This is a genomic window from Paraburkholderia phenazinium (assembly GCF_900141745.1).
Taxonomy (GTDB): domain Bacteria; phylum Pseudomonadota; class Gammaproteobacteria; order Burkholderiales; family Burkholderiaceae; genus Paraburkholderia; species Paraburkholderia phenazinium_B.
On the sequence record NZ_FSRM01000001.1, the window covers coordinates 229,240 to 284,922 of the forward strand.

Genomic DNA, 55,683 nt, shown 5'->3' on the forward strand with positions numbered 1-55,683 from the left:
GCGCACCTTCGCGGTGGCGAAGGAAGTCCGCAGCACCACCGAAATCGGGGCGCAATCGGTTTCGATGGCGGCAGCAGCCGTGCGGCTCGCGCAGCGCATCTTCGACAAGGTGTCGAACCAGCGCGTGCTGTTCATCGGCGCGGGAGAAATGATCGAGCTGTGCGCGACGCACTTCGCGGCCCAGCAGCCGCGCGAGCTGGTGGTGGCGAACCGCACCGCGGAGCGCGGCACGCGACTCGCCGAGCGCTTCAACGGCCGGGCGATCCCGCTATCTGAACTGCCCACGCGGATGCACGAGTTCGACATCATCGTCTCGTGTACTGCTTCCACGTTGCCGATCATCGGTCTGGGCGCGGTCGAGCGCGCGGTGAAAGCGCGCCGCCACCGGCCTATTTTCATGGTCGACCTGGCGGTGCCGCGTGACATCGAGCCGGAAGTCGGCAAGCTTCAGGACGTGTTCCTCTACACCGTCGACGATCTCGGCGCCATCGTGCGTGAAGGCAACGCCTCGCGTCAGGCGGCGGTCGCACAGGCCGAAGCGATCATCGAAACCCGGGTGCAGAATTTCATGCAGTGGCTCGACGCGCGCAGCATCGTGCCGGTGATCCGTCATATGCATACGCAGGCGGATCTGCTGCGCCGGGCCGAAGTCGAACGCGCGCAAAAGGCGCTCGCGCGCGGCGAGGATCCGGCTGCCGTGATCGAGGCGCTGTCGCAGGCGCTGACCAACAAGCTGATCCATGGTCCGACGCACGCACTCAATCGCGCCAGCAGCGAGAATCGCGATAAGCTCATCGAACTGATGGGCGGTTTCTACAAACATTCCGGCTCTTCGGAACGTTAGCGGCGCTGCCGCTGCGCGCCGCCTCGCCATGTGAGTTCGCTTAGGCAGGCCGGCGCCAACCTCCAGGGCTTGCGCCCGCCTCCCCAGTTACGCCATCCTTTCCGGAGCCCGCTCCGTACCGTCCGATGAAAACGAGCATGCAAAGCAAGCTCGACCAGCTCACCACCCGGCTGGCCGAACTGAACGATCTGTTGAGCCGCGAGGACGTCACCTCGAATCTCGACCAATACCGCAAGCTGACGCGTGAACACGCCGAGCTCGGGCCGGTGGTCGAGCACTACGCGCTGTGGCGCCAGGCCAGCAACGACGCAATCACCGCGCAGGAACTGCTGGCGGACGCGGGAATGCGCGATTTCGCCGAAGAAGAGATCCGCGCGGCCCGCGAGCGGATGGAGCAACTCGGCGCCGAGCTGCAGAAAATGCTGCTGCCGAAAGACCCCAACGACGATCGCAATATCTTCCTCGAAATCCGCGCCGGCACGGGCGGCGACGAGTCTGCGCTGTTCGCGGGTGATCTGCTGCGGATGTATCTGCGCTTCGCCGAACGCAACCGTTGGCAGGTCGAAATGATGTCGGCCAGCGAATCGGATCTGGGCGGCTACAAGGAAGTGATCGTGCGGATCGCCGGGGAAGCGGCGTATTCGAAGCTCAAGTTCGAGTCTGGCGGCCATCGCGTGCAGCGCGTGCCGGCGACTGAAACCCAAGGGCGAATCCACACTTCGGCATGTACGGTCGCGGTGATGCCGGAAGCGGATGAGATCGGCGAAGTGGAGATCAATCCAGCCGATCTGCGTATCGATACGTTCCGCGCGTCGGGTGCCGGCGGTCAGCACATCAACAAGACCGATTCGGCCGTGCGGGTGACCCACCTGCCGACCGGCATCGTCGTGGAGTGCCAGGACGATCGCTCGCAGCACAAGAACAAGGATCGCGCGCTGAAGGTGCTTGCCGCTCGTATCAAGGACAAGCAGTATCACGAGCAGCACGCCAAGGAAGCCGCGACCCGCAAGAGTCTGATCGGCTCGGGCGACCGCTCGGAGCGCATCCGTACCTACAACTTCCCCCAGGGGCGTCTCACCGATCACCGTATCAACCTGACACTGTACCGCCTCGAGTCGATCATGGACGGCGATCTCGACGAACTGATCGCCGCGCTGGTCAGCGAGCATCAGGCTGAGTTGCTGGCGTCGCTCGGCGATGCGGACTAAGCGCATTGGCTGGAGGCGAAACCACCGCCATGCCCATGAATAACGTCGCCGGCCTGCTGCGCACCTCGGCCCTGCCGCCGCTCGAAGCGCGGATCCTGCTCGGGCACGCGCTCGGCTGGCGCCGCACCGAGTTGATCATGCGCAGCGACGAGCCGCTCGACGCCGAACCCGTGGCGCGTTTTCAGGCACTAGAGGCACGGCGTGTCGCCGGTGAACCGGTGGCGCAACTGATCGGCGCGCGCGAATTCTTCGGGCTCGATTTCGAAGTGACGCCGGATGTGCTGATCCCGCGGCCGGAAACCGAATTGCTGGTCGAAACCGCGCTGGCGGCGCTGGACGGGATCGCGCGGCCGCGTGTGCTCGATCTCGGCACGGGCACCGGCGCGATCGCAGTCGCCATCGCCTCGGTCAGGCCCGATGCGCAGGTCTGGGCCGTCGACCGTTCAGGTGAAGCGTTGGTCGTCGCCGCTCGCAATGCCGCCCGGCTGCTGGACGCGGCGCGCCCCGGCGGCCCTGTGCAGCTAGTGCGCAGCGACTGGTACGGCGCGCTCGAGCGCGCGCTGCGCTTTGACGTGATCGTTAGTAATCCACCGTATATTGCCAGCGGCGACCCGCATCTGACGGAAGGCGACTTGCGCTTCGAACCGCGCGGTGCCTTGACCGATGAGGCGGACGGCCTCAGCGCGATCCGCGCCATCATCGCCGGCGCGCCCACTCGCTTCGACGAACAACGCGGCGGGGTGCTTTGGCTCGAACACGGCTACGATCAGGCCGCAGCCGTGCGCATGCTGCTGGTTCAAGCCGGTTTCGCAGCCGTGCGCTCGGAATGCGATCTTGCCGGGATCGAACGCATCAGCGGCGGCGAGTGGCAAGCGGGCGTATAAACGAAGATCGCGCGAGATCCGCGCCGACACCGCCGTCAGCCCGTCGCAACGAAATCCGCTATCATTTCAATCTATCTCCACCACATTCCGGAACCGCAAGGTCAGCCATGGATACGCAACAACGCATCAAGCAAATCGTCGACGACAACGCCGTCGTGCTCTTCATGAAGGGCACCGCGCAGTTTCCGATGTGCGGCTTTTCGGGCCGCGCCATCCAGATCCTGAAGGCCTGCGGCGTCGACGCGCCCAAGACCGTCAACGTCCTCGAGGACGACGAAGTGCGCCAGGGCATCAAGGAATTCTCCAACTGGCCGACCATTCCCCAGCTCTACGTGAAGGGCGAGTTCATCGGCGGCTCGGACATCATGATGGAGATGTATCAGAACGGCGAACTGCAGCAGCTGTTTGCTGCAGCCTGATCGTCGCCTGCCGTTTCAGAAGCTGAACCTCAGGTGCCGCCAGCCATGGAAACACGCGCTGCGGCGCCTCGCCGGCTGATCGTCGCGATCACCGGCGCGACCGGCGCCGTCTACGGCATCCGGTTGCTTGAAACGCTGCGCAGGTTGGGCGGCGTGGAATCCCATCTGCTGATTTCCAGCGCCGGCTGGCTTAATATCCAGCACGAACTCCAGTTAAGCAAAGAAGACGTGCATCCGCTGGCGGATGTCGTCCATTCGGTGCGCGATGTGGGTGCGAGCATTGCATCCGGCTCGTTCTCGACCGACGGCATGATCGTTGCGCCCTGCTCCATGAAGACGCTGGCAAGCATCGCCCACGGTCTCTCGGACAACCTGATCACCCGCGCCGCCGACGTTACGCTCAAGGAACGACGCCGCCTCGTGCTGATGGTGCGCGAAACGCCGCTAAACCTCGCGCATCTGCGCAATATGACCGCCGTCACCGAAATGGGCGGCGTGATCTTTCCGCCGCTGCCGGCCTTCTATAACCAGCCTGCTTCGATCGACGAGATGGTCGATCACACGGTAGCGCGCGTGCTGGATCTTTTTGCGCTGGGGCCATCGCTCTCACCCGCTTGGGCGGGGCTGCGCAACTCGCCGGCGAAATAGTTCACCTGCGGTGCGGCTTGCGGGAAGCACGCCGATTGACAACCCGCGCGACGCAATCAAATCCGGATTGACCCGTTTATCAAACGGGAGTGCGGCCTTATATTGGTAGCAACCCAACTTACGAGCCGCAGTTGCTGCGGACTTCGCTGCCATGAACCGTATGCCGTCGCTTTTCCTGTCCCACGGCGCGCCAACGTTGCCGATCGACCCTTCGATGCCGTCTGCCGAGTTCGGCACGCTGTCGGCCCAGTTGCCTCGTCCGGAGGCCATCCTGATGCTGTCGGCCCACTGGGGCACCGCTCAACCGCTGGCGAGCACCGCTGAGCATCCAGAGACAATCCACGATTTCTACGGCTTTCCGCGTCAGTTATACGAGATCCAGTACCCCGCGCCGGGCGCGCCGGATATCGCACGACGCGCCGCCGCGCTGCTCAATGAACACGGCCTGCTCGCCGATACGCAGCTGCACGGCCTCGATCACGGTGCCTGGGTACCGATGCTGCTGATGTTTCCGAACGCCGACGTCCCGGTGGCGCAGTTGTCGATCCAGCCGCACATGGACGCCACCCACCACTTCCGACTCGGCCGCGCGCTGCGGGCGCTGAGGGACGAGGGCGTGATGGTGACCGGCTCCGGCCAGATCACGCACAATCTGCGCGCCGCCGATTTCTCCGCGCGCCCGGAAGACGCTGATCCGCGCGTGACCGAATTCACCGACTGGTTCGAAACGAAGCTGGCCGGGCACGATATCGACGCGCTGCTCGACTATCGCCGCCAGGCACCGCACGCCGCGTACATGCACCCAACCGACGAGCACCTGTTGCCGGTATTCGCTGCGCTCGGCGCGGCAGACGACGACTACACGCTCGCCATCCAGTCGCTCGGGACGTTCCAGAAGTCGCTGGCGATGACGAACTACGTGTTCGGCACGGCGTAAGCGTCAATGCGGCACGGCGTAAGCGTCGATGCGCCGCGCCGGCCACGCCGAATAGTAAAAGCCCGTCAGAGGAGACTCAGCTATCCGGACTACAACGGTGTCGGGCTTTTGGGCTAATTAGCGCTGAGACCCGCGTCCTAGAGGGATTGCGGGTCTTTTTCTTGTCGGCAATATCGGGCTGGGCGACCGCCGTTCGACGCAAATTGCCTCGCAATCAATGGCTTGCTGTGCATCAGATCCAAGACAATTGCTTCCTTAAAATGAAGCAATTATGAGAAATTTGATGCCATATAGTGAAGCGTATCGGCACCCCGTGCTTTCGCATGGCCAAGGCCCGTATAGGCTTTCAATGCGCCTAAAAAAGCGAGCCTCCGAAGAGGCTCGCAGTAATCGCCAACCAAGCCTGCCCGTTCGCCAACACCTCTGTGGTACGGGCAGGAAACTCAGGCGACTTTTTTGTCCCGAAACCCCGGAGCCAGCAATACAGCCGCGGCATCCGGGCCAGGATCAGGCAGCGCGGACGATCAATGCGCGCCCATCCCTTCGAGCACTTCGTCGTGGACGTCGCGCTCATCAAGGTAGTCGGTGCGATAACCGGTGTGCACGCCCCAGTAATAGAAAATCAGCGCGAAAACGATCACCGTCAGCATGTCCCAGCCATACGGCAGAACGTCGTGACCGCCAAACTGCTTGCTGCCGATCAGCGAAAGCACCGCCATCACCGGCAGGTACGCCACCAGCCACCATGCCGCCTTCAGATCGCGCTCGTAGCCGCTGAAGCCTGACTTCGCCTGGAAGTAGAAGTACACCGGCAGAGCGACGATCATCAGCAGGATGATTTCGCCGGTCAGCGGCCACTTCGCCCAGTACAGCACCAGCGATGCGCAAACGAACGCAAACGGCGCAATGATCTTCATGCCCGGGATATGCAGCGGACGATCCAGATCCGTCGCCGCGCGGCGCAGTGCCATCAGACTGATCGGGCCCGTCAGGTACGAAATCACGGTCGCAACCGAAATCACTGCCGCGAGCGAACTCCAGCCGCGGAAGAAGAACAGGAAGATGAACGAAACCAGCAGGTTGAACCACATCGCCTGACGCGGCACGCCGTAGATAGGGTGCACGTTGCCGAACATCTTCGGCATCGTGTTGTTGCGCTCCATGGCGTAGATCATGCGGCTCGTGGTCGCCATATAGGTCGTACCTGTGCCGCTCGGGCTGACGAACGCATCGACGTACAGCAGGAACGCCAGCCAGTTGAGGTTTAGTGCAAGCGCCAGTTCAGCGAAAGGCGACGCGAAGCTGAAGTGGCTCCAGCCCTTCATCACGTCAGCCGGGTTCACTGCACCGATATAGGCAATCTGCAGCAGCACATAGATCACCAGTGCCAGCAGGATCGAACCGATCACCGCGAACGGCACGCTCTTCGCCGGGTTGCGCGCTTCACCCGCGAGGTTGATCGGGCTCTGGAAGCCGTTGAACGCGAACACGATACCGCTCGTCGCCACCGCCGTGAACACTGCCGACCAGCCATACGGCGCAAACGTGCTCGCCTCGCCGAAGTTCTCATGATGGAAACCTGCCGCCATCAGACCAGCGATCGTTGCCGCCGGAATCACGAACTTGAAGATCGTGATTGTCGTATTAGCGCGTGCAAACAGCTTCACGCCCCAATAATTGAGCATGAAATAGATAATCACGAGGATCGCGGAGAGCAATAACCCATTCGTGGTTAATGACCCATTCACGAACAATGCATGAGCCCATGGATATGGCCATGTGCTCATGTATTGAATCGACGCTTCGGCTTCGATTGGAATCACCGACACGATCGCGATCCAGTTAGCCCATGCGCTAACAAAACCGACCAGCGCGCCGTGCGAATAGCGCGCGTAACGCACCATGCCGCCCGACTCCGGGAACATCGCGCCGAGTTCAGCATAGGTGAGTGCGATCGCCAGAATCACCACCGCGCCGATTATCCAGGCGCAGATCGCTGCGGGGCCTGCAATTTTTGCCGCCTTCCACGCACCGAACAGCCAGCCCGATCCGATGATCGAGCCCAGGCCGGTCAGCATCAGCGCGAACGGGCCAATGTTCCGTTGAATAGAACTTTTCACGTCTTCTCCTATTGTCGACCAGAGTTGGCGCTGAAGCGCCTACTCTGGCCCCATGCGAATGCGGTCAGGTCAAAACATGTCGGCACCGCGGCAATGCTTTGACGCTGGAGACGGGGTGACGGGCATGATGGGCGCAGGCTTATACCTGGGATCAGGTGCAACCCTGGCGCGGCGCGTAGTTTAACGGTTGCACCGAAAGAATGCAGGCGAAGCTAGGGTTATCCCTAGCGAGAAATTAAGGGGAACGCAAGTTTCGTAAGCGCCCGTCGCGCCTGGCCCTAAAACCTTGTAAAGATGTGCTGAGAGTGTTGACCTTCTCTCGAAATCGCCGTATAACGTTCGGGCAGGATTTCAAGCGGCGAGTGAATTGGTCTTTCGTAGTTCGCCCATCAACGGTACTCCGGTTGGTCCCATTACCCCCTTCCTTGATTTTCATGCACCCAACGGGCTTCGGCCTTATTTACCATCTTTAGGAACAAGTAATATGGAAACCGGTACCGTCAAGTGGTTCAATGACGCAAAGGGCTTCGGCTTCATCACTCCCGACGGCGGCGGTGAAGATCTGTTCGCGCATTTCTCGGAAATCCGCACGGAAGGCTTCAAGACGCTGCAAGAAAACCAAAAGGTTACGTTTGAAGTGAAGACGGGCCCGAAGGGCAAGCAAGCAGCTAACATCAAGCCGGTGTAAGCGCACGCTTCCTTCTGGACGCAAAGAAAAAACCCCGCCAAGGCGGGGTTTTTTTACGTCTGTCGGAAATACACGTGACGGCCGGCGTTTATCCGAATAGCCGCCGCGCGTGAATGCCAAGGCCCGTCGCCACGCTAGCGAGGCGATCGCCGAATACCGGCCGGGCGTCCGGAAAGGCCGCGGACAGCGCGCTGGACAGAAATGCCAAACCCGTTGAACCGCCGGTGAAATAAATCGCGCCGACGTTGCGCGGCGCCACGCCGGCCGCCTGCACGGTATCGCGCGCGGCCTGCACGATACGCAGCGTCTCGTCGTGCCCCGCCTTGATGAGCTGCGTTTCGTCGAAGGCGAGGCGCAGGTCGTCTTCCACCAGTTCCAGATCGATCATCGTCTCGCCGCCGGCTGCGACGCCGATCTTCGCCTCTTCCGCGTGCGCCGCCAAGGCATGCCCCAGCCGCCGGTCGACGACCCGCGTGAGGCGGTCATGGTGCTTCACGTCGGTGAACAGGTGCCGCATCAGCGTCAGTTCGCTGACCCGCTTGGGCCCGTAGACGGTGTTGATCAGGTGCCACGTGGCAAGGTCGAAGTAAATGCGGTTCGGAATCTCGCGTCCTTCCGGATCGAGCGTCTGATAACCCAGTTCGCGCAGAATAGTGGCAAGTTCGACACGGCGGTCGAAGTCCGTGCCCGCCACGTGCACGCCGTGATGCGCCAGCACGTCGTCCTTGCGTTCGACCCGCTTCATGCGATCCGGTCCGACCCGTACCAGCGAGAAGTCGGACGTGCCCCCGCCGATGTCGGCGACCAGCACGAGCCCCTCTTCGGCCAGATGCGACTCATAATCGAACGCCGCGGCGATCGGCTCGTACTGGAAATGAATCTCCCGCAGGCCCACCGAACGCGCCGCCGCCTCCAGTTGCTGTTGCGCAAGCTGGTCGGCGCGCGGATCATCGTCGACGAAGAACACCGGGCGGCCCAGCACCGCGCGGCTGATTGAGCTACCGGCGCTGGCTTCCGCGGAGCGCTTCAGGTGATCGACGAAGATCGCGATGACCTCGGTGTATTTGATCGCCGAGCCGTCGCCGAGGTCGGTCGAGTTTTCCGCCAGCGCCGAGCCGAGAATGCTTTTCATCGAGCGCATCAGGCGGCCGTCGAAGCCGTCTATATACGCTTCGAGCGCTGCGCGGCCGAAATCGCGCGTGTTTTCGTCCGTATTGAAGAACACTGCAGTGGGCAGCGTCGTGTAGGCACCTTCGACCGGCGCAAGCCTCAGCGCCGCGCCGTCGGGCACGGCGACGGCCGAATTCGATGTGCCAAAGTCAATCGCGCAATAGGTCATGGCAGTAAATCGCCGCTCACGGCTGGCGCGGACAGAAAGTGGACCGGCTTTGTATCACGAAAGCGCGGCGGGTATCAACCGGGTCCCTACGGACGGGTTCAACGGAACGGAAATTGCTCATTGGCGAAGGATACGCCATTCAAATTACCCCATACGTGGAGACTTGCCGCAATGACCGAGCCTGTCAGCGCCGCAGTGCAGGAAAAACCGCGCAACGTGATCGAAACCGATCTGCCGTCCCGCCTCGATCGTCTGCCTTGGGGTCAGTTTCATTCCCTGATCGTGGTCGCGTTGGGCATCACCTGGCTGCTCGACGGGCTCGAAGTGACGCTGGCCGGCGCCGTCGCCAGCGCGCTGAAGACAAGTCCAACGCTGCACTTTACCAATAGCGACGTGGGCCTGGCCGGAAGTGCCTATATCGCGGGCGCCGTGCTCGGTGCGCTCGGCTTCGGCTGGCTCACCGACCGGCTCGGCCGGCGCAAGCTGTTCTTCATCACGCTCGCGCTGTATCTGACAGCTACCGCGGCCACTGCGCTGTCGTGGAATCTGGTGAGCTTCCTGTTGTTTCGCTTTCTGACTGGTGCGGGAATCGGCGGCGAATACACGGCGATCAATTCGACGATCCAGGAATTCACGCCGGCGCGTGTACGCGGCTGGACTGACCTCGGCATCAACGGGACATTCTGGGTGGGCGCGGGAATCGGCGCGGCCGGCTCGCTCGTGTTGCTCGATCCGCATCTGCTACCCGCCGACTGGGGCTGGCGCGCGTGCTTTTTAATCGGCGCGGTGCTCGCGCTCGCGATTCTGCCGATGCGCGTCTGGGTGCCGGAAAGCCCGCGCTGGCTGCTCACACACGGTGAAGCGCCGGAAGCCACTACGATCGTCGAGAACATCGAAGCGCGCTTCCGCCGCGCCGGACATCCGCCGATGGACGAGCCGCTCACCCGCTTGCGTCTGCGCACGCGTGACCACACGCCGCTCGGCGAAGTCTTCCACGCGCTCTTTACGGTGCATCGGCGCCGCGCGCTGGTGGGCCTTTCGTTGATGACCGCGCAGGCGTTTTTCTACAACGCGATCTTCTTCACCTATGCGCTCGTGCTCACGGATTTCTATCACGTACCGGGCGATCATATCGGCTGGTATCTGCTGCCGTTTGCGCTCGGAAATTTTCTCGGACCGCTGCTGCTGGGGCGCCTGTTCGATGTGATCGGCCGCCGCAAGATGATTTTCACGACGTATGCGCTCTCGGGCATTTTGCTGACGCTCAGCGGCTATCTGTTCGAACACAACCTTCTCACTGTCACCACGCAGACGATTGCGTGGATGGTGATTTTCTTCTTCGCTTCCGCGGCAGCGAGCTCGGCTTATCTGACGGTGAGCGAATCGTTTCCGCTGGAAATTCGCGCATTGGCCATTGCCGTGTTCTACGCATTCGGCACGGCGCTAGGCGGCGTTGCCGGGCCGGCATTCTTCGGACGACTGATCGATACGCATCAGCGCAGCGCGGTGTTTACCGGCTATCTGGTCGGCTCGGCACTGATGATCGGCGCAGCGGTGGTGGCCGCGATCTGGGGCGTCGATGCGGAGCGCAAGTCGCTCGAAAACGTGGCCACTCCGTTGTCGGCGGTGACAGACACCGAGTGAGCGCGGTGCCTCGCAACACGAACACCCACTGTCCCGCACATAAGGACAGTGCATTGCCGGTCTCGCCAGTATTCGCGATCCACCATTACAGATACTGTTCAACCATGCGCTCGCTGAGTCCGCGCTGGCTCAACGGTCGCTCCAGGACCGGCTTGTCTCCCTCGCGGTTCCCCGACCAGCAGAGGCCGGTCCTGCTTCACCAGCGCGCCACGCGCGCTGGTGCTTTTTCTTTCAACGGCACGCGGCGGCCTCAACGGCAGCATTGAATGCCGCGGGTCGACCGCAATCATTCTTTCGCACTTAAAGGACCGTCCGATGGTGTCTTACCAGGAGCTGCTCAGGCAGCGCCTCCAGCTCGAAGCCGATATTGCCGCTGCGCGTGCAGCGGAGCGGCGAGCCGTCATCGCACAAATTCGCCGGTTGATGTGCGAGTACCGGCTCACCACGCGCGATGTATTGCCTGCGCGCGCAAGCCGGCGCGCGCGCCCGCAGCAAGGCCCAGAGCTCTATCAGGACCCGGTAAGCGGCGCACTCTGGTCGGGACGCGGCCGGCCGCCGCGTTGGCTGCAAGGCAAGGAGCGCGATCTATACCGCGTGAGCGGCGGGTCGGGCGAAACTGTGTCCGAATGAAAAAACGCGCGGTCTTGCGGACCGCGCGTTCCCTGTCTTTCCGAGCAATTCTCCAGCGTCTTAGAACGCCTTCTTCCATGCACCGCTATATGCGATCTCGCCCAGCGGAAAACGCGTGCGTACCGACTTCTCGCGCTCGCGCAGCACCGGGTCGAGCTTCTCGACTTCGCCGAAGTGGCCAAGCGAAATCATCGCGATCACCTCGACGTCGTCGGGGATCGCAAACGCCTTGCGGAATGCGTTGACGTCGAAACCGCTCATCTGGTGCGCAGCGAGACCTAGCGCGTGAGCCTGCAATACCAGCGCCATCGCGGCCGCGCCCGCATCGTACGGAGCGCAACGGTTCACTTCACCCTTGTTGGTGAGCGTATGCGCGGTCACGGCGATCAGCACCGGCGCCGGCGCATTCCAGCCCTGATTGAACGGCACCAGCGTGGCGAAGGCGCGCTTGAACGAGACTTCATCGCTGCTGCGATCGAACACAATGAAACGCCACGGTTGGCCGTTGTACGACGAAGGCGCCCAGCGGGCCGCTTCAAGAACCGCATGCAGGTGCTCACGGCTGATCGGCTCGCTCGAATAGGCGCGCGGACTCCAGCGACCTGCGATCAGTTCGTGAATGGGAACTGCGGTTGGGGCGGGTTTGTTGGTCATGCGCTTCTCTCAGTCGAAATTCATGATCGACGGGCGGCTGCCCGGGGCACATAGAATAACCGGGCTTCGCCGTGAGCGCTTCAAAACGGACTGATAAAACGTATTCGAGAACGCGGTGGCCCCGACGCCTACACCGGCTGTGGCGACGCTGTCCGCTCACCGCGGTTGATGCGCAGCACGATCACCGAGGCGACGAGGCACAAGCCGCCCGATATCATCGACGCCACCGTGTAAGTGCCGAGGCTCGAGCGCAGCATGCCCGCGCCCAGCGCCGCGAACGCCGCGCCGAGCTGGTGACCGGCCACCACCCAGCCGAACACGACCGGCGCTGCTTCCTTGCCGTAGACATCGGTGGCAAGACGTACGGTGGGCGGCACGGTCGCGATCCAGTCGAGTCCATAGAAAACCGCGAACAGCGGCAAACCAAAAAAGTCGATGCCGAAAGCATGCGGCAAATACATCAACGACAATCCGCGCAGCCCGTAATACCAGAACAGCAGCACCCGGCTATTGAAGCGATCCGACAGCCAGCCCGATAGCGTCGTACCGAACAGATCGAAGATGCCCATGGCGGCGAGCAGCGACGCGCCCTGCACTTCGGAGAGGCCATAGTCACCGCACATGGCGATCAGGTGGGTGCCGACGTAGCCGTTGGTACTCGCCCCGCAAATAAAGAAGCTGAAAAACAGCAGCCAGAAATCGCGCGTCTTGCTTGCCATCGCGAGCGTGCCGAAAGCGATTGCCAGCGGATTCTGCTTCGAGAGTTGGGTGTTGATGGGCGAGTCGGCCGGTTCGCCGAACGGGCGCAGCGTCAGATCGGCCGGACGCTCGGGCAACAGGAAAGCCACCAGCGGCAGCACGATCGCCGCCGCGCCCGCCACTACCCAGACCACCGGGCGCCAGCCATGATGCTCGGCAATCGCCGCGAGTAGCGGCAGGAACACCAGTTGGCCGGTGGCCGAACTGGCGGTGAGGATGCCCATCACGAGCCCGCGATGCGTCGTGAACCAGCGGTTCACCACCGTGGCGGACAAGGACAGCGCCGCCACGCCAGTCGAGCCGCCCACCATCACGCCCCAGATCAGGATCATCTGCCACGGATGCGTCATCAGCGACGACAGCGCCACACCGCTCGCCAACGTGGCGAGCGCGATCAGCACGGTTGGGCGCACGCCGAAACGTTGCATCGCCGCCGCCGCAAATGGCCCCATCAGGCCGTACAGCGCGATATTCACCGAAATTGCCAGCGAAATGGTCGCCCGGCTCCAGCCGAACTGATGCTCGAGCGGCACCATCATCACGCTTGGCGTGGCGCGCGTTCCCGCCGCAGCCAGCAACACCAGAAACACCACCGCCACGGTCAACCAACCGTAATGGAAGCGGCCGCCAATCATTCTCGCTGCCCAGTTCATCGGATCTCCAGTCGGCTCGCCGTTCGTCGAACGCAGCCGGCTCGTGTTTTGTTACGCGTTTTGTAAAGGACTTGTGACAGATCAGTCACAATGGTGTTGCGATACTAGTGACCGGTCGGTAACATGTCAAGCTATCCATTATCGAACGTAGGGTCACCATGTCCCAGAGCACTGCATCAGCACCGGCCAAGCCCGCCCGTCGCGCCCGCACGCAGACTGCAGGGCCGCAGGCGCAGGAGCATCTGCTGAAAGCCGCCGGCGAACTGTTCTATCGGGAGGGTGTGCGGGCGGTGGGGGTCGACGCCATCGTCGAGCGGGCCGGCGTCAACAAGATGAGTCTATACCGCCAGTTTTCGTCGAAGGACGACCTGGTGCTGGGCTACCTGGAGCGCCAGGATACGCGGTTTTTCAGCTACGTCGAGAAGAGCTTCGCGCAGCATCCCGGCGAACCGGCCAGGCAGCTTTTGCAGTACTTCGAAGATCTGGTCGTGCGCGCATCGGTCGAAGATTATCGCGGGTGTCCGTTTGTGAATGTCGCGGTGGAGTTTCCGGATGCATCGCATGCTGCCCGGCAATTTGTCGCCGGCAACAAGGCGCGTCTGATGGCGCGCATTACCGAGCTTGCCGTCGAGGCCGGCGCCGACGACCCAGAAGCACTTGCCAATGGGCTAGGACTGCTGATCGAAGGAGTGTATGCGGCAAGCCAGACCTACGGCCCGGGCTGCGGGCCGATTCAGGCCGCGCCGCGAGTGGCGGCGCAGTTGATTGCCGCAGCTTGTGCGACACCCGCCGCGAAGCTGTAAGCACGCGTCAGAAGGCGCGGGCCACAATCACCGCGGCCGGTAAAATGAGGCTTTCCGCCCGCCGCTCTGCCATGTCGCCGTCTTCCTCCTTCGATTCCCACGACGTCATCCTCGCCGCCACCCGTCACTGGCTGACCCGAGCCGTTATTGGCCTGAACCTCTGTCCGTTCGCCAAGGCCGTGCACGTCAAGAACCAGATTCGCTACGCGATCAGCGAAGCGACGGATCTCGAAGGGGTCCTGATCGATCTTGAAGTGGAATTGAAGACGCTCGTTGAGGCCGATCCCGCCGAAATCGACACGACGCTGCTGATCCTTCCGCAAGCACTCGCCGATTTCCTCGAATACAACGACTGTCTGTTTTTCGCGGACCGGATGCTCAAGCAGTTGCGCCTCGCAGGCGAACTGCAGATTGCGAGTTTTCACCCGCAGTACCAGTTCGAAGGAAGCGAAGCTGACGACATCGAGAACTATACGAACCGCGCACCCTATCCGGTCCTGCACCTGCTGCGCGAGGCGAGCATCGAACGTGCGGTGGAGGCGTTTCCCGACGCCGAAGCGATCTACGAGCGCAATCAGGAAACCCTGCGCCGGCTTGGGCTGGCCGGCTGGGAAAAATGGATGAGCGAGCCGGCAGGTGAGTGAATGGCAAACCTGCCGCAGATAAGCCGCAAGTCAGCAGTGAATGGCGAGTAAGCGGCAAACAGGCAGCGAACACGCGACGCGGTTTCGCCCCCCTTCCGCCCCTTAAGTCCCGCTCACGCCTCCACAAAAAACCGCTCGCGCAACTCCGCCAGCCCGAGCGTTTCCATCACCTCATTGAGCCGCTCCGTTGGACGGCGGCGCGGCAAGTCCTTGTACTGGGCGATGATCAGTTCGTTCTTCATCGAATGCTCCCAGCCCACGAGTTCGGTCACGCTCACCTGATAGCCGTGCGCCTCGAGCTGCAGACAGCGCAGCACGTTGGTGATCTGGCTGCCGAACTCCCGCGTATGCAGCGGATGGCGCCAGATTTCCGTCAAGGCGTTGCCGAGCGACCTGCTCTTGTTCTGACGCAGCACTCCCGCCACTTCGGCCTGACAGCAGGGCACCACCACGATGTACTTCGCATGCTTTTCCAGCGCGAAGCGAATCGCATCGTCGGTCGCCGTGTTGCAAGCGTGCAGCGCCGTAACGATATCGATCTGCGGCGGCAACCGGTCCGACGAAATTGATTCGGCCACCGACAGATTCAGGAACGACATGCCCTTGAAGCCGAGCCGCGTAGCCAGCGCCTCCGAACTCGTCACGAGTTCTTCACGCGTTTCAATGCCGTAGATGTGCGAATTATCCCGATGCTCCTTGAAAAACAGGTCATACAGGATAAAACCAAGGTAGGACTTCCCCGCACCGTGATCGACGAGGGTCAGGTCACCCTGGGTTTCTTTCAGATCTTTCAGCAACGGCTCGATGAACTGGAACAGGTGATAGACCTGTTTCAGCTTGCGACGGCTGTCCTGATTCATTTTGCCGTCGCGCGTGAGGATGTGCAGTTCCTTTAGCAGTTCGACAGATTGGTTGGGACGAATTTCGTGAGTTTTGCTGGACATCGTACGGACCATCATCGATTACACGGCGAACGTGCGACAGGCGACGGAAAAAGAGAGAAGTTGCTGCCAGTTTACCCAAACCGCGGCAGATCTACCGATTCAAGGCCGCCAAACGTGCGCGAAACGCGTATTCCTGGAACACTTCCTGCTCTGAAAAGGGGGCGGGAAGCGCACTAGATAGGACGCGAAACGCGTAGAAAGCGAAGCATGCAGCCCAAGCCCCGTGGCAGGCCGCATTTAGAACAACGACACACTACCGGCTGCCAGATCGATCAGGCGAACCGTACACGTGTGGGGAGGTCGGACCGGAACACTGGTCCGGACGTTACGTAACCTGCAGTGCGCCGCGATGTTAACCGGAAGCGCGCTCAGACGATATTGAGGCGGCAATGGATACGATACCCAACGGCAACGCCGAACAGAAATTCCAGGAAATGTTGACCAAACTATTGGCAACGCCAACCTGGTCCGAGAAACAGCAGATCGAACTCGAAATGGCGCGTGACATTTCGGTTGAGATGCTGCGCCTCGCCGAGTTGATGCGTGATGGCACCGTCGACATGGAAACCTGTCTGACGATGCTCAAGTACGCGAAGGTACTCGACTTCGTGATGACCACGCTCGCGTCCCGGCGCGATATCAAGCCGCAGACGCTGCGGGTGATTTTCAAGCTCGCCGGGCTGAAGGTCGACGAGGAGTATCCGGGGTGAGACGCCCGGCGCGGTACAGATAAACCGAAGAGCAAAGGCGTCGACACGCTTTCAAGGGCCGCATTGCGCAGCGATAAGGCGCGGCGGCCCTTTGCTTGACGCTTTAGCCGGTCCGAAAGCGCACCCACACCTGCTTCAGAAATGCTGCGACGCAGCAGCAATGTCCGCAACGAAATGCGAGCTTCGCGCGCTTCGAGAATCGCGTCATGCTCCTTGAACGCCACCTTCTATGGGTCGCCGGTTCTCTTCCTCATCATTCGCTCAAACATCAAGCGTAGCCCTCCGCCGGCATTGCTTTCGCAGTGCCCGCGCATGCGTCCCCGCCTGACGCGCGCCCGAGAGGTTGCTTGACCAGTCTTGCAAGCGCCTCCATTATCGGCAACTGCACACGCAGTTCCGCCTGCAGAGCGGGACGCACACGACAGAAGCGCCGCCAGCACGGCATCGCAGCGGAGCTGCAGGATCTACACGACGGATGCCGCCCCTCACGGAGGAGACATTGTTATGAGAAAAATGCGTTGGGTTGTGATCTTTCTGTGCTTTCTGGCCATTGCGGTGAACTACGTCGATCGGGCGAATCTCGCGGTCGCCGCGCCGCAGATCGAAAAGGCGCTCGGCATCGGGCCGGCCCAGATGGGTCTCATCCTGAGTGGCTTCTTCTGGACGTACGCGTTCATGCAGATGCCGTTCGGCTGGTTTGTCGACCGGGTCGGCGCCCGCATCGCGCTGCCGCTGGCAGTGGGCTGGTGGTCGGTGTTCACGGCCGCCACGTCGGTAGCGGGCAGCGTCAGTGCGATGTTCGGCTGCCGGCTGATGCTCGGCATCGGCGAGGCGGGTGCGTATCCGTCCTGCGCCAAGCTGGTCGCGCAGTGGTTCAAGCCAGCGCAGCGGGCAATCGCCACCAGCATCTTCGATAGCGGCTCGCGAGTCGGTTCTGCATTGTCGATCCCGCTCGTTGCATTGATCATCAGCACCGCGGGCTGGAAGGCCTCGTTCGTCATCACGGGCCTGCTGGGCGCGGTGTGGATCGTCGGCTGGCTGGTGATCTACCGCAGCCCCGCCCACGGCGACATGACCGGCCCCACTGACGTCCAGCTACAGCGTCAGCCACGCGCCGGCGAACCGCACGCGAGCTGGGCGTCGCTGTTCCGCCATCGCACGGTGTGGGGCATGATGCTCGGCTTCTTCTGCCTGAACTTCGTGATCTATTTCTTCATCACGTGGTTTCCGAGCTATCTCGTGCAGACGCGCGGCTTTTCGCTCAAATCGCTGGGCACGCTTGGGACGATTCCGGCATTGATGTCGATTCCCAGCGGCTGGCTGGGCGGTTATGTTTCCGACGCGCTCTACCGGCGCGGCTGGAGCCTCACCGCATCGCGCAAGACGTGCATGGTGGGCGGCATGCTGATGTCGTCGGTGATCACGCTGTCGGCCTTCACCTCGAATATCTATCTGATGCTGACGTGCTTCGGCGTCGCGTACGGCAGTCTCGCGTTTGCCGCCGCGAGTATCTGGTCGCTGCCCGCGGATGTCGCCCCCACACCGAACCATGTTGCGTCGCTCAGCGGCATTCAGAATTTCGCCTCGAACCTGGCCGGGATCGTCATCACTACGTTTACCGGCGTGATGGTCGCGTTAACCAAAGGCTCATTCACGATTCCGCTGATCGTCGCAGGTGGATTCTGCTTTTTGGGCGCGTTTAGCTATCTGGTGATCGTGGACCGGGTCGAGCCGCTGCCCACCAGGCACGATGGGCATCACGATGCCGAGACCGCGCGCTCGCCGGTCTAGGTCGAGCACGAGAGGGCTCTGGACACGAAGTCGCCGCGGGTTTGCCCGCAAGCGGCTCGCGGTGTGAAAATAGAGGGCTTTGCGCGGCCAGACGTGGCAAGCTGGCCGCGCGCACCGTTTTCTCCCTCACGCTCTCATCCGAATGCACCCCATGTCCAACCTGACCGATTCCGCTCGCGTCGCCGTGATTGGCGGCGGCCCCGCCGGGCTGATGGCCGCCGAGGCATTAGCTTCGGGAGGCGTGCAGGTCGATGTGTACGACGCGATGCCGTCGGTGGGACGCAAGTTCCTGATGGCAGGCAAAGGCGGGATGAACATCACGCATTCCGAGCCGCTTGAGGCGTTCCTCGGACGCTACGGCGCACGGCGTGAACAGATCGCAGCGCTACTGGACATGTTCGGGCCGGACGCGTTGCGCGCGTGGCTTCATAAGTTGGGCGTCGAAACGTTCGTCGGCAGTTCAGGCCGCGTGTTTCCTACCGATATGAAAGCGGCGCCGATGCTTCGCGCCTGGCTGCATCGCCTGAGGGAATCGGGCGTGCGGTTTCACATGCGGCATAAGTGGGTGGGATGGGATGCGTCGGACGGCGCAGGTGACGAGGGCACGCGGAACACTGAACGCGGGAACTCCCCGCAGCAAAAGCTTCTCTTCATGACGCCCACGGGCGAGCAGCAGGTGCGCGCGGACGCCGTGATATTCGCGCTGGGTGGCGGAAGCTGGCCGCGCCTCGGCTCAGATGCCGCATGGGTGCCGTTGATGACGGCGCGCGATGTGCCCGTTGCACCACTCCTCCCCGCCAACTGCGGCTTCGATGCAAACTGGAGCGACTACTTCCGCGAGCGTTTCGCGGGACAGCCAGTGAAACCCGTGTCAATCACGTTGATCGACACAGACGGCAACGCCCAGCATCGGCAAGGCGAGTTCGTCGTCACCGAAACGGGTATTGAGGGGAGTCTGGTGTACGCGCTGTCGGCAGCGATCCGCGAGCGGATCCTGACGGATGGCGAGGTGACGATCATGCTCGATCTTGCTCCCGCACTCACCGCGCAACGCGTGCTCGACGAAGTCACCCGCCCGCGCGGCTCACGCTCGATGTCGACCCATCTCCAGAGCCGCATCGGCCTGGGCGGAGTCAAACTCGGCCTGCTGCATGAAGCGCTGTCGAAAGAGGCGTTCGCCGACACGGCGCTGCTCGCTCAGACGATCAAGGCGCTGCCGCTGAAACTCGTACGCCCACGGCCGATTGAGGAAGCCATCAGCAGCGCGGGAGGTGTGCCGTTTGAGGCACTCGATGCGCGTCTGATGATCGGGCATGTGCCGGGGGCGTTCTGCGCCGGTGAAATGCTCGACTGGGAAGCGCCGACCGGCGGGTACCTGCTGACCGCGTGCTTCGCAAGCGGTTTGGCCGCGGGACGCGGGGCGCTGGCTTATCTGGCTGACACCAGACGCTGAACCAGGGCACCCTTCGCCGTCCCTTGTTCGCTCGCGGACTGTCGGTCCCTAGCGCGCCTTCAACCGCCACAGCGACGTCACTTCCGCCACGCGTGCGGCGTGCAGCGGATCGGTCTCATCCGACGACTTCGGATGCCGAGGCCGGATATCTTCCCGACCGATCACCGTAAGCCCAGCCTTGTCGATCGCCTCGAGCAAAAACTCGCGCGTGCGCAGACCAAGATGTTCAGCGAAATCCGACAGGATCAACCAGCCCTCCCCACCGGGCGACAGATGGTCCGCCAGCCCGTTCAGGAAGCCGAGCAGCATACGGCTGTCGTTGTCGTAGATTGCGTATTCGATCGGCGACGCCGGCCGCGCCGGCACCCACGGCGGGTTACAGACCACGAGCGGTGCGCGGCCTTCGGGGAACAGATCGGCCTCAACCACTTCAACCTGCTGGGTATAACCGAGACGTGTGAGATTCTCGCGCGCACACGCCAGCGCCCGCGGGTCCTGATCCGTGGCGACGATCTTCTTCACACCGCGTTTGGCCAGCAGCGCAGCGAGCACACCCGTGCCCGTGCCGATATCGAATGCCTTGTTCAGTGAAGGCAACGGCGTACGCGCAACCAGATCGATGTACTCACCACGCACCGGCGAAAACACGCCGTAGTGCGGATGAATGCGCTCGCCAAGCAGCGCAATCTCCACGCCCTTCTTGCGCCATTCGTGAGCGCCGATCAGACCCAGCAGTTCGCGCAGCGAAACCACCGACGGCTCATCAGTCGACGGACCATACGTCTCCGCACAGGCCAGCGCCACTTCTGGCGCACGGCGCAGGGGAATGGCGTAGCTGGCGTCGAGCGGAATCAGCAGCATGCCGAGCGTACGCGCACGTTGCGACTGCGCCTGGCGGTGAAAATTAAAGGCGTCGATCAGCGTCTCAGCCTGCTTGCGCGGCTTGCGTTCGACGCGGCGCGTCACCGCCTGCAAAAGCTGGCGGGCGTTCTGGAAATCGCCTTGCCACAGAAGCGCTGTTCCTTCGCATGCGAGGCGATAGGCGGTGTCAGCGGTGGTGCGGTCATCCGCGACGACGACGCGCCTGGGCGGTGGCACCGCTGCTTCGGAGCGCCAGCGCGCGGAGCGCGGGCCGTCGGCCTCGGGCCAGGTGATGGTCGGAGGTTCGGTGGGGTGCGGCGTAGGGTGTTGGGTCATTGAGAAAGGTGGGAATCCGATATGACAGGGACATCGGATAGACGTACATGGTAACTGATGGGCTGGCGGGATGCGGCGCGCCTGGTAGCAGTATGCTTCTTCTTGGCTTATAATAGCGCGCTGCTTTCGCCCCCTTAGCTCATTTGGTAGAGCACTTGACTTGTAATCATGAGGTGGTCTGTTCGAATCAGACAGGGGGCACCAGATAAGACGACGGGCTACGCGATGTTTGCGTAGCCCGTTTTGTTTTGGCTTTTGCGGCCGAAATGGCGCGTCGGCAGTTCGTCTCAAAACCCGCTGCGTCAGCCAGCCTTCGCTCCCGCGGCCGCCCCGTGCCGCTGCATCGCCTTGACAAGCTGCGTCCAGAGAAACTCGGCAGCGGGAGACAGCCGCCGCCCGACCCGCCGTATCACCTGACTGCCAAACTCGCGCGCGATCGGATGATCGATCTCGAGCGCGACGAGTTTCCCGGCGTCCAGATACTGCCGCGCCGCATCCGTCGACATAAACGCCACACCCAGCCCCGCCGCAGCGATTGCCTGCGCCGCCGAAAACAGGTCGCAGCGATAAGCTGGCGTCAGATTCAGCCGCTCCGCGCGGATCAGGGAGTCGAGATACTGCTGAACGCCAAAGCGCGCCTGCATGAAGATCAGCCGCTGACCGGCCAGTTGTTCGATGCGGATTCGCCGCTCGCCCGCCAGCGCGTGCTGCGGACTGACGAGCGCGCACAACGGCGCAGCGCGGAAAGTTCGCGCCCGAATGGCCGGATCGCTGCCGCCGCCCGCGCATAGACCAAGATCGACCTCGTCATTACGAACCATCGCGATGATCTCCGAGGTGGACCCGGCACGCAGGTCCACCACAATGTCCGGGAACTGCAAACTGAACGCTTCAAGCACTGTGGCAAGCAACTTCTCCACGAAACCCTCGCCAATGCCGATCTCGAGCCGTCCCCGCCGCAAACCCCGGTAGTCCTCCAGTTGCGCCAGCATCTCGGCATCGCGCCGCGCGCTTTCGCGGAAGTGCTCGACCAGGCTGAGGCCAATCTCCGTGAGCGTCACGCGCCGGCCGCGCCGTTCGAGCAACGCCACCCCATGCACACGCTCAAGCTGCGCCACCTGGCGGCTGATAACCGAACCGTTGATAGACAAAGCATCCGCGGCCGCCCGCACGCCGCCGTGCACCTCGATTTCGTGGAGATAGCGCAGACTGCGCGTGCTGAGCACGGTATCCGGCAGCGTTTCGGTGTCGCTCGACATAGCTTCATTCGTTGACATTGAAGTCAACATTATCGACCGTAAAACGTCATTGATCGGGCCTTTTTGCGGCGAAATACTGCCTTCATCCCTCACTTACGGGCAAGCTAAAAACCATGGCAGACATTGCGACTTTCTGTTCCCTCGACGACACCCACGATCTGCGCGAAGAACTGAGCGGTATCCGCCACCATCTTCATCGCCACCCGGAACTGGCCTATCAGGAGTTCAAGACCTCGGACTTCGTTGCGCAGAGCCTGGAAAGCTGGGGCTATGCCGTCACGCGCGGCCTCGGCGGCACGGGCATGGTGGCAACGCTCAAGGCCGGTACGGGTTCGCGCGCGGTCGCCGTACGCGCCGACATGGACGCTCTGCCGATCAACGAGGAGACCGGCCTGCCCTACGCCAGCAGCGAGCCAGGCCGGATGCACGCATGCGGCCACGATGGCCATACGACGATGCTGCTCGGCGCAGCCCGTCATCTGGCCCGCACGCGCCACTTCGACGGCACGGTGCATCTGGTGTTTCAACCCGCCGAAGAAATCGGCGCGGACAGCGGCGCCAAACGCATGATCGAAGACGGCCTGTTCGAGCGCTTTCCGTGCGACGCGATCTTCGGCTTGCACAATCATCCTGGTTATCCGACCGGGACCTTCATGTTCCGCAGCGGTCCGTTCATGGCGGCGTGCGACACGGTCGAGATGGTGATTCACGGGCGCGGCGGCCATGCAGCGCGGCCTCAGTTGGCGGTCGACCCGGTCGTGATTGGCGCTGCACTCGTGTTCGCGCTGCAGACTGTCGTATCACGCAGCGTCGATCCGATGCAGGCCGCCGTGGTCACGGTCGGCGCCTTCAATGCAGGGCACGCGGCGAACGTGATCCCCGAAACAGCGCGTCTGCAGATCAGCGTGCGCTCGTTCGACGCCGAGGTCCGCAAGCTGCTCGAGACGCGCATTTGCGCGCTCGCGCAAGCGCATGCAGACGCTTACGGCGCCCGTATCGAAGTCGACTACGTGCCGGGCTACCCGGTCGTCGTCAATAGCGCACCGGAGACCGAGCTTGCCCTGCAGGTCGCGCGCGAACTGGTGGGCGAGGCACGTGTGATCGACGGTTTCGGCCCTATCGCGGGCAGTGAGGACTTCGCCTACTACCTGCAGGAAAAGCCGGGCTGTTTCCTGCGCCTGGGCAACGGGGAAGGCGCGCCGATGCTGCACAACGCCTCATACGACTTCAACGACGACAACCTCACGGTGGGCGCGGCTTACTGGACGCGGCTCGTCGAGCGTTTCCTGGCCGGAACCGCGGCCGTGCACAAACCCTGAGCGCAGGTAAATCACCATGTCAGCCAAACCCGTCGGGACGTCCGCCGTTCCCCCCATTTCCACACCTGTGTCGCAAGGCAAGATCGTCGTGGCTGCGGTCATCGGCAATCTGCTCGAATTTTTTGACTTCACCGTCTACAGCTTCTTTGCGCTAACGATCGCCAAGCTCTTCTTCCCCGCACACGATCCGGTCGTCTCGACGTTGCTTGCGCTGTCGGCATTCGCGATCGGCTTTGTCGCGCGGCCGGTGGGCGGCTTCGTGCTCGGGCACTACGCAGACAAACACGGACGCCGCGCCGCGCTCACGTTGACCATCTTCCTGATGGCGGTGGGGTCCGCGATGATCGGCCTCGCACCCGGCTACGCGACGATCGGTCTCGCCGCCCCCGCGTTGATCGTGTTCGCCCGGCTGTTGCAGGGCTTCGCGCAGGGCGGTGAGTTCGGCGCCGCGACGGCGACCTTGCTGGAGACCGGTTCAGCCAAGGGCCGCGGCTTCCGGGCAAGCTGGCAACTGGCTAGCCAGGGCGCGGCCGCGCTGCTCGGCTCCGGCATGGCCGCGTTGCTCAACTACCAGCTCACCAGCACCCAACTGCTCGACTGGGGATGGCGCGTGCCGTTTTTGCTCGGCGTCCTGATCATGCCGGTGGGCGTTTATCTGCGCCGGCATATCGTCGAAGAGCCACCTTCGGCCGCCAAGGCAAAAGGCGCGAGCATCGAACCGGGACTCGTGCGCAAATGGTTTCTGACCGTATTCGCGATCATGGGCATGACTGTCGCAACCTACGTCCTGATGTACTACGTCCCCACCTACTCGATCCAGTATCTCGGACTGCCGCCGAAGCTTTCCATGCTGGTGTCGATCGGCGCGGCTTGTTCTTCGCTGACCTTGTGCCCGCTGTGGGGCCTGCTCTCCGACAAGATGCAGCGCCGCAAGCCGCTCACCATCATTGGCCGGGGCATGTTGATCGCGTTGCTCTACCCGGCCTTCTGGCTGATGAACCACTTTCCGTCGCTGCCCGTTGTGTTCGGCCTGATCGTGCTCCTGATGATTTTCTACACGATGGGATCGGCGCCGGCATATGCGCTGATGCCCGAGAACTTCCCGAAGCATGTGCGCGCCGGATATCTGGCCAGCGCCTATGCGGTCGCCGTGTCGGTGTTCGGCGGGACGGCCCAGCTGGTGGTGGCGTGGCTGATCAAGGCAACGGGCAATACGCTTGCCCCAGCCTGGTACATGATTGCTTGCGTGATCGTTTCGCTTGTCGCCGTTTCGATGCTAGAAGAAACGGGGGGCCGCGAACTGGCCTGAGGAAGCTGCGGTGTATCCAGCATGACCGGCTTGCTGGATACGCCCACAGCGGTAATTCATTTCACTTCACTTGACGACCTTCAGGTGACCGCGGCCGCCGCCCTTCGATCCATCGTCATCGGGACGCGGCGTGTCGTCATCGTCGGTCTCTTCGGCCTTCGCTTGCGGTGCCGGTTCGGACTCAACCGCCCGAGGGCCTCGTGCGCCGCTATCTGCCGCTTTCCCCGGCGACTCCAGCTCTTCCGTTTCATCAGCATCAGCGCCGGAATCCGTCGCCTCGCCACCCGCCGAATCGACCGGGAACGCCATTCCCTGGCCATTCTCACGCGCGTAGATCGCCAGCACATTGGCAACCGGCACTTCGATCTTGTGCGACTTGCCTGAAAAGCGCGCGCTGAACTCGACCCACTCGTTGCCCATCTGTAACTGGCTGGTGGCCTCGAAACTGATGTTCAACACGATTTCGTTGTCCCGCACGAACTGGCGAGGCACCCGCGTCTGATTGTCGACCCGTACCGCGATGTGGGGCGTATAGCCGTTATCCGTGCACCACTCGTATAGCGCACGCAGCAGGTAAGGCTTCGTGGAAATCTCTTGCATCAACAGTCCTCTTACTGGGCAAGGCGCCGCACCCGGATCGCATTGGCGCATCTATCACCATCACGATCCGCACGCGGCGCCCTCACCCTCAAGCCAAACTCAACGACGCATCACCTTTTCCGACGGCGTCAGCGCTTCGATATAGGCCGGACGGCTGAAGATGCGTTCCGCGTACTTCATCAGCGGCGCGGCGTTCTTCGACAGTTCGATGCCGTAGTGATCCAGACGCCACAGGAGCGGCGCGATCGCCACGTCGAGCATCGAGAATTCTTCGCCCAGCATGTACTTGTTCTTCAGGAAGATCGGCGCGAGCTGCGTCAGTCGATCGCGGATCGCAAGACGTGCTTTCTCGTGATTCTTCTCGGCAGCCTTGCCCTTTTCGTTTTCGAGCGTGCCGACGTGCACGAACAGTTCCTTCTCGAAATTGAGCAGGAACAGGCGCGCGCGGGCGCGTTGCACCGGGTCGGCCGGCATCAGTTGCGGATGCGGGAAGCGTTCGTCGATGTACTCGTTGATGATGTTCGATTCGTACAGAATCAGGTCCCGTTCGACGAGGATCGGCACTTGACCATACGGATTCATCACAGCGATGTCTTCCGGTTTGTTAAACAGGTCGACGTCGCGGATCTCGAAGTCCATGCCTTTCTCAAACAACACCAGCCGGCAGCGCTGGGAGAACGGGCAAGTTGTGCCGGAATACAGAACCATCATGTTTACGTTTCCTCAAAAAGCTGAAGGGCCAGCACGCGGAAAAACCGTCCAACAGGTTTTTCCTTGCACTGGCCCCACGCCAGTTATGGCGTGATTATTTGATATCTTTCCAGTACGCAGCGTTCAATCGCCATGCGAAAAAGCTCAGGACGCCGAGGAACAGCAGCACCCACACACCAAGCCGGTGGCGGGTTTGCTGCGTCGGTTCGGACATCCAGGACAGGTACGACACGAGGTCGGCCACATCCGAATCATAATCTACCGCCGATAACGTACCCGGCGTGACCTGCTGGTAGCCGACGAATTTATGGACTGTTTCCCCGCTCCTTTCGTCGACGACATCGTCGAACTTCGCCGTGCGTTGCCCTTGAAGCTGCCACAACACGTTGGGCATGCTCACGTTTTCATACACCAGATTGTTCCAGCCGGTTGGCCGCGTATCGTCGCGATAAAAACTGCGCAGATACGTATATAGCCAGTCCCGGCCGCGCGCCCGCGCCTCCACCGACAAATCCGGCGGTGCCGTGCCGAACCACGATTTCGCGTCGTCAGGCTTCATTGCCACGGACATCGTGTTACCGATCTTATCGGTGGTGAAAAGCAGGTTTGTCTGAATTTCCTGCGGTGAAATGCCCAAACTGGTCAATGCGCTGTAGCGCACCAGATTCGCGCTGTGGCAATTCAGGCAGTAGTTTACAAACAATTTGGCGCCATGCTGCAAAGAAGCAAAATTCTCCGCGTTATCGGGCGCGCGGTCGAGCGGGAATTCGTCCGCGTAAGCCGGCGCTGCCAGCAGCGCGAGCGCAAGTGTCAGCGATGCGGCCCCGATCGCCGCAAACCTCGAAAGCATTTTTCTCATCTTCGTGTCTCCTTGGCCTGCGATTAGTGAGGCTTGAACCGCACCCGTTCAGGTGGCTGCTTGAAGGTTCCAAGCCGCGTCCAGAACGGCATGCCAAGGAAAAACGCGAAATAGACCAGCGCGCAGATCTGCGCGATCAGGGTCGCGGCGGGCGACGGCGGTTTGGTTCCGAGGAACGCCAACGTCAGAAACACCAGCACGAAGATCCCGTAAAACACCTTATGGAAGAACGGCCGGTAGCGGATCGACTTCACCGGCGAGCGGTCGAGCCACGGCAGGAAGAACAGCGAAATCACCGCGCCGCCCATCACCACCACGCCCCAGAACTTCGACTGAGTGAAGTACATGGCCAGAATCACCAGCACAGCCAGCACCGGCAGCCCCACCTTCCATTTGCCGCGGGCCCGCACGAGCGCGAACAGCCCGAGCAGCGCGATCACGATCATCAGAACGATCTTGAACGGATCCGTGGTGGCGCGCAGCATCGCATAGAACGCCGTGAAGTACCACACCGGCGCGATCTCAGGCGGCGTCTGCAGCGGGTTGGCCGGGACGAAGTTGTTCGACTCGAGGAAGTAGCCGCCCATCTCCGGCGCGAAGAAAATGATCGCCGCGAAGATCAACAGGAACACGGTAACGCCCATGAAGTCGTGCACGGAGTAGTACGGATGGAACGGGATGCCGTCGAGCGGAATACCGTTCGCGTCCTTCTTCGCCTTGATCTCCACGCCGTCCGGGTTGTTCGAGCCCACTTCGTGCAGCGCCACCAGGTGGGCGACCACCAGGCCGATCAGCACCAACGGAATCGCGATCACGTGAAACGCGAAGAAGCGGTTCAGCGTGACGTCCGAGACGACGTAGTCGCCGCGAATCCACAACGACAGATCCGGCCCGATAAACGGGATCGCCGAGAACAGGTTCACGATCACCTGCGCGCCCCAGAACGACATCTGGCCCCACGGCAGCAGGTAGCCGAAGAATGCCTCGGCCATCAGGCACAGGAAGATCGCGCAGCCGAAGATCCACACCAGTTCGCGCGGCTTGCGGTAAGAGCCGTACATCAGCCCGCGGAACATGTGCAGGTACACCACGACGAAGAACATCGAGGCGCCCGTCGAATGCATGTAGCGGATCAACCAGCCCCACGGCACCTCGCGCATGATGTACTCGACCGACGCGAACGCGAGCGTCGAGTCGGGCTTGTAGTTCATGGTGAGGAAAATGCCGGTGACGATCTGATTGACCAGCACCAGCAGCGCCAGTGAGCCGAAGAAATACCAGAAGTTGAAATTCTTCGGCGCGTAGTACTCGGAGACGTGTTTCTTCCACGTCGCCGTCATCGGAAAGCGGCGGTCGATCCAGCCGACCAGCCCGGTCGTCTCCACTTCGTGATCGATCGCCATTTACGCTTCTCCTTTCTCGTCCTTGCCGATCACGAGCTGGGTAGCCGACGTGAACATGTAGGGCGGGATGTCCAGGTTCTGCGGTGCAGGTTTGTTCTTGAAGACGCGGCCGGCCAGGTCATAGGTCGAGCCGTGGCAAGGGCACAGGAAGCCGCCCGGCCAGTCGTCAGGAAGATTCGGCTGTGCGCCTTCCTGGAAACGCGGAGTCGGCGTGCAGCCCAGATGGGTGCACACGGCAACCGTAACTAACAGGTTCTTGTGATCGGGCCGCGAACGGAATTCGTTGTTGCAGTACTCCGGCAACGGCATCGAGAAGGGATGTTCGGTATGGGGATCGGCGACTTCGTTATCGGCTTTCTGGACGTCGGCGAGCATCCGGTCGGTGCGGTTCAGAATCCAGACGGGCTTGCCGCGCCAGGCAACGGTCATCATCTCGCCGGGCTTCAGATTGCTAATGTCGGCCTCGACCGGCGCGCCGGCGGCCTTGGCTTTTTCAGATGGTGCAAACGAACCAACAAAGGGTACAACAGTGGCAACACCTCCTATGCCACCTGCTACGGTCGTCGCGATCAGCCAGGTACGCCGGCCGCCATCGACGAGCTCATCTTCTTTGTCTCGCATCACACGCCCCACTTCTGAGTTGGATTTTTCCTTCACGTCTCTTCTACCGACGCTAGTTTGCTCGAATGGAGTCGCCATTTACAAGGCCCGAATGCCAAAAACCGTGCGAAGTCTTTGATATCCAAGGGTTTCCCCGGACTAATAACAAACTTTTTTGTTGCCCGTTTTAAGTGGACCCTGTGTATTTCGTGCTTTTTAGTTCAGTAATCAGACCGGATTAGGGATATCGATAAACAGGTGTTCGATATCGAAGGATTCCGCCAGATGCGAACCGAGTGCCTGAACGCCGAAACGTTCGGTGGCATGATGGCCCGCCGCCAGAAAAGCCACACCGCTTTCCGCTGCGGTATGCATACAGGGTTCGGAGACTTCACCGGTCAGGTAGACGTCGGCGCCGGCCTCGATCGCCGCATCGAAATAGCCTTGCGCTGCTCCGGTGCACCAGGCGACGCGCCGCAATTCGACGTCCGGGTCGCCGAACACGAGCGGCGTGCGGCCGAGCGTCTCCTCGACCTCCGCGGTAAAGTGCGCGAGCGTGACCGGCATAGGCAGCGTGGTCATCCAGCCGAGGTCGTTCTCGCCGAAGCGCGACTCGCCGATCCAGCCCATCTTCGCACCGAGTTGCGCGTTGTTGCCGAACTCGGGATGATCGTCGAGCGGCAGATGGTAAGCGAACAGGTTCAGGTCATTGGCCAGCAGCAGCTTCAGGCGTCCATATTTGCGGCCGGTGATCTGCGGCGGCTCGTTGCGCCAGAAGTAGCCGTGGTGGACGAGGACAGCGTCCGCGCCCCAGTCGAGCGCCGCTTCCAGAAAGGCCAGCGAAGCGGTTACGCCGGTCGCGATCCTGTTGACCCGGCGACGCCCTTCCACCTGCAGACCATTCGGGCAGTAGTCCTTGAAGCGCGCGGTTTCAAGGACTTTGTTCAGATACAATTCAAGTTCGATCCGATCCATATAATCCTCTAATCTTCAGATGCTTAGACGCTTTTGGCTGTTCTTTGCCCAAGCGGTGACCGTGCTGTTGGCGTTGATGTTCATCATCGCCACCCTCAAACCGCAATGGCTGCAGCGACAAGGGCAATTCGGCAAGCAACTTTCCGAGCCGATCGTCGCACTGCGGGAAGTGGCGCCTGGCATCGGTAGCAGCGGTCCCGCACAAGCTTCTTATGCCGACGCCGCGCAGAAGGCATCCCCTGCGGTCGTCAACGTGTTCTCCAGCAAGGACGGGTCTTTGCCGCCCGATCCCCGGGCGAAAGATCCGCTGTTTCGCTATTTCTTCGGCAACAAGAACAACGGCAAGCAGCAGGAACAGCCCGCAGCCAATCTCGGCTCGGGTGTCATAGTGAGTTCGGAAGGTTACATTCTAACGAACCAGCACGTCGTCGACGGTGCGGATCAGATCGAAATCGCGCTCGCCGACGGCCGCACGACCACCGCCAAGGTGATCGGCGTCGATCCGGAGACGGATCTGGCGGTGCTCAAGGTGAGCCTGACCAACCTGCCCACCATCACGCTCGGCCGCATGGACCAGACGCGCGTGGGCGATGTGGTGCTGGCCATCGGCAATCCGTTTGGCGTGGGTCAGACGGTGACCATGGGGATTGTCAGCGCCCTTGGCCGCAATCACCTCGGCATCAATACCTTCGAAAACTTCATCCAGACCGATGCGGCGATCAACCCCGGCAACTCTGGCGGCGCACTGGTGGACGTGAACGGCAATCTGCTGGGCATCAATACGGCGATTTACTCGCGCTCGGGCGGCTCGCTCGGGATCGGCTTTGCGATTCCGGTGTCGACCGCGCGCAGCGTGCTGGAGAGCATCATCACGACTGGCTCGGTCACGCGGGGCTGGATCGGCGTGGAGCCGCAGGACGTGACGCCTGAGATTGCTGAATCGTTCGGGCTCGAGCAGAAGTCCGGGGCGATCGTGGCCGGCGTGCTGAAGAACGGGCCGGCGGACCGCGCCGGCATCAAGCCGGGCGACATTCTGGTGAGCGTGGACGGCCAGGACATCACCGACACGACCCGTCTGCTGAACCTGATCGCGCAGATCAAGCCGGGGTCGAACGCGAAGATCCATCTGGTGCGCAAGAATCACGAAATGGATCTCGATGTGATGATCGGCAAGCGGCCTCCGCCGCCCAAGCAGCCCGTCGACGACGGCGACGATCAGAACGACGACGGCGGTTGAGCGAAAGGAAAGCGCCTGGCCATCGTTGGCCCTGCGCAAAACAAAGAGGGCAGTCCGATTAGCGGCTGCCCTCTTTGCATCTGCAAACTGTCGTCATCTGCTGCGGCTGCGGCTGCGGCTGCGGCTGCGGCTGCGCGACATGCTAGCGCCGCATTGGAAGCCGTCCAGAACGCTCACTCTGACACGTTCAGCCCGACGCCTGCCCCTCTTCGTCGGGCACCTCGACCTGCTTGCCGACAATCAGCCGCGCCGCGATGATGCCCACCTCGTACAGGATGATCAAAGGCAACGCGAGAATAAGCTGCGAGAACACGTCAGGCGGCGTGACGACGGCGGAGACGATGAACGCCCCGACGATCACATACGGACGGATCTGACGCAGCTTCTTGACCGTCAGAAGGCCCATTCGGACCAGCAGCACCACGACGATCGGGACCTCGAAGGTCACCCCGAACGCAATGAACATGGTCAACACGAAACTCAGATAGTTGTCGATGTCCGTGTTCATCGCCGCACCGAGCGGCGCGTTATAGTGCGCCATCACGCGGAAGATGGTCGGAAACACCACGAAGTACGCGAACGCCATGCCGCACAGAAACAGGATGTAGCTGCTGCCCACCAGCGGCACGACCAGTTTCTTTTCATGCTGATAGAGCCCCGGCGCCACGAACGCCCAGATCTGATACAGCACGACCGGCAGCGCGATGACGAGTGCAACCATCATGGTCACCTTCATCGGCACGAAGAAGGAGCCCGTGACGTCGGTGACGATCAGTTTGCCGTCCTTCGGCAGATTCACCATCAAAGGCCGTGCGAGCAGCCTGAAGATGTCCGGCGCCCAGTAGACGAGCCCAATAAATACCACGATGACGGCAATGCCGGCGCGGATGATGCGATCGCGCAGTTCAACGAGGTGAGAAATGAAGGTCTCTTCAGTGCCTTCGGTTTGATTTAGCTGGGGGTCGCTCACGCCGGCCCTCGGTAGGAGATTATCGCCAGAGTCATCAGAAGAAACGCGTCGGGCGGCGCAGGCTCACCGGTGTATGACGCGCCACGCGCGCCGCGCCCGACTGCACGCGCGTGCGGCGGGTGGTGGCGCGCTTGTACCAGGTGGGCATTGCCGTCTGCTTGACGCGCCAGTTCTTGCGCTTCGGCGCTGCGGCCGGCGTGCTATGCCAGGAGGTGGAGACGGTCGAATTGCCCGCCGCGCTTTCGAGCGAGCCGCCGGCAATGCTGGGGCTCACCGATGAGCCTGAACCCCACGCGTCGTTCAGTTCGGATTCGTGCTTGCGCATCGTGTCGTGAACCTTGGTTTCCACATTGCTCGCCGCGGTCTCGAACTCGGTCTTCATGCGCCGTAATTCGTCGAGTTCGATTTCGCGCGTGACTTCGGCCTTCACGTCATTGATATAACGTTGTGCGCGGCCGAACAGCGCCCCCGCGGTGCGGGCGACGCGCGGCAGCCGCTCCGGCCCGAGTACGACCAGTGCGACGACGCCGATCAGCGCCATCTTGGTTAGACCGAGGTCCAGCATGGAGGGTGGTTCCCGTCAGTGCGCGGTTGGGCCGCGGCTTAGCGGTAATCGCTCGAACGCGGCGTCTTTTCTTTTGCGTCGACGTCGACCGTTTCGCGCGGCAATTCGCGCTGCGCCGGGTCGCCCGGTGTCTCCGCTTCTTTCATGCCTTCCTTGAAGCCCTTCACAGCGCCACCCAGATCGGTGCCGATATTGCGCAGCTTCTTCGTGCCGAACACCAGTGCAACGATCAGCAGAACAATCAGCCAGTGCCAAATACTAAACGAACCCATGACTTCTCTCCTTAACCCCGACTTCGCCGGCATCGCGTTTGCGCGCGGCGGCCCTGTGCGCCTTACGGCCCGAATCGAGACGCGTACGCCTCATCTATACGTTGCCGCCGCTGCTTCAGATTCCCCCAGCGGCACTGGGCATGATTGTCTACGGCGAATCACGACGCCCTCATTACATTGCAGCAGAAAACGTTCGCCCAATCGTGCGACATGATGCACCAGCCAGGGCGCCAGCGGAACCCGGCCGGACGGCCACGTTCATGGAGCAATGGCCGCGGCGCTTACCTCACCCCATGCGTTGCCAGGGACGCGGCCCCGCGAGGATATGCGCGTGCAGGTGGTACACCTCCTGCCCGCCGCCCGGCCCGGTATTGATTACCGTGCGAAAGCCGGTTTCGCCGCCCGTATAGGCCACGCCGAGCTGCTGCGCCAGACGCGCCACCAATATAAGCATTCTACCAAGCAGCGGTGCATCGCTTTCGGTGCAGTTCGAGAGCGTTTCGATGTGCTTGCGCGGAATCACCAGCACGTGGGTCTCGGCGGCGGGGCGAATGTCGCGAAAAGCGACGAATTCTTCGTCCTCGTGGACTTTGGTGGACGGAATCTCGCCCGCGGCGATCTTGCAGAAAAGGCAGTTTGAATCGTGGCTCATGGATGTCCTGAGGCGCAAACAGACGGGGCGGCCAGACCGAAGGTCAGAACCACGCCCGCGGATTCACTAGCGGCTTGTTATCGTACAGATACAGCCAGCCCTTGATGATACGGTACAACATCCAGATCCCGACAGCCCACAGGATAGGAATTCCGATCACGACGAAAAACAGCAGGCCACCGATCAGATAGCCGAGCATGCACCACCAGAAGGTGCGCATTTGCCACTGAAAGTGCGCTTCGTACGGCGTACCGATCACGTCGGGCCGCTTGACGTAATTGATGATGATGGCGATCAGCACCGAGATGCCGCCGGTCAGCCAGTAGACCGCATACAGCGCATAGAGCACGTGCGTCAGCGTACGGGCGCTGCGGTCGCGTTCGGATTCGAGGGCATTGCGGTACGTGGGCGGCGGATATCCGCCTTGCGACTGTTCCATGCTTGCGTCCTCCTTCCTGTTACCGGGTTGACGTTCGGTTAACGTGCGGTTGGCGTCCAGCGAGTCTTCGGGCGCCTTTCAGTCGCCGTTCTGCTCGCGGTCGCGGCTCTTGCGCAACGCTTTCTCTTCGATGCCCGACATGCCTTCGCGGCGCTCGAGTTCGGCGAGCACATCGGCCGGGCTCAGATCGAAATGCGACAGCATCACCAGACAATGGAACCACAGGTCGGCCACTTCGCCGACCAGCGCGGTGGGCGCGCCACCCTGGCGCACGTCCTTGGCGGCAAGCACGACCTCGGTCGCTTCTTCGCCGATCTTCTTCAAAACCGCGTCGTCGCCCTTGTGAAACAGGCGCGACACATACGAGACGTCCGGATCGCCGCCCTTGCGGCTGTCGATGACCGCCGCGAGGCGCAGCAGTGTATCGTTCGTCGATTGCGAGTTTTGCGTCATTTGTAGATGTGTTCGGGGTCTTTCAGGACGGGTTCAACCGCGACCCAATCGCCGTCGTCGACCGTCCCTTCGAATTTCTGGAAAAAGCACGAGTGGCGGCCGGTGTGGCAGGCAATGCCGGACACCTGTTCGACCTTCAGCAGCACGACGTCTTCATCGCAATCGAGCCGCACTTCGTGCACATGCTGCACGTGACCGGACTCTTCGCCCTTGAACCACAGGCGCTGGCGCGAGCGCGAGAAGTACACCGCGCGACCGGTCTCGACCGTCTTGGCGAGCGCCTCGCGGTTCATCCATGCAAACATCAGCACGTCGTTGCTCGAGGCTTCCTGGGCGATCACCGGCACGAGGCCGTTCGCGTCCCACTTCACCTTGTCGAGCCAATCCACAGCCGTAGGATTCACCACGTCACAACCTCACCGAAATGCCCTGACCGGCCATGAAGCGCTTGGCTTCGCCGACCGTGTGTTCGCCGTAGTGGAAGATGCTGGCGGCCAGCACGGCGTCCGCGTGACCGTCCTTGATGCCGTCGGCCAGATGCTGCAGCGAGCCGACGCCGCCCGAGGCAATCACCGGAATCGGCACGGCGTCCGACACGGCACGCGTGAGCGCCAGATCGAAGCCGCTCTTGGTGCCGTCACGGTCCATGCTGGTGAGCAGGATTTCGCCGGCGCCAAGTTCGGCCATCTTGCGCGCCCATTCAACCGCTTCCAGCCCGGTCGCCTTGCGTCCACCGTGCGTGAAGACTTCCCAGCGCGGCGCTTCGCCTTCGGCGGAGACGCGCTTGGCGTCGATCGCCACCACGATGCATTGCGAGCCGTATTTGTCGGTCGCATCGCGCACCAGCTGCGGATTCGCCACCGCCGACGAGTTCATGCTGATCTTGTCCGCGCCCGCGTTGAGCAGGCGCCGCACGTCTTCGACGGCGCGCACGCCGCCGCCGACCGTCAGCGGAATGAACACCTGCGAGGCGACGGCTTCGATGATCGGCAGGATCAGGTCGCGCTGGTCCGAAGTGGCGGTGATGTCGAGGAAGGTGAGTTCGTCGGCGCCCTGCTCGTCGTAGCGACGGGCAATTTCGACCGGGTCACCCGCATCGCGCAGTTCGACGAAGTTGACGCCCTTGACCACGCGGCCAGCCGTGACGTCGAGACAGGGGATGATGCGTTTAGCTAGAGCCATGATCGTGCAATTCTTGCCAATACCGCTAATGAGGCCGCTCCGAGGCGAGCGGCGCAATGCCGGCGCGTGTTGCCGCGCAGGGCCCACTAGCCCAGCGCTAGCAGACTCGCGGGCCGCCGCTTAGGCGTCGTCCGACTCGCGCAGCTTGTCGGCGAGGGTCTGTGCCGCCGTGAAATCGAGGTCGCCCGAATAGATGGCGCGTCCGCAGATCACGCCTTCGATGCCTTCGACTTCGACTTCGCACAGCGCTTCGATGTCGGCGAGATTCGACAGGCCGCCGCTCGCGATCACCGGAATCTTCACCGCGCGCGCCAGACGCACCGTCGCGTCGATGTTGATGCCCTGGAGCATGCCGTCCCGGCCGATATCGGTATAGATGATCGACTCGCAGCCGTAGTCTTCGAACTTGCGCGCGAGATCGGCGACTTCGTGACCGGTCAGCTTGCTCCAGCCGTCGGTAGCGACCTTGCCGTCTTTCGCGTCGAGACCCACGATGATATGGCCGCCGAACGCCGTGCAGGCATCCTGCAGGAAGCCGGGATTCTTCACCGCCGCCGTGCCGATGATCACATAAGACAGACCGTCGTCCAGATAGCGCTCGATCGTGTTCAGGTCGCGGATCCCACCGCCCAGCTGGACGGGAATCTCACCACCGACTTCCTCGATGATCGCGCGGATCGCGTCTTCGTTCTTCGGCTTACCGGCGAACGCTCCGTTGAGGTCGACGAGATGCAGGCGCCGGGCGCCGCGGTCGACCCAATGTCGGGCCATAGCCGCCGGTTCCTCGGAAAAAATCGTCGCCTGGTCCATGTCGCCCTGTTTAAGGCGTACACACTGACCATCTTTCAGGTCGATGGCGGGAATCAGCAGCATAGCAATCGGGTGTTGTCAGGGAAGAAGGTTTAAAGTCGGCCGGCGCCGGGCAGGCTGGATAAGCCCGCTCCGGTACCGTTTCGCTAGTTTAGTACAACTCTTTCAGTACCCCGGCGCATGTGTATCGGGCTCGGGAACGCGGTTTCGAACGCCGGGCCGGCAGGGGACAAACCGCACCCGGCAGAACCGGCTATTAGACGGTAGGCGCTCACGGGTTCCAGTGCACGAAGTTTCGATACACACGCAGTCCCGCTTCGGCACTCTTCTCCGGGTGAAATTGCGTCGCGAAGATATTGTCCCGCGCCACCGCCGAGGTGAAGGGCACGCCATACACGGTCTCGCCTGAGGTATGGGCCGCGTTGTCCGGCGCTACGTAGTAGCTGTGCACGAAGTAGAAGAAGCTGTTGTCCGCGACCCCGTCCCACAGCGGATGCGGCACGGCCTGCCTGACCCGGTTCCAGCCCATCTGCGGCACCTTGAAGCGCGAGCCGTCGTCCTGCAACTGGCCTTCCAGATCGAAGCGCAGCACCTTGCCGGGCAGCAGGCCGAGGCCACGGGTATCGCCCTCGGCGCTCCAGTCAAACAGCATCTGCTCGCCCACGCACACGCCCATCAGCGGCTTGCTGCGCGACGCTTCAATCACCGCTTCCTGCAGACCCGATTCGCCGAGACAGCGCATGCAATCCGGCATTGCGCCTTGGCCGGGAAGCACGACACGGTCAGCCGCGCGGATCGCTTCCGGCCGGTCGACGATCGCCACGTCCGCGTCCGGCGCAGCCTTCCTCAACGCCTGGGCGACCGAACGCAGGTTGCCCATTCCGTAATCCACAATCGCAATCGAAGTTTTCATTTCAAGTTAGACAGTAACGCCTCGCCCAACGGACGAGGTGAACGACTTGAGGATACCTGTCGCAAAGCGCAAGCCCGATCCGGTAAGTCTGCGCCAGGAAACGCCCGGCCGCCTCAGGTTTTACGCTCTGAAAGGAGTCGCACGCGCAGGGGCCACAGATCTGGGATGCTTACAGGCTGCCCTTGGTCGACGGAATCTGCCCCGCCGCGCGATCATCCAGTTCCACCGCCATGCGCAGGGCTCGTCCGAACGCCTTGAACACCGTCTCCATCTGGTGATGGGCGTTCAGGCCGCGCAGGTTGTCGATATGGAGCGTCACGCCGGCATGGTTCACAAAGCCGCGGAAGAATTCGATGGACAGATCGACGTCGAACGTACCGATGCGCGCACGCGTAAACGGCACATGGAATTCGAGACCCGGCCGGCCGGAAAAATCGATCACGACACGCGACAGCGCTTCGTCGAGCGGCACGTAAGAATGACCGTAGCGACGAATGCCCTTCTTGTCGCCGACCGCCTTCGCGACTGCCTGCCCCAGCGTGATGCCGACGTCTTCGACCGTATGGTGGTCGTCGATATGCGTATCGCCATGCGCCTCGATGTCGAGATCGATCAATCCATGCCGCGCGATCTGGTCGAGCATGTGGTCAAGGAACGGCACACCGGTGGCGAGCTTCTGCTTGCCGGTGCCATCCAGATTGATCTTGATACGGATCTGCGTTTCGCTAGTGTCGCGAACGACTTCCGCCTGGCGCATGGTAATTCCTCGAATCTGACTATGAAAGAAAGGGAGTTGGGGGGAACGCCGAATGCCGCGCCCGCCATGCGGTGCGCGGCGTAACAGCACGCCGTTTAATGCAGCACGAGTTTCAGTGCGGCCAGCAGTTGCGCATTTTCCTCAGGGGAACCGACCGTCAGGCGTACGCAATTCGCCAGCAATGGATGCATTTTACTCACGTTTTTGATCAAAACCCGTGCAGTGAGCAGCGTGTCGAACATAACGGATGCATCAGGGACCCTCACCAGCAGGAAGTTGCCTGCGCTCCGGAAGACCTCCGCGCCCGGCAGTTCGGCCACGGCGTGCGCCAGTTTCGTGCGCTCCTCGCGCAGTTGCGCGGCCTGCGCATCGAGCACGTCGAGGTGGTCGAGCAGGAAATCGGCGGTCGCCTGGGTCAGCACATTAACGTTGTAAGGAGGCCGCACTTTATCGAACTCGGTGAGCCAGGCCGCGCGTCCGACCAGATAGCCCAAGCGAATGCCGGCGAGGCCGAGCTTCGAAACCGTGCGCATCACGACCACGTTGTCGAACGTATCGGCACGCGGCAGCCAGCTTTGCTGCGCGAACGGCTGATAGGCCTCGTCGATCACCACGAGGCTCTTGTCCGCGGCGGCGATGATGCGCTCCATGTCCGCGTCGTCGTACAGCGTGCCGGTCGGGTTGTTCGGATAGGCCAGATAGACGATGGCCGGTTGATGCTCGGCGATTGCCGCAAGCATCGCTTCAGTGTCGAGCGTGAAATCCGCCTTTAGCGGCACACCGACGAAGTCCAGATTCGCCAGCCTGGCCGACAGCTGATACATCACGAAGCCCGGCACCGGTGCGAGCACTTTCGCGCCCGGCTGCGCGCAGGCCATCGAGATCATGCTGATCAGTTCATCCGAGCCGTTGCCAAGCAGAACTTCGCAGTTTGCCGGCACGTCCATCACCCGCTTGATCTTGGCGAGCAGCGCTTCGGGGCGCGGCGCCGGATAGCGGTTCAGCGCGACGCCGGACAGACGCTCGCCGAGCTGGGCCGCGAGCGGCGCCGGCAAGGAGAACGGGTTCTCCATGGCGTCGAGCTTCACGAAGCCCGTGGCGTCCGGAACCGGATAGCTCGTCATTGCGAGCACGTCGCGGCGAATGATGTCTTGAGGTGTCGTCATGGATGGGCGGACCGGCCGACTCGGGGCAGGTCATACAGGAACGGCGCAAGCGCCGCCCCGGTTGGTCAATGTTCTGTTAAAGCAGCCGGCTGGATAAAGCCTGACTGTGATACCCGACGCGCTCAGCCGTTCTGCTTCATCCGGTACTCGGCGCTGCGGGCATGCGCTGGCAGTCCTTCACCATACGCCAGTTCAGCCGCGATCTCACCCAGGGTCTGCGCACCTTCCGCACTGACTTCGATCACGCTAGAGCGCTTGAAGAAATCATAGACGCCGAGCGGCGACGAGAACCGTGCGGTGCGCGACGTAGGCAGCACGTGATTCGGGCCCGCGCAGTAATCGCCGAGGCTTTCGCTCGTGTAGCGGCCAAGGAAGATCGCGCCGGCATGGCGGATCAGCTTGCCCCATTGATGCGGGTCGAGCGCGGAGATTTCGAGGTGTTCCGGTGCGATGTCGTTGGCGATCGCGCAGGCTTCGGCCATGTCGCGCACCTTGATCAGCGCGCCGCGTCCTTCCAGCGAAGCCTGGATCACGTCGCGGCGCGGCATGGTGGGCAGCAATTCATTGATCGCGTCGTGCACGCGGGCGATAAAGGCGTCGTCCGGGCACAGCAGGATCGATTGCGCGAGCTCGTCGTGCTCGGCCTGCGAGAACAGGTCCATGGCGACCCAGCGCGGATCGGTGGTGCCGTCGCAAAGCACCAGGATTTCGGACGGGCCAGCGATCATGTCGATGCCGACCGTGCCGAACACGCGACGCTTGGCCGAGGCGACATACGCGTTGCCCGGGCCGCAGATCTTGTCGACCGCGGGCACAGTGGCCGTGCCATAAGCGAGCGCGCCGACAGCCTGCGCGCCACCGATGGTGAACACGCGGTCAACCCCGCCCAGCAGCGCCGCTGCCAGTACCAGCGGATTCTTCACGCCATCCGGAGTCGGCACCACCATGACGATTTCGCGCACACCGGCCACCCGCGCCGGAATCGAGTTCATCAACACCGACGACGGATACGCCGCCTTGCCACCCGGCACGTAGATGCCGGCGCGATCCAGCGGCGTGACCTTCTGACCCAGCACGGTGCCGTCCGACTCCGTGTATTGCCAGCTATGGCTGCCGCATTCGATCTTCTGCTTCTCGTGATACCCGCGTACGCGTCCGGCAGCGGCCTCGAGCGCAGCACGGCGGCGCGGGTCGAGCCCTTCCAGCGCGGCTTCGAGTTCCGACATCGGCAATTCGAACTCCGCCACGCTCGACGCCTTGAGACGGTCGAAGCGGTTGGTGTACTCGAGCACTGCGGCGTCGCCGCGCGCCTCCACGTCGGCCAGAATCTGCACGACCGATTGCTCGATCGCTTCATCCTCGCTCGCCTCGAACGCGAGCACCGCGTGCAGCGCCTTCTGGAATTCAGGAGCGCTGGAGTCGAGTTTGCGAATCTTGATAGACATGCTGGTATCCGTTTCGGTAAGGCGCGCCTTAGGCCCTTCGAGGCGCATCAGGCATCGGCAGGCGTCGTCAGGCCGGCGCATCGGCGCGCCGCGACGCGCGTTCGAACGCGTCGAGGAACGGCCGCAGCGCGGCGCGCTTGAGCTTGAGCGCTGCCTGGTTCACGACGAGGCGCGACGAGATCTGCATGATCTCTTCCACCTCGACAAGATTGTTTGCGCGCAGGGTGCCGCCCGAGCTGACCAGGTCGACGATCGCATCGGCGAGGCCCACCAGCGGCGCGAGTTCCATCGAGCCGTACAGCTTGATCAGGTCGACGTGCACACCCTTCGCCGCGAAATGCTGGCGCGCGGTCTCCACATACTTGGTCGCCACCCGCAGACGCGCACCCTGGCGCACCGCGTTCTCGTAATCGAAGCCCGCCGCCACGGCCACCGACATCCGGCAACGCGCGATGTCGAGGTCGATCGGCTGATACAGGCCACTGCCGCCATGCTCGAGCAGCACGTCCTTGCCCGCTACACCGAAGTCGGCCGCGCCGTATTCCACGTAAGTGGGGACGTCCGTCGCACGCACAATGATCACGCGCAGATTGGCGTCCGTGGTCGGCAGAATCAGTTTGCGCGAGGTCTCCGGATCTTCGGCCACCTGCACGCCGGCCGCTGCCAGCAGCGGCAACGTCTCTTCGAAGATACGCCCTTTCGACAGCGCAAGCGTCAGCGGCGCGCTCACCGCCGGGGACGACGAGGTCTGCGGCGCCGAACTCATGCCTGGCTCCCTGCAATGCGGCGCACCTTCGCGCCAACTGCCGTCAGCTTCGACTCCATGCGGTCGTAGCCACGGTCGAGGTGATAGATGCGGTCGATCAGCGTCTCACCGTCGGCGCACAGGCCGGCGATCACGAGGCTTGCCGAAGCGCGCAGGTCTGTGGCCATGACCTTGGCGCCCGACAGTTTGTCGACGCCGTTCACGAGCGCAGTGTTGCCATCGATCGTGATGCTAGCGCCGAGGCGGTTCAACTCCTGCACGTGCATGAAGCGGTTTTCGAAGATCGTTTCGACCACTTGAGCGGTGCCGCTCGCGACCGTATTGAGCGCCATGAACTGCGCCTGCATGTCGGTCGGGAACGCCGGGTACTCGGAGGTACGCACGCCCACTGCGAGCGGGCGCTGGTCCATGCGCACGCGCATCCAGTCGTCGCCTTCTTCAATCGTCACGCCGGCTTCGCGCAGCTTTTCCGTCACGGCTTCGAGGATCAGCGGACGCACATGGCGCAGGATCACGTCGCCACCGGCCGCGGCCACCGCACACAGGAACGTACCGGCTTCGATACGGTCCGGAATCACCGTGTGCTTCGCGCCGTGCAGCTTGTTGACGCCCTGGATCACCAGACGGTCCGTGCCGATGCCGTCGATCTTCGCGCCCATCTCAACCAGCAGGTGCGCGAGGTCGCCCACTTCCGGCTCACGCGCGGCGTTCTCAATCACGGTCTCACCTTCAGCCAGCACCGCTGCCATCAGCAGATTCTCGGTGCCGGTGACGGTGATCATGTCGGTCACGATACGCGTGCCCTTCAGACGCTTCGCGCGAGCTTCGATAAAGCCATGCTCGATCGTGATCTCCGCACCCATCGCCTGCAGACCCTTGATATGCTGATCGACCGGCCGCGCGCCAATGGCGCAGCCGCCCGGCAGCGACACCTTCGCCTCGCCGAAGCGCGCAAGCAACGGTCCGAGCACGAGGATCGAAGCGCGCATGGTCTTCACCAGCTCGTACGGCGCAACGAGGTTGTCCACCTTCGAGGCGTCGAGCGACACGCGCCCCGCGTTCGCTTCGCTACGCACACCCATCTGGTTGAGCAGCTTGAGCGTGGTGCGCACGTCCTGCAAGTCAGGCACGTTCTCGAGATGAACCGGCTCCGCGCTCAGCAGGCCGGCGCACAGGATCGGCAAGGCGGCGTTCTTCGCCCCCGACACGACGATCTCACCGGCCAGCCGCTGGCCGCCTTCAATGACGAGTTTGTCCATACCTGTCGTTTCCTGATCTTCCCGGCTTGCTACCGGGGCTGCTTTGCTTGCTGCGGCGGCGCCGCTGCCGGCCTCACGCCTGTCTTGTGTAATTCGCACTAACGTTCCAGATTACGCGTTTTGCCATTCGGCGGGCGTCAGCGTCTTCATGCTGAGCGCGTGGATTTCTTCGCGCATGCGGTCGCCGAGCGCCGCGTACACGAGTTGATGGCGTTGGATCAGCCGCTTGCCTTCGAAGCTCGGAGATACGATGGTCGCAAAGAAATGCTGACCGTCGCCTTCCACTTCGAGATGCTCGCAGGCGAGTCCAACCGCGATGTATTGCTTGACCTGTTCGGGAGTCGGCAACATGGGGAATGCTCCTCGTCAGTGGCGCAGCTTGAAGCCGGAGGCGAGCATGCGCATTGCCACCACGGCCAGCACCACAAAGAAACCGGCGACAATGCCCAGGCTCACGAGCGGATCGATATCCGAAACCCCGAAGAAACCATAGCGAAAGCCGTCGATCATGTAGAAAAAGGGATTAAGCCGCGACACCTCGCGCCACACTGGCGGCAACGTGTGCGTCGAGTAGAACACGCCCGACAGGAACGTGAGCGGCATGATCAGGAAATTCTGGAATGCGGCGAGCTGGTCGAACTTCTCGGCCCAGATGCCGGCAATCAGACCCAGCGTGCCGAGAATCCCCGCACCGAGCACGGCGAACGCCACGATCATGAGCGGCGCGCTAAAGCTCACCGGCACAAACCAGATCGTCACGATAAACACCCCGAACCCGACCGCGAGTCCGCGCACCACCGAAGCCAGCACATACGCGAAGTACATCTCATAGTGGGACAGCGGCGGCAGTAGCACGAACACCAGGTTGCCGGTGATTTTCGACTGGATTAGCGACGACGAACTGTTGGCGAACGCGTTCTGCAACACGCTCATCATCACGAGGCCCGGAATCAGGAAACTGGTGTACTCGACGCCCGGATAGACCTGCACGTGGCCGCGCAAGGCGTGGCCGAAAATCGTCAAATACAGGAGCGCGGTGATGACCGGAGCGAGAACCGTCTGAAACGCGACCTTCCAGAAACGCAGGATTTCCTTATAAAACAGCGTACCGAATCCACTGCTGTAGCTGCTCATGCAAGCCCCTCGATCACTTCCGGACCGTTCATCACCTGAACGAACACATCTTCGAGGTCGGCTTTGCGGACCTCGATTTCTTCGAATGTACAACCCGCGTTGCGGCATTGCGCGAGAATCGGCTCGACCTCGTCGTAGCTCGACAGACGCAGCAGATGCTGGCGGCCATTGCCGTTGCCCGGGTCGGAGTCGACTTCGAGTGGCCGCAACTCCACCGGCAGCACGCCTTGGGCGAAACGCAGGAACAGTTGCATGCCGGCAAAGCGCTGCAGCAGCGCGCTGGTGCGTTCGAGCGCCACCACTTCGCCGCGCCGCAGCATGGCGATGCGGTCGCACAGCGACTCCGCCTCTTCCAGATAGTGCGTGGTCAGGACGATCGTGTGACCCTCGCGATTCAGTCGCGAGATGAATTTCCACAGGGTTTGACGCAGCTCAACGTCGACGCCCGCGGTCGGCTCGTCGAGCACGATGACCGGCGGCCGATGCACCAGCGCCTGCGCGACCAGCACGCGTCGCTTCATCCCCCCCGACAGCGCGCGCATGTTGGCGTCGGCCTTTTCGGTGAGATCGAGGTTGGCCATCACTTCGTCGATCCACGCGTCGTTTTTGCGCAGGCCGTAGTAGCCGGACTGGATGCGCAAGGTCTCGCGCACCGTGAAGAACGGGTCGAACACGAGTTCCTGCGGCACAACGCCGAGTGCCCGGCGAGCTTCGCGAAATTCGTCGACCACGTCGTGGCCGCGCACGGCGATGCTGCCTTCGTCGGCGCGCGCGAGGCCCGCGAGGATGCTGATGAGCGTCGTCTTACCCGCGCCGTTCGGACCGAGCAGTCCGAAAAACTCGCCTTCTTCCACCGTGAGGCTGACGCCCTTGAGCGCCTGAAGATCCTTGTAGCGCTTCTTGACGTTACGAATTTCTATGGCTGGCATGACTGTGGGCCGCTTTATATGGCGGCGCCTGAAAGGTGCGCAAATGCTGGAATGACCGGAATTGGGGCCGGCTTGAAACCAGGGCCGAGCCGCAAAAAACGGTTGATTATAGGGCAAAGTCGGGAGCCCCGACCTCGCCTGGGGAATTGGGAGGTGACGCAGGAAGCGTCAGTAGAGCGTCAATGTCGCGCCGAGATAATGGTGTCGACGCCGTAGACGTGGGCCAGGCTGGCGAGACCAGCGGGCAGGTTGACGATTTCGAGCGCGGCGCCGCGTGCCTGGGCGGCCCGCTGCCAAGCGATCAGCACGGCGAGCGCCGACGAGTCGAATTGAGCAAGCGGCGCGCAATCGACACCGTTCGCACCCGCTGCGATACGTTGCAGCCCCGCCGCGAGCGCGGCCTTCGCGCTCGCGTGGGTCAACGTGGTGCCGGTTTCGAAACGGCCCGCCACTGAGCGGACCTCGGCGTTCACCGCTGTGCTCACGACTGCTTGCCTGCGGCGAGTTGCTGGTTGCGCTGCGTGAGGAACTGGATCAGCCCGTCAACGCCGTGTTGCTGGATCTGCTCATTGAACTGCTGCTGATACGCCTGGATCAGCCATGCGCCAAGCACGTTGATGTCATACACGCGCCAGCCGTCCTGCGTTTTGTACAGACGATAGTCGAGTTCCACCGGCGAGCCGTTGTTCATCACCACCGAGCGCACCACCGTATCGGTGTCGTCCGGATTCATGCGAAACGGCTTGTACTGGATCTGCTGGTCTTTGACCTGCGCGAGCGCGCCCGAATACGTACGGATCAGCAGCATCTTGAACTGCTCGACCACGGCGTTTTGCTGCTCCGGCGTGGCGGTACGCCAGTTGCGACCCATGGCCAGTTGCGTCGTGCGGCGGAAGTCCGTGTACGGCAGGATCTTCTCGTTGACGAGCTGGGTGATGTGCGAAATGTCGCCCTGCTGGATCGACTTGTCGCTGCGGACAGCGTCGACCACCTGCTGGGTGACGGTCTTGATCAGCGCATCGGGTGCGCTGCTATCGACCGCTTGCGCATAAGCTGCGCTACCAAACGAAAACAACGCAGCAAAAAACGGAACGAGGAAGAATTTTTTCATATTAAGCCTAGCAAGAAGAATAGTGCGGCAAACCTTGGAGCCGACAATAGCACGCGAGTTCATCCACGATCCACGCGCAACCTGACAGAGTCGTTTCCAGGTGTTACTGCCGCATCCTCAACGCAATCTGAACGACGGGAAGGTAAGCCGCGGCGGCACGACCTGGTCGGCAGGGACCTGATCGTTCTCCGGGCCACCATTCATATCGATCGGTGGTGACGCGGCCGTGTCAGAGGCCGGCGTCGCAGTCGCGGCGGTGGCGCCCGAGGCGCCCTGCGGCGCTCCGGCACCTGCCTGCGCAGGCGTGGCCGCTGTCGCGGAAGCCGCGCCCGGCGCCGAAGCGGCCCCAGCAGCGGCGGCCGCGCCGCCATCGACGTCGTCGTATTTCGGCAGCGGTGCATTGTCGCCGTAATCCGGCAGCGCCGCGTTGCCGCCACCCTTACCCTGGGTCAACAGATAATTACGGCGCTGCAGGTATGCATTACGCACGAACGAATACTTGTCGAGCGCCGCGCCTTCCAGCACATCGCTCGCGTTCAGCAGGTTCGCCCGCGTGTTGACGATGTTGATCCCGTACAGCGCCCAGCTCAGGCCGTCCGGGTGAATGTAAGTCAACGGGTTGACAAAGTATTCGGCTATTGAGCCGAACCCATCGCGCACCGTGCTCGGCCCGAACAGCGGCAGCACCAGGTACGGTCCCGACGGCACGCCATAGTGACCGAGCGTGAGGCCGAAGTCGTTCTCGTGCTTGGGCAGCTTCGCAAGCGTCGCCACGTCGAACAGGCCGCCGACGCCGAAGGTGGTGTTGATGACGATCCGCATGATGTCCTCGACACCGTCGGTAATCTTCAACTGCAGCAGATTGTTGGCCGCAATGTAGACGTCGCCGATGTTCGAGAAGAAGTTCGTCACGCTGTCGCGCACCGGCTGCGGTGTGATGTACACATAGCCCTTCGCAACAGGCTTCAGCGCGTACTGGTCGATCTTGTCGTTGAACTTGAAGATCGTACGGTTCACGCCCTCGAGCGGATCGCCCTTGGTCGGAGTCTGGACCGTCGCACAGCCGGCGAGCAGCGCCGCGCCGAACGCCAGCGTGGTGATACGGACGCGCATGGTCTGCATTCTTGTTCTCCTTATTGACCCGACGCGCCCGAAGCGGGCACAGCCGGCGCCGGTGCCGCCGGTGCGGGGGCTGCAGCGGGTGCGCCCGGCTTGGCAGCGCCTGAGTCTGCCGCCTTGCTATAGAGGAATTGTCCAATCAGGTTTTCGAGCACGATGGCCGACTGCGTCATCGAGATCGTGTCGCCTGCCTTCAACATCTCGCTATCGCCACCCGGTTCGAGACCGATGTACTGCTCACCGAGCAGGCCAGAAGTCAGGATCTTGGCGGAGGTGTCCTTCGGAAACTGGTATTGCTTGTCGAGATCGATTGTGACCAAAGCTTGATACGAATTCGTGTCGAAGTTGATCGAGTCGACGCGGCCGACCGTCACGCCCGCACTCTTCACCGGCGCGCGCGCCTTCAGTCCGCCGATATTGTCGAACTTGAGTTTGACCGGGTAGGTTGCCTGAAACGACAACGAGCTCATGTTGCCGGCCTTCAACGCCAGGAACAGCAGCGCTACGAAACCCAGCACCACAAACAGGCCGACCCAGAAGTCGAGAGCAGTCTTTTTCATCGTCATCCCAAAGAGAATCCATCGCGCCGGCCACGCCGACCCCGCGGCGCGGGCAAGCTGATGCCCGCGGCAGAAAGCGCGTCGCGTGGTTTTAGCTGAACATCAATGCAGTCAGCAGGAAATCGAGGCCCAGCACAGCAAGCGAACCGTACACGACCGTCTTGGTCGTCGCACGTGACACGCCTTCCGGGGTCGGTTTGGCTTCGTAACCCTGGAAAAGCGCGATGAACGTCACCGCAAAGCCGAACACAATACTCTTGATCACCCCGTTACCGACGTCAGCCCACACGTCGACGCCGCCCTGCATCTGCGACCAGAAAGAGCCGGCATCGACCCCGATCATCAGCACGCCCACCACATAGCCGCCGCCGATCCCGACCGCGCTGAAGATGGCCGCAAGAATCGGCATCGAGATAATGCCCGCCCACAGGCGCGGCGCGACCACGACCTTGATCGGATCGACCGCCATCATTTCCATGGCCGTCAATTGCTCGCCGGCTTTCATCAGACCGATTTCGGCCGTGAGCGACGTGCCGGCGCGCCCCGCGAACAGCAGCGCCGTGACCACCGGCCCCAGCTCGCGCACGAGCGACAGCGCGACCAGCAGCCCGAGCGCCTGCTCGGAACCATAGCGGTTCAGCGTGTTATAGCCCTGCAAGCCGAGCACGAAGCCGACGAACAGGCCCGACACCGCGATGATCACGAGCGAATAATTGCCCACGAAGTGGATCTGCTTCGTGACAAGACGCGGACGGCGCAACAACGGGAAAAATTCGAGCACCAGACGGAAGAAGAGCCGCGTGGCGTAGCCGGCGGTCTCGAGGCCGCCGAGCACCGAACGTCCGATCGCACTGATCATGCCTGTCCCCCGCCGATGCCGAAATCTGCCGCAAGCGGCGTGTTGCTGGGATAGTGGAATTTGAACGGACCGTCCGGCGCGCCGTCGATGAACTGGCGCACGGTGGGATCGGTCGAGGCCCGCAACTGGTCAGGCGTGCCCTCGGCGTGAACGCCGCCGTTGGCGAGGAAATACACGTAGTCGGCAATCGCGAACGATTCCGGCACATCGTGCGTCACCAGAATCGAGGTCGCGCCGAGCGCCTGATTCAGCGTGCGAATCAGGTTTGCCGTGATGCCAAGCGAAATGGGGTCCAGGCCGGCGAACGGCTCGTCGTACATCATCAGTTCGGGGTCGAGCGCGATAGCCCGGGCCAGCGCCACGCGCCGCGCCATGCCGCCGGAGATCTCGGACGGCGACAGATCGCGCGCGCCGCGCAAGCCGACGGCGTTGAGCTTCATCAGCACCAGGTCGCGGATCAGTTCTTCCGGCAGGTCCGTGTGCTCACGCAGCGTGAAGGCGACGTTTTCGAACACGGACATGTCGGTGAACAAGGCGCCGAACTGAAACAGCATGCCCATCTTGCGGCGCAATGCGTACAGGCCGTCGCGCGTTTGCGCGCCGACGTCCTGGCCGTGGAACAGGATCTGTCCGCGCAATGCACGCACGAGGCCGCCGATCAGCCGCAGCACGGTGGTCTTGCCGCATCCCGAGCCGCCCATGACCGCCACGACCTGACCGCGCTGGAAGCGCAGGTTCAGGTTCGACAGGACGAGCCGGTCGCCGTAACCGAAGTCGACGTCACGAAGCTCGAGAAGGGTCTCGGAGGTGGAAGGCACGAGGCTGACAATCCTTTTGCACGGAACGGCGAATTATAGGGCCATCGTGCAAAAGTTGCCGTGACGCGCCCGGTCCCCGATAAACAGGGGACCACGCGATTATGGCGTAAACCCTTGGAGCATTGCAGAAACCGCAACAGCAGGGTCCGCAGCCTCCGTGACAGCCCGCACCACGGCGGCGCAGCCGACGCCGGTCGCCAGTACTTGCGGCAGCACCTGCTGGTCGATTCCGCCAATCGCGACGAGCGGCACCACGCCATCGAGCAGGCGTACGTAGCGGGCGAGACGCCTCAGACCTTGCGGCGCGGTCGGCATCACTTTGGTGGTGGTCGGGAACACCGCGCCGAGCGCGATGTAACTCGGCCGGAAGTGCAGCGCGATCAGCATCTCGTAGTAGCCGTGCGTCGACAGGCCAAGGCGCACGCCCGCGGCGGCGAGACTGCCGAGGTCGGCAAGATGCAGGTCTTCCTGACCGAGATGGACGCCGTACGCGCCGGCTTCGAGCGCGGCCTGCCAGTGATCGTTGATGAACACCTGAGCGTCATGCTTGCGGCCCGCCGCGACGCAGCGCGCGATTTCCTGCGCCAGTTCGGCCGGCTCGGCAGTTTTGCGGCGCAGCTGGACCGTCTTCACACCGTAGCCGACCACCCGCTCGACCCACTCGGCGGTTGGCAGCACGGGATAGAGGCCGAGGCGATCCGGGCAGCGTGCGAACGGCTGCTCGGGTGCAGCGGGCAATCCGAGGACGCGCGGGAAGCGCGACAGGTCGCACGGCCATGCGTCGGCGGCGGTGGTTTCGTCGCCGTCGCGCCAGGCGAGCGCCAGCACCAGTGCGTCGTGCGGATCAAAACCGCAATCCAGAAACGCCGCCAGCGCGGGAATCCAGTCTTCGGCGAGATGGCCTTCCAGCGGATAACGCTCGCCACCCAGATGCAGCGTCGCCCGGCCCGCGGCGGCTTCGATCACACCCGCGCCCTGCACTTGCCAGCGCGCCACCTGCTCGCCGTGCTGCTGGGCGTCGGCGATGACGATCAGATCGCCGCCGTTAGCGTCGTCAGGCGCGGTAAGGCAAATCCGCCATGGCGCGTGAGTCGGCGGCCAATCGCCGAGCGTCGCGCGAATGCGCTCGGCGGCTTCGCTCAGTTCGTCGGCGGGCGGCCAGAAGACGTCGCGGCCGGCGAGCGGATTCGTTTGCATGTCCGTCTGCGAGTTCGTTTGCGGCGTGGTCTGACTCATGTCGAACTCCCATCCTGATGCCAGAACGGCATACCGACCACCGGCGTGCTCGCATGGGCCGTTTCGCGTTCAGCCATCGGCCCGGCAAGGTACGCCTGGCGGCCCGCCTCGACGCCCAGCGCGAACGCGCGGGCCATCGCTTCGGGATGGGTCGCCTGCGACACCGCCGTATTCAGCAGCACGCCGTCGAAGCCCCACTCCATCACCTGCGCGGCGTGCGACGGGACGCCGAGCCCCGCATCGACGATCAGCGGCACGTCCGGCAACCGGTCACGCAGCACCCGCAGACCGTATGGATTGATCACGCCCTTGCCGGTGCCGATCGGCGCGCCCCACGGCATCAACGCCTCGCAGCCGGCGTCGAGCAGACGCCGTCCGATCACCAGATCTTCCGTGCAGTACGGCAGCACCTTGAAACCGTCTTTGACGAGCCGCGCAGCCGCCTCGATCAGACCGACCGGATCGGGCTGCAACGTGTAGTCGTCGCCGATCAGTTCGAGCTTGATCCAGTCGGTTTCGAAGACTTCACGCGCCATGTGGGCGGTCGTGACCGCCTCGCCGACGCTCTGGCAGCCGGCCGTGTTGGGCAATAGCGGCACGCCGTGGCGCTTGAGCAGATCGAAGAAGCCGGCTTCGGCACCGCCTTCGTTCATCTGCCGGCGCAGCGCGACGGTGATCATGCCAGGCTTCGCCGCATCGATCGAGTCGGACAGCGACTGCAGCGACGGATAGCGTGACGTGCCGAGCAACACCCGGCTGGCGAAGGTTTCGCCGTACAGCGTGAGCGCGTCGGCGGGAATGGGAGAAGTCATCTGGAAATCCTTGTCTCTGGCGATACCCGGCGACCTGGCTGTTCGGCTACGTGGTCGCGGGTAATCACCGTTTTTAGCCGCCGGCGACCGGTTGCACGACGTCGAGCTTGTCACCCGCTTGCAGCGCGCGCGCGGCGTGCTGGGTACGGGCCACAAAGTCGCCGTTCAGCGCAACCGCGAACGGCGGACGCGCGCCGAAAGCGGCGAGCGCGTCGGCGACGGTCGCCCCCTCGGGCAGCGACAACGGCTTCTGATTGATATGAATGTCCATGGTGTTCAGATACGTTTCAATCGATAGCGTAGGCAGCCGGCGCGGCAGCCCATGTGGCAATGGTCGCAACGCTCATGCCGGCACCTGCGAGCGGTTCTGCGGATCGAGCCGGGCAAGCTGGAACAGCTCGCTCCAGCGCGCGTCGCGCCGCCAGTCGTCGAAAGCGTCGGCATCGCCGATGCGTCCGTCGAGCAGCGCAGCGGCAAAGCGAACGGCTTCGTCCGCGACTTCGGGCACGATCATATAGCCGTGCCGGTACAGGCCGTTCACGCGCAAGGTCTGCGCGCCATCCCAGACCAGTGCCGGACGGTGGTCCGGCAAGGTCGGGCGGCACTGCGAGTTCAATTCGAGGATGCGCGCCTCGCCGAAGCCGGGGTGGACCGAGAACGCGGCACTCAGCAATTCCAGCGCGGAACGCACGCTGACGGGCGACATGTCCTCGCCTTCCACTTCGGTTGCGCCGATCACGTAAAGATCGTCCTGCTTCGGCGCGATATACAGCGGATAGCGCGGATGCAGCAGACGCACCGGGCGCGTGAGCTTGATCCGAGGCGCGTGGACGCGAGCAACCTCGCCACGAATGCCGCGCAAAGTCGGCAAAACAGTCTTGGCACCGAGGCCGCGGCAATCGATCGTCACGCGGGCGGACGGTAACGCGCCATCGTCCACGGGCGTGTTCCAGTGCGTTTCGACGCGCCGCTCGGCGAGGCCTGCGGCGAGCGCGCTCAACACCTGGCGATTATCGAGTTGTCCCTCATGCGGCAGCAGCCAGCCTTGCGCGAAACGGCCGGCCAGCGCGGGCTCGGTCGCGCCGAGTTGCGCACCCGAGAGCGTGACGAAGCCGCCATCCAGCAGATCGGCGGGCGCGTTCGAGCGCACCCGGCGTTCGAACAGCGGCGCTTCGGTGCGATCGGCGTGATGCCAGACCACCAGCGTCCCATTGCGTTGAAAGAACACCGGTATGGGCAGTTCGGCCAGTACTTGCGGCCAGCTATCGAGCGAGGCGGCGCCGAGGCGCGTGATCAGCAATTCGGCGCTGGCCGCTTCGGCGAGCGGCGCGAGCATCGCGGCCGCCACCCACGCGGCGGCTTGCGAACCGGCGGCATCGCCGCGCTCGTAAAGCGCCACGCGGTGTCCCGCACCGGCGAGGCGCCACGCGACCAGCCGGCCGCACAGTCCGCCGCCGATGATGGCGAAATCCGGTTGCGAGCGATCGAGCGCGTTCATTGCCGTCCTGCCGGCGCGCGCAGAGCGGCCTTGAGCGTCACGGGGCAAACGAAGCAATAGACTGAAGAATAAGCGGTCATCGTATCCTTTCCGTACGGCAACAGGCGCACGTACCCAAGGACGAAACCGGCGGGCGAGGCCGGCCGGACAAAATGCGCATCCAGTGACGGACGCTGCCCGGCGGGGAATGGAAGAAAAGCCAACTTCCGGAAACTTCCCGCGCCGGTATTACCCGGATCGGGTGCAAAGGGTCTCTCTCAGCCTTGCTGCGGCGTGCGGCCCGCGCGCAAAGCACCCCTGTTTCGTCGAGAGTCATTAGACCATAAAAGGCGCGGCGGCCGCAAACCGGGGGCGATGGAGCGGCTGCGATCACGGGCGGGCAGACCGTCGGGCCTGGGCGATTCATGTAGTCTCGCTCGGAGCCTCTGGCACAATGCGGCGATGGAGTCTGCGCCGTTGTCGCGGGCTCTCGCGTCAAACGCGACAACCATACGCCGGTCGCGCGAGGCCGCGGTCCAGTGCCTCAGGTGATTAATTTTCGCTTAAGCCGCCGGCGGCAGAATCGGGCGGTCGTACGACGGGTTCGAGGCCCGGGCCGCTATTTGCAATTCCGCTGTGGCACCGATCCACTATAGGCAAGCCGGTCTAGGCTTGCTTGCAGCGGGTCGGTCCAAGATGAGCCAGTATTTCTTCAGGATGGTCATGACACCCAATACTTCCCCTGCCAGCCCGCTCGAGCCGGACGACAAGGTCTCCGCGTGGAGTCTGATCAAGCCCTACTGGGTCTCTGAGGAATGGAAGATCGCGTGGGGGCTGCTCGTCACGATCATTGCGATCAACCTTGCCAATGTCTGGTTGAGCGTCAAGTTCAACACCTGGAACGGTGAGTTCTACAATGCGCTGCAAGCCAAGAACGTCCACGACTTTCCGCACCTGATGATGGTGTTCACGGTCATCGTGTTCGCGATGATCATCCTGTTCGTGTACGGCCGCTATCTGCGGCAGATGCTAGGGTTCCGCTGGCGTCAGTGGCTTACCCACCGCTACCTGGAAGAGTGGCTCGGCGACGGCGCGTTCTACCGCATCGAGCGCGACCGGCTCGCCGACAACCCGGACCAGCGTATCAGCGATGACCTTCAGTCGTTCGCAACGAACACGCTGGCTCTGTCGCTCGATTTCCTGTCCACCGTCGTCACACTGATTTCGTTTGTCACTATTCTTTGGGGACTGGCAGGCGCGTTGAACGTGACGCTCGGCGGCGTTCCGATCGTCATTCCAGGCTACATGGTGTGGGTCGCGGCGCTCTACGCGCTCGGCGGTTCCTACCTGATCCACAAGCTCGGTCACCCGCTGGTTTCGATCACCTACCAGCAGCAAAAGGTCGAGGCGGATTTCCGCTTTGGGCTGATCCGCGTACGCGAAAACGCCGAACAGATCGCCTTCTACGATGGCGAGGCGACCGAAAGGGCCACTGCGGGCAATGTGTTCCAGCGCATTCGCGACAACTGGTGGCGCGTGATGAAATACACGAAACGCCTGAGCTTCGTGCTGAGCTTCTACGGCCAGGTTGCAATTATCTTCCCGCTCGTCGTCGCATCACCCCGTTACTTCGCCGGCGCATTCACGTTCGGCGTGCTGATGCAGATCCAGAACTCGTTCGGCACTGTCAGCGATTCATTTTCGTGGTTCATCAATAGTTACGGCAGCCTCGTCGATTGGCGTGCTACGGTAAATCGTCTGCGCGAATTCAAACGTGTTGTGCGTGCATCGCATCTGAAAGAGTCCGTCTCACCGGCTACCGCGCATGGTGGTATCAATCTCCACTACATTGACGAAGAAAAGCTCAGCACGGATGGCCTCTCGCTGGCGTTGCCGAACGGCACCCCGCTCTCACAGATCCGCAATATCACGATTAACCCCGGTTCGCGCTGGCTCGTGCGAGGTCCGTCGGGTTCCGGCAAGAGCACCTTGATGCGTGCGCTTGCCGGACTGTGGCCATTCGGCGACGGCTCGATCGATGCACCGGTCAATGCGCGCATGATGTTCATCCCGCAGCAGAGCTATATGCCGATCGGCACGTTGAAAGCGGCGCTCACCTATCCGTCCTCCGCCGAGACCTACACCGACGACGAATGCCGCGAAGCGCTGCGCACCTGCCACCTCGACGACTATGTGGGCCGCCTCGACGAATCGGGACACTGGGCCCGCATCATGTCGCCGGGCGAACAGCAGCGTCTCGCAGCAGCGCGCGTGCTGCTGCACAAGCCCGACTACCTGTTCCTCGACGAGGCAACCAGCGCGCTCGACGCGGCCAACGAAGCGCGGCTCTACCATCTCTTCACGGAGCGTCTGCCGAAGGCCGCCATCGTCAGCGTCGCGCACCGTGAATCGCTCGCGGCGTTCCACGAAGAAACGCTCGATGTCGAGCGAGCGGGCGAACCCGTCGCCGCTTAGGCAACGCGTCACTTGACCGGGTCGCGATTGACCGGGTCGCGATTGACCGCGTCGCGTTAGACCGGGTCGCGATTGAACACTTAACGCCCATCACCGATGCCGACTGCGGCATCGGCGCGCCCTGCAACATTCTGAAATACGCGAGAACAGTTCGAAAGCATTTGCGAAGCGCTCAGGTTGTTCCGTGCTTTGAAAGTGCCGTGCTGCGGCGAGGATAGTCGTGCGGGCCGGTCCCCCTCCGGTGCCGCACGCCACTCACCGTT

Annotated in this window: 59 protein-coding genes, 1 tRNA gene and 1 riboswitch (1 of these 61 only partly in view); of the genes, 19 read left to right on the top strand and 41 right to left on the bottom strand. The window is 62.6% G+C overall.

The window, feature by feature from the left end; genetic code table 11:
- From hemA to BUS06_RS01115, 6 genes are all read left to right on the top strand, one after another.
- Positions 1-844: the 3' portion of a glutamyl-tRNA reductase gene (hemA, locus tag BUS06_RS01090; RefSeq protein WP_074262608.1), read on the top strand. It extends 443 nt beyond the left edge of the window; only the last 844 of its 1,287 coding nucleotides appear in the window; its start codon lies beyond the left edge, outside the window; it ends in the stop codon at positions 842-844.
- 125 nt (positions 845-969) lie between these two features.
- Entirely contained in the window at positions 970-2,052 is a 1,083-nt protein-coding gene (prfA, locus tag BUS06_RS01095) for a peptide chain release factor 1 (protein ID WP_074262609.1), read from the top strand.
- Positions 2,053-2,081: 29 nt separating this feature from the next.
- Positions 2,082-2,936, top strand: coding sequence for a peptide chain release factor N(5)-glutamine methyltransferase (gene prmC / locus BUS06_RS01100; RefSeq protein ID WP_074262610.1), 855 nt, complete (start codon positions 2,082-2,084; stop codon positions 2,934-2,936).
- A gap of 107 nt (positions 2,937-3,043) precedes the next feature.
- Positions 3,044-3,355 carry a Grx4 family monothiol glutaredoxin gene (gene grxD, locus BUS06_RS01105; RefSeq protein WP_074262611.1) on the top strand — a complete coding sequence of 104 codons (312 nt, stop codon included), beginning with the start codon at positions 3,044-3,046 and terminating at the stop codon, positions 3,353-3,355.
- Between the two features lie 45 nt (positions 3,356-3,400).
- Entirely contained in the window at positions 3,401-4,003 is a 603-nt protein-coding gene (locus tag BUS06_RS01110; RefSeq protein ID WP_074262612.1) for a UbiX family flavin prenyltransferase, read from the top strand.
- A gap of 151 nt (positions 4,004-4,154) precedes the next feature.
- On the top strand, positions 4,155-4,940 hold the full coding sequence (locus BUS06_RS01115) for a DODA-type extradiol aromatic ring-opening family dioxygenase (protein ID WP_074262613.1): 786 nt from the start codon (positions 4,155-4,157) through the stop codon (positions 4,938-4,940).
- Between the two features lie 524 nt (positions 4,941-5,464).
- Here BUS06_RS01115 and BUS06_RS01120 read toward each other — a convergent pair.
- Positions 5,465-7,060: an APC family permease gene (locus BUS06_RS01120; protein WP_074262614.1), complete on the bottom strand. Its 1,596-nt coding sequence runs from the start codon at positions 7,058-7,060 to the stop codon at positions 5,465-5,467.
- A 484-nt stretch (positions 7,061-7,544) separates the two neighbouring features.
- On the opposite strand from BUS06_RS01120, the gene BUS06_RS01125 reads away from it, so the two are divergent.
- Positions 7,545-7,748, top strand: a complete 204-nt coding sequence (locus tag BUS06_RS01125) for a cold-shock protein (protein ID WP_007180251.1) — start codon at positions 7,545-7,547, stop codon at positions 7,746-7,748.
- A gap of 88 nt (positions 7,749-7,836) precedes the next feature.
- Here BUS06_RS01125 and BUS06_RS01130 read toward each other — a convergent pair whose 3' ends face one another.
- Positions 7,837-9,087 carry an Hsp70 family protein gene (locus BUS06_RS01130; RefSeq protein WP_074262615.1) on the bottom strand — a complete coding sequence of 417 codons (1,251 nt, stop codon included), beginning with the start codon at positions 9,085-9,087 and terminating at the stop codon, positions 7,837-7,839.
- A 171-nt stretch (positions 9,088-9,258) separates the two neighbouring features.
- On the opposite strand from BUS06_RS01130, the gene BUS06_RS01135 reads away from it, so the two are divergent.
- Both BUS06_RS01135 and BUS06_RS01140 read left to right on the top strand, forming a co-directional pair.
- Positions 9,259-10,731 carry an MFS transporter gene (locus tag BUS06_RS01135; RefSeq protein ID WP_074262616.1) on the top strand — a complete coding sequence of 491 codons (1,473 nt, stop codon included), beginning with the start codon at positions 9,259-9,261 and terminating at the stop codon, positions 10,729-10,731.
- Positions 10,732-11,046: 315 nt separating this feature from the next.
- The gene (locus tag BUS06_RS01140) at positions 11,047-11,361 is read left to right on the top strand and encodes an H-NS histone family protein (RefSeq protein WP_074265851.1); all 315 of its coding nucleotides are present in this window, start codon (positions 11,047-11,049) and stop codon (positions 11,359-11,361) included.
- A 60-nt stretch (positions 11,362-11,421) separates the two neighbouring features.
- Here the strand turns inward: BUS06_RS01140 and BUS06_RS01145 are convergent, their stop codons facing one another.
- Together BUS06_RS01145 and BUS06_RS01150 are read right to left on the bottom strand one after the other, a co-directional pair.
- Positions 11,422-12,015, bottom strand: coding sequence for a nitroreductase family protein (locus BUS06_RS01145; protein WP_074262617.1), 594 nt, complete (start codon positions 12,013-12,015; stop codon positions 11,422-11,424).
- Positions 12,016-12,143: 128 nt separating this feature from the next.
- A complete protein-coding gene (locus tag BUS06_RS01150) occupies positions 12,144-13,427 on the bottom strand; it encodes an MFS transporter (protein WP_074262618.1) in 1,284 nt (427 codons plus the stop codon).
- A gap of 158 nt (positions 13,428-13,585) precedes the next feature.
- On the opposite strand from BUS06_RS01150, the gene BUS06_RS01155 reads away from it, so the two are divergent.
- Together BUS06_RS01155 and BUS06_RS01160 are read left to right on the top strand one after the other, a co-directional pair.
- Positions 13,586-14,230 carry a TetR/AcrR family transcriptional regulator gene (locus BUS06_RS01155; protein ID WP_074262619.1) on the top strand — a complete coding sequence of 215 codons (645 nt, stop codon included), beginning with the start codon at positions 13,586-13,588 and terminating at the stop codon, positions 14,228-14,230.
- A 71-nt stretch (positions 14,231-14,301) separates the two neighbouring features.
- Positions 14,302-14,874, top strand: coding sequence for a DUF1415 domain-containing protein (locus tag BUS06_RS01160; RefSeq protein WP_074262620.1), 573 nt, complete (start codon positions 14,302-14,304; stop codon positions 14,872-14,874).
- Between the two features lie 113 nt (positions 14,875-14,987).
- Here BUS06_RS01160 and BUS06_RS01165 read toward each other — a convergent pair whose 3' ends face one another.
- On the bottom strand, positions 14,988-15,818 hold the full coding sequence (locus tag BUS06_RS01165) for a class I SAM-dependent methyltransferase (protein ID WP_074262621.1): 831 nt from the start codon (positions 15,816-15,818) through the stop codon (positions 14,988-14,990).
- 389 nt (positions 15,819-16,207) lie between these two features.
- On the opposite strand from BUS06_RS01165, the gene BUS06_RS01170 reads away from it, so the two are divergent.
- From BUS06_RS01170 to BUS06_RS01180, 3 genes are all read left to right on the top strand, one after another.
- Positions 16,208-16,528 (top strand): DNA-binding protein, encoded by a 321-nt coding sequence (locus BUS06_RS01170; RefSeq protein WP_074262622.1) that lies wholly within the window; start codon positions 16,208-16,210, stop codon positions 16,526-16,528.
- Positions 16,529-17,032: 504 nt separating this feature from the next.
- Positions 17,033-18,319 carry an MFS transporter gene (locus BUS06_RS01175; protein ID WP_074262623.1) on the top strand — a complete coding sequence of 429 codons (1,287 nt, stop codon included), beginning with the start codon at positions 17,033-17,035 and terminating at the stop codon, positions 18,317-18,319.
- Between the two features lie 151 nt (positions 18,320-18,470).
- A complete protein-coding gene (locus BUS06_RS01180) occupies positions 18,471-19,772 on the top strand; it encodes a TIGR03862 family flavoprotein (RefSeq protein WP_074262624.1) in 1,302 nt (433 codons plus the stop codon).
- A gap of 48 nt (positions 19,773-19,820) precedes the next feature.
- On the opposite strand, the gene BUS06_RS01185 is transcribed toward BUS06_RS01180, so the two are convergent.
- Positions 19,821-20,969 carry a methyltransferase gene (locus tag BUS06_RS01185; RefSeq protein WP_074262625.1) on the bottom strand — a complete coding sequence of 383 codons (1,149 nt, stop codon included), beginning with the start codon at positions 20,967-20,969 and terminating at the stop codon, positions 19,821-19,823.
- A gap of 128 nt (positions 20,970-21,097) precedes the next feature.
- On the opposite strand from BUS06_RS01185, the gene BUS06_RS01190 reads away from it, so the two are divergent.
- Positions 21,098-21,173: transfer RNA gene (locus BUS06_RS01190), tRNA-Thr, on the top strand.
- Positions 21,174-21,271: 98 nt separating this feature from the next.
- Here the strand turns inward: BUS06_RS01190 and BUS06_RS01195 are convergent.
- The gene (locus BUS06_RS01195; RefSeq protein WP_074262626.1) at positions 21,272-22,228 is read right to left on the bottom strand and encodes a LysR family transcriptional regulator; all 957 of its coding nucleotides are present in this window, start codon (positions 22,226-22,228) and stop codon (positions 21,272-21,274) included.
- A 113-nt stretch (positions 22,229-22,341) separates the two neighbouring features.
- On the opposite strand from BUS06_RS01195, the gene BUS06_RS01200 reads away from it, so the two are divergent.
- Positions 22,342-23,547: a M20 aminoacylase family protein gene (locus BUS06_RS01200; RefSeq protein WP_074262627.1), complete on the top strand. Its 1,206-nt coding sequence runs from the start codon at positions 22,342-22,344 to the stop codon at positions 23,545-23,547.
- A 16-nt stretch (positions 23,548-23,563) separates the two neighbouring features.
- Positions 23,564-24,856: an MFS transporter gene (locus BUS06_RS01205; RefSeq protein ID WP_074262628.1), complete on the top strand. Its 1,293-nt coding sequence runs from the start codon at positions 23,564-23,566 to the stop codon at positions 24,854-24,856.
- Positions 24,857-24,922: 66 nt separating this feature from the next.
- Here BUS06_RS01205 and BUS06_RS01210 read toward each other — a convergent pair whose 3' ends face one another.
- The 6 genes from BUS06_RS01210 to BUS06_RS01235 all read right to left on the bottom strand — a co-directional run bounded on the left by BUS06_RS01210 (position 24,923) and on the right by BUS06_RS01235 (position 30,004).
- Positions 24,923-25,456, bottom strand: coding sequence for a ClpXP protease specificity-enhancing factor (locus BUS06_RS01210; protein ID WP_074262629.1), 534 nt, complete (start codon positions 25,454-25,456; stop codon positions 24,923-24,925).
- A 99-nt stretch (positions 25,457-25,555) separates the two neighbouring features.
- Positions 25,556-26,167, bottom strand: coding sequence for a glutathione S-transferase N-terminal domain-containing protein (locus BUS06_RS01215; RefSeq protein WP_006052302.1), 612 nt, complete (start codon positions 26,165-26,167; stop codon positions 25,556-25,558).
- A 94-nt stretch (positions 26,168-26,261) separates the two neighbouring features.
- The gene (locus tag BUS06_RS01220; protein ID WP_074262630.1) at positions 26,262-27,026 is read right to left on the bottom strand and encodes a cytochrome c1; all 765 of its coding nucleotides are present in this window, start codon (positions 27,024-27,026) and stop codon (positions 26,262-26,264) included.
- 23 nt (positions 27,027-27,049) lie between these two features.
- Positions 27,050-28,429: a cytochrome b gene (locus BUS06_RS01225; RefSeq protein WP_074262631.1), complete on the bottom strand. Its 1,380-nt coding sequence runs from the start codon at positions 28,427-28,429 to the stop codon at positions 27,050-27,052.
- Complete coding sequence (gene petA / locus BUS06_RS01230) at positions 28,430-29,050, bottom strand: ubiquinol-cytochrome c reductase iron-sulfur subunit (RefSeq protein ID WP_074262632.1); 621 nt, start codon at positions 29,048-29,050, stop codon at positions 28,430-28,432.
- A 207-nt stretch (positions 29,051-29,257) separates the two neighbouring features.
- Positions 29,258-30,004, bottom strand: a complete 747-nt coding sequence (locus BUS06_RS01235; RefSeq protein WP_074262633.1) for a Nif3-like dinuclear metal center hexameric protein — start codon at positions 30,002-30,004, stop codon at positions 29,258-29,260.
- 19 nt (positions 30,005-30,023) lie between these two features.
- On the opposite strand from BUS06_RS01235, the gene BUS06_RS01240 reads away from it, so the two are divergent.
- Positions 30,024-31,241: a Do family serine endopeptidase gene (locus BUS06_RS01240; protein WP_074262634.1), complete on the top strand. Its 1,218-nt coding sequence runs from the start codon at positions 30,024-30,026 to the stop codon at positions 31,239-31,241.
- 187 nt (positions 31,242-31,428) lie between these two features.
- Here BUS06_RS01240 and tatC read toward each other — a convergent pair whose 3' ends face one another.
- The 28 genes from tatC to BUS06_RS01380 form a co-directional block, all read right to left on the bottom strand.
- Positions 31,429-32,211 (bottom strand): twin-arginine translocase subunit TatC, encoded by a 783-nt coding sequence (gene tatC, locus BUS06_RS01245; RefSeq protein ID WP_074262635.1) that lies wholly within the window; start codon positions 32,209-32,211, stop codon positions 31,429-31,431.
- Between the two features lie 34 nt (positions 32,212-32,245).
- Positions 32,246-32,776 carry a Sec-independent protein translocase protein TatB gene (gene tatB, locus BUS06_RS01250; RefSeq protein WP_074262636.1) on the bottom strand — a complete coding sequence of 177 codons (531 nt, stop codon included), beginning with the start codon at positions 32,774-32,776 and terminating at the stop codon, positions 32,246-32,248.
- A 38-nt stretch (positions 32,777-32,814) separates the two neighbouring features.
- The gene (gene tatA / locus BUS06_RS01255; protein WP_074262637.1) at positions 32,815-33,048 is read right to left on the bottom strand and encodes a Sec-independent protein translocase subunit TatA; all 234 of its coding nucleotides are present in this window, start codon (positions 33,046-33,048) and stop codon (positions 32,815-32,817) included.
- Between the two features lie 286 nt (positions 33,049-33,334).
- Entirely contained in the window at positions 33,335-33,700 is a 366-nt protein-coding gene (locus tag BUS06_RS01260; RefSeq protein WP_074262638.1) for a histidine triad nucleotide-binding protein, read from the bottom strand.
- Positions 33,701-33,743: 43 nt separating this feature from the next.
- Positions 33,744-34,139, bottom strand: coding sequence for a DUF4870 family protein (locus tag BUS06_RS01265; protein ID WP_074262639.1), 396 nt, complete (start codon positions 34,137-34,139; stop codon positions 33,744-33,746).
- Positions 34,140-34,217: 78 nt separating this feature from the next.
- On the bottom strand, positions 34,218-34,592 hold the full coding sequence (locus BUS06_RS01270; RefSeq protein ID WP_074262640.1) for a phosphoribosyl-ATP diphosphatase: 375 nt from the start codon (positions 34,590-34,592) through the stop codon (positions 34,218-34,220).
- Positions 34,589-34,999, bottom strand: coding sequence for a phosphoribosyl-AMP cyclohydrolase (gene hisI / locus BUS06_RS01275; protein ID WP_171991746.1), 411 nt, complete (start codon positions 34,997-34,999; stop codon positions 34,589-34,591). Before hisI ends, BUS06_RS01270 begins: the two co-directional genes overlap by 4 nt.
- A gap of 1 nt (position 35,000) precedes the next feature.
- Positions 35,001-35,774, bottom strand: coding sequence for an imidazole glycerol phosphate synthase subunit HisF (hisF, locus tag BUS06_RS01280; protein ID WP_074262641.1), 774 nt, complete (start codon positions 35,772-35,774; stop codon positions 35,001-35,003).
- A gap of 120 nt (positions 35,775-35,894) precedes the next feature.
- A complete protein-coding gene (gene hisA, locus BUS06_RS01285) occupies positions 35,895-36,647 on the bottom strand; it encodes a 1-(5-phosphoribosyl)-5-[(5-phosphoribosylamino)methylideneamino]imidazole-4-carboxamide isomerase (protein ID WP_074262642.1) in 753 nt (250 codons plus the stop codon).
- Positions 36,648-36,855: 208 nt separating this feature from the next.
- Positions 36,856-37,497 carry an imidazole glycerol phosphate synthase subunit HisH gene (gene hisH, locus BUS06_RS01290; RefSeq protein ID WP_074262643.1) on the bottom strand — a complete coding sequence of 214 codons (642 nt, stop codon included), beginning with the start codon at positions 37,495-37,497 and terminating at the stop codon, positions 36,856-36,858.
- Positions 37,498-37,666: 169 nt separating this feature from the next.
- Entirely contained in the window at positions 37,667-38,254 is a 588-nt protein-coding gene (hisB, locus tag BUS06_RS01295) for an imidazoleglycerol-phosphate dehydratase HisB (protein WP_074262644.1), read from the bottom strand.
- A 95-nt stretch (positions 38,255-38,349) separates the two neighbouring features.
- Positions 38,350-39,420 (bottom strand): histidinol-phosphate transaminase, encoded by a 1,071-nt coding sequence (hisC, locus tag BUS06_RS01300; RefSeq protein ID WP_074262645.1) that lies wholly within the window; start codon positions 39,418-39,420, stop codon positions 38,350-38,352.
- Positions 39,421-39,542: 122 nt separating this feature from the next.
- A complete protein-coding gene (hisD, locus tag BUS06_RS01305) occupies positions 39,543-40,865 on the bottom strand; it encodes a histidinol dehydrogenase (RefSeq protein WP_074265853.1) in 1,323 nt (440 codons plus the stop codon).
- Between the two features lie 67 nt (positions 40,866-40,932).
- Positions 40,933-41,631 (bottom strand): ATP phosphoribosyltransferase, encoded by a 699-nt coding sequence (gene hisG / locus BUS06_RS01310; protein WP_074262646.1) that lies wholly within the window; start codon positions 41,629-41,631, stop codon positions 40,933-40,935.
- The gene (gene murA / locus BUS06_RS01315; RefSeq protein ID WP_074262647.1) at positions 41,628-42,890 is read right to left on the bottom strand and encodes a UDP-N-acetylglucosamine 1-carboxyvinyltransferase; all 1,263 of its coding nucleotides are present in this window, start codon (positions 42,888-42,890) and stop codon (positions 41,628-41,630) included. Before murA ends, hisG begins: the two co-directional genes overlap by 4 nt.
- 111 nt (positions 42,891-43,001) lie before the next feature.
- Positions 43,002-43,241, bottom strand: a complete 240-nt coding sequence (locus BUS06_RS01320; protein WP_074262648.1) for a BolA family protein — start codon at positions 43,239-43,241, stop codon at positions 43,002-43,004.
- A gap of 15 nt (positions 43,242-43,256) precedes the next feature.
- Positions 43,257-44,024 (bottom strand): ABC transporter permease, encoded by a 768-nt coding sequence (locus tag BUS06_RS01325; protein WP_074262649.1) that lies wholly within the window; start codon positions 44,022-44,024, stop codon positions 43,257-43,259.
- A complete protein-coding gene (locus tag BUS06_RS01330) occupies positions 44,021-44,953 on the bottom strand; it encodes an ABC transporter ATP-binding protein (RefSeq protein ID WP_074262650.1) in 933 nt (310 codons plus the stop codon). Before BUS06_RS01330 ends, BUS06_RS01325 begins: the two co-directional genes overlap by 4 nt.
- Positions 44,954-45,132: 179 nt before the next feature.
- Complete coding sequence (locus BUS06_RS01335; RefSeq protein WP_254368715.1) at positions 45,133-45,438, bottom strand: STAS domain-containing protein; 306 nt, start codon at positions 45,436-45,438, stop codon at positions 45,133-45,135.
- Complete coding sequence (locus BUS06_RS01340) at positions 45,435-46,064, bottom strand: MlaC/ttg2D family ABC transporter substrate-binding protein (protein WP_074262651.1); 630 nt, start codon at positions 46,062-46,064, stop codon at positions 45,435-45,437. Before BUS06_RS01340 ends, BUS06_RS01335 begins: the two co-directional genes overlap by 4 nt.
- A gap of 117 nt (positions 46,065-46,181) precedes the next feature.
- A complete protein-coding gene (locus BUS06_RS01345) occupies positions 46,182-47,186 on the bottom strand; it encodes an MlaA family lipoprotein (protein WP_074262652.1) in 1,005 nt (334 codons plus the stop codon).
- Positions 47,187-47,197: 11 nt separating this feature from the next.
- On the bottom strand, positions 47,198-47,743 hold the full coding sequence (mlaD, locus tag BUS06_RS01350) for an outer membrane lipid asymmetry maintenance protein MlaD (RefSeq protein ID WP_074265855.1): 546 nt from the start codon (positions 47,741-47,743) through the stop codon (positions 47,198-47,200).
- A 91-nt stretch (positions 47,744-47,834) separates the two neighbouring features.
- A complete protein-coding gene (mlaE, locus tag BUS06_RS01355; protein WP_074262653.1) occupies positions 47,835-48,602 on the bottom strand; it encodes a lipid asymmetry maintenance ABC transporter permease subunit MlaE in 768 nt (255 codons plus the stop codon).
- Positions 48,599-49,420, bottom strand: coding sequence for an ABC transporter ATP-binding protein (locus BUS06_RS01360; RefSeq protein WP_074262654.1), 822 nt, complete (start codon positions 49,418-49,420; stop codon positions 48,599-48,601). Before BUS06_RS01360 ends, mlaE begins: the two co-directional genes overlap by 4 nt.
- Before the next feature lie 99 nt (positions 49,421-49,519).
- On the bottom strand, positions 49,520-50,656 hold the full coding sequence (gene thiE, locus BUS06_RS01365; protein ID WP_438803518.1) for a thiamine phosphate synthase: 1,137 nt from the start codon (positions 50,654-50,656) through the stop codon (positions 49,520-49,522).
- Positions 50,653-51,468, bottom strand: a complete 816-nt coding sequence (locus BUS06_RS01370) for a thiazole synthase (RefSeq protein WP_074262655.1) — start codon at positions 51,466-51,468, stop codon at positions 50,653-50,655. The genes thiE and BUS06_RS01370 overlap by 4 nt, the downstream gene beginning before the upstream one ends.
- Positions 51,469-51,541: 73 nt before the next feature.
- On the bottom strand, positions 51,542-51,739 hold the full coding sequence (thiS, locus tag BUS06_RS01375; RefSeq protein ID WP_074265857.1) for a sulfur carrier protein ThiS: 198 nt from the start codon (positions 51,737-51,739) through the stop codon (positions 51,542-51,544).
- A gap of 72 nt (positions 51,740-51,811) precedes the next feature.
- Complete coding sequence (locus BUS06_RS01380) at positions 51,812-52,966, bottom strand: FAD-dependent oxidoreductase (protein WP_074262656.1); 1,155 nt, start codon at positions 52,964-52,966, stop codon at positions 51,812-51,814.
- A gap of 197 nt (positions 52,967-53,163) precedes the next feature.
- A riboswitch (TPP riboswitch) is annotated at positions 53,164-53,275 on the bottom strand.
- A 393-nt stretch (positions 53,276-53,668) separates the two neighbouring features.
- On the opposite strand from BUS06_RS01380, the gene BUS06_RS01385 reads away from it, so the two are divergent.
- Positions 53,669-55,420, top strand: a complete 1,752-nt coding sequence (locus tag BUS06_RS01385; RefSeq protein ID WP_074262657.1) for an ABC transporter ATP-binding protein/permease — start codon at positions 53,669-53,671, stop codon at positions 55,418-55,420.
- Positions 55,421-55,683 lie beyond the last annotated feature (263 nt).

Coding starts and splice junctions, on each gene's coding strand:
- BUS06_RS01125 (WP_007180251.1), top strand. CDS start 7,545: ATGGAAACCGGTACCGTCAAGTGGTTCAATGACGCAAAGGGCTTCGGC.
- BUS06_RS01135 (WP_074262616.1), top strand. CDS start 9,259: ATGACCGAGCCTGTCAGCGCCGCAGTGCAGGAAAAACCGCGCAACGTG.
- thiE (WP_438803518.1), bottom strand. CDS start 50,656: ATGAGTCAGACCACGCCGCAAACGAACTCGCAGACGGACATGCAAACG.
- BUS06_RS01340 (WP_074262651.1), bottom strand. CDS start 46,064: ATGAAAAAATTCTTCCTCGTTCCGTTTTTTGCTGCGTTGTTTTCGTTT.
- BUS06_RS01115 (WP_074262613.1), top strand. CDS start 4,155: ATGAACCGTATGCCGTCGCTTTTCCTGTCCCACGGCGCGCCAACGTTG.
- hisC (WP_074262645.1), bottom strand. CDS start 39,420: ATGACGACACCTCAAGACATCATTCGCCGCGACGTGCTCGCAATGACG.
- hisG (WP_074262646.1), bottom strand. CDS start 41,631: ATGAGTTCGGCGCCGCAGACCTCGTCGTCCCCGGCGGTGAGCGCGCCG.
- hisD (WP_074265853.1), bottom strand. CDS start 40,865: ATGTCTATCAAGATTCGCAAACTCGACTCCAGCGCTCCTGAATTCCAG.
- BUS06_RS01330 (WP_074262650.1), bottom strand. CDS start 44,953: ATGCCAGCCATAGAAATTCGTAACGTCAAGAAGCGCTACAAGGATCTT.
- BUS06_RS01225 (WP_074262631.1), bottom strand. CDS start 28,429: ATGGCGATCGATCACGAAGTGGAGACGACCGGGCTGGTCGGCTGGATC.
- BUS06_RS01325 (WP_074262649.1), bottom strand. CDS start 44,024: ATGAGCAGCTACAGCAGTGGATTCGGTACGCTGTTTTATAAGGAAATC.
- BUS06_RS01170 (WP_074262622.1), top strand. CDS start 16,208: ATGGATACGATACCCAACGGCAACGCCGAACAGAAATTCCAGGAAATG.
- BUS06_RS01205 (WP_074262628.1), top strand. CDS start 23,564: ATGTCAGCCAAACCCGTCGGGACGTCCGCCGTTCCCCCCATTTCCACA.
- grxD (WP_074262611.1), top strand. CDS start 3,044: ATGGATACGCAACAACGCATCAAGCAAATCGTCGACGACAACGCCGTC.
- BUS06_RS01150 (WP_074262618.1), bottom strand. CDS start 13,427: ATGAACTGGGCAGCGAGAATGATTGGCGGCCGCTTCCATTACGGTTGG.
- hisF (WP_074262641.1), bottom strand. CDS start 35,774: ATGGCTCTAGCTAAACGCATCATCCCCTGTCTCGACGTCACGGCTGGC.
- hisA (WP_074262642.1), bottom strand. CDS start 36,647: ATGCTGCTGATTCCCGCCATCGACCTGAAAGATGGTCAGTGTGTACGC.
- petA (WP_074262632.1), bottom strand. CDS start 29,050: ATGCGAGACAAAGAAGATGAGCTCGTCGATGGCGGCCGGCGTACCTGG.
- BUS06_RS01385 (WP_074262657.1), top strand. CDS start 53,669: ATGACACCCAATACTTCCCCTGCCAGCCCGCTCGAGCCGGACGACAAG.
- mlaD (WP_074265855.1), bottom strand. CDS start 47,743: ATGAAAAAGACTGCTCTCGACTTCTGGGTCGGCCTGTTTGTGGTGCTG.
- BUS06_RS01240 (WP_074262634.1), top strand. CDS start 30,024: ATGCTTAGACGCTTTTGGCTGTTCTTTGCCCAAGCGGTGACCGTGCTG.
- BUS06_RS01110 (WP_074262612.1), top strand. CDS start 3,401: ATGGAAACACGCGCTGCGGCGCCTCGCCGGCTGATCGTCGCGATCACC.
- BUS06_RS01200 (WP_074262627.1), top strand. CDS start 22,342: ATGGCAGACATTGCGACTTTCTGTTCCCTCGACGACACCCACGATCTG.
- BUS06_RS01155 (WP_074262619.1), top strand. CDS start 13,586: ATGTCCCAGAGCACTGCATCAGCACCGGCCAAGCCCGCCCGTCGCGCC.
- BUS06_RS01370 (WP_074262655.1), bottom strand. CDS start 51,468: ATGACTTCTCCCATTCCCGCCGACGCGCTCACGCTGTACGGCGAAACC.
- BUS06_RS01270 (WP_074262640.1), bottom strand. CDS start 34,592: ATGACGCAAAACTCGCAATCGACGAACGATACACTGCTGCGCCTCGCG.
- BUS06_RS01145 (WP_074262617.1), bottom strand. CDS start 12,015: ATGACCAACAAACCCGCCCCAACCGCAGTTCCCATTCACGAACTGATC.
- murA (WP_074262647.1), bottom strand. CDS start 42,890: ATGGACAAACTCGTCATTGAAGGCGGCCAGCGGCTGGCCGGTGAGATC.
- BUS06_RS01220 (WP_074262630.1), bottom strand. CDS start 27,026: ATGAGAAAAATGCTTTCGAGGTTTGCGGCGATCGGGGCCGCATCGCTG.
- hisH (WP_074262643.1), bottom strand. CDS start 37,497: ATGAAAACTTCGATTGCGATTGTGGATTACGGAATGGGCAACCTGCGT.
- BUS06_RS01210 (WP_074262629.1), bottom strand. CDS start 25,456: ATGCAAGAGATTTCCACGAAGCCTTACCTGCTGCGTGCGCTATACGAG.
- BUS06_RS01380 (WP_074262656.1), bottom strand. CDS start 52,966: ATGAACGCGCTCGATCGCTCGCAACCGGATTTCGCCATCATCGGCGGC.
- BUS06_RS01265 (WP_074262639.1), bottom strand. CDS start 34,139: ATGGAACAGTCGCAAGGCGGATATCCGCCGCCCACGTACCGCAATGCC.
- prfA (WP_074262609.1), top strand. CDS start 970: ATGAAAACGAGCATGCAAAGCAAGCTCGACCAGCTCACCACCCGGCTG.
- BUS06_RS01130 (WP_074262615.1), bottom strand. CDS start 9,087: ATGACCTATTGCGCGATTGACTTTGGCACATCGAATTCGGCCGTCGCC.
- BUS06_RS01345 (WP_074262652.1), bottom strand. CDS start 47,186: ATGCAGACCATGCGCGTCCGTATCACCACGCTGGCGTTCGGCGCGGCG.
- BUS06_RS01180 (WP_074262624.1), top strand. CDS start 18,471: ATGTCCAACCTGACCGATTCCGCTCGCGTCGCCGTGATTGGCGGCGGC.
- mlaE (WP_074262653.1), bottom strand. CDS start 48,602: ATGATCAGTGCGATCGGACGTTCGGTGCTCGGCGGCCTCGAGACCGCC.
- thiS (WP_074265857.1), bottom strand. CDS start 51,739: ATGGACATTCATATCAATCAGAAGCCGTTGTCGCTGCCCGAGGGGGCG.
- BUS06_RS01195 (WP_074262626.1), bottom strand. CDS start 22,228: ATGTCGAGCGACACCGAAACGCTGCCGGATACCGTGCTCAGCACGCGC.
- BUS06_RS01235 (WP_074262633.1), bottom strand. CDS start 30,004: ATGGATCGGATCGAACTTGAATTGTATCTGAACAAAGTCCTTGAAACC.
- hisB (WP_074262644.1), bottom strand. CDS start 38,254: ATGCGCCAGGCGGAAGTCGTTCGCGACACTAGCGAAACGCAGATCCGT.
- BUS06_RS01175 (WP_074262623.1), top strand. CDS start 17,033: ATGAGAAAAATGCGTTGGGTTGTGATCTTTCTGTGCTTTCTGGCCATT.
- BUS06_RS01140 (WP_074265851.1), top strand. CDS start 11,047: ATGGTGTCTTACCAGGAGCTGCTCAGGCAGCGCCTCCAGCTCGAAGCC.
- BUS06_RS01160 (WP_074262620.1), top strand. CDS start 14,302: ATGTCGCCGTCTTCCTCCTTCGATTCCCACGACGTCATCCTCGCCGCC.
- prmC (WP_074262610.1), top strand. CDS start 2,082: ATGCCCATGAATAACGTCGCCGGCCTGCTGCGCACCTCGGCCCTGCCG.
- BUS06_RS01260 (WP_074262638.1), bottom strand. CDS start 33,700: ATGAGCCACGATTCAAACTGCCTTTTCTGCAAGATCGCCGCGGGCGAG.
- BUS06_RS01215 (WP_006052302.1), bottom strand. CDS start 26,167: ATGATGGTTCTGTATTCCGGCACAACTTGCCCGTTCTCCCAGCGCTGC.
- BUS06_RS01165 (WP_074262621.1), bottom strand. CDS start 15,818: ATGTCCAGCAAAACTCACGAAATTCGTCCCAACCAATCTGTCGAACTG.
- tatA (WP_074262637.1), bottom strand. CDS start 33,048: ATGGGTTCGTTTAGTATTTGGCACTGGCTGATTGTTCTGCTGATCGTT.
- BUS06_RS01320 (WP_074262648.1), bottom strand. CDS start 43,241: ATGTTGCCGACTCCCGAACAGGTCAAGCAATACATCGCGGTTGGACTC.
- tatB (WP_074262636.1), bottom strand. CDS start 32,776: ATGCTGGACCTCGGTCTAACCAAGATGGCGCTGATCGGCGTCGTCGCA.
- BUS06_RS01185 (WP_074262625.1), bottom strand. CDS start 20,969: ATGACCCAACACCCTACGCCGCACCCCACCGAACCTCCGACCATCACC.